At 69.6% G+C, this 49,668-nt stretch carries 47 protein-coding genes; 26 read left to right on the top strand and 21 right to left on the bottom strand.

Annotated features, from left to right (window positions below):
- Positions 1-287: 287 nt before the first annotated feature.
- A complete protein-coding gene (locus tag Q7C18_RS16325; RefSeq protein WP_070162164.1) occupies positions 288-911 on the top strand; it encodes a malonic semialdehyde reductase in 624 nt (207 codons plus the stop codon).
- A gap of 166 nt (positions 912-1,077) precedes the next feature.
- On the top strand, positions 1,078-2,688 hold the full coding sequence (locus Q7C18_RS16320; protein WP_311026268.1) for a BCCT family transporter: 1,611 nt from the start codon (positions 1,078-1,080) through the stop codon (positions 2,686-2,688).
- 42 nt (positions 2,689-2,730) lie between these two features.
- Here the strand turns inward: Q7C18_RS16320 and Q7C18_RS16315 are convergent, their stop codons facing one another.
- Positions 2,731-3,702, bottom strand: a complete 972-nt coding sequence (locus Q7C18_RS16315; protein ID WP_070162166.1) for a bile acid:sodium symporter family protein — start codon at positions 3,700-3,702, stop codon at positions 2,731-2,733.
- A gap of 219 nt (positions 3,703-3,921) precedes the next feature.
- On the opposite strand from Q7C18_RS16315, the gene Q7C18_RS16310 reads away from it, so the two are divergent.
- Entirely contained in the window at positions 3,922-4,896 is a 975-nt protein-coding gene (locus Q7C18_RS16310) for a hypothetical protein (protein WP_311026267.1), read from the top strand.
- Positions 4,897-4,952: 56 nt separating this feature from the next.
- On the opposite strand, the gene pulA is transcribed toward Q7C18_RS16310, so the two are convergent.
- Positions 4,953-7,646 carry a pullulanase-type alpha-1,6-glucosidase gene (gene pulA / locus Q7C18_RS16305; protein ID WP_311026266.1) on the bottom strand — a complete coding sequence of 898 codons (2,694 nt, stop codon included), beginning with the start codon at positions 7,644-7,646 and terminating at the stop codon, positions 4,953-4,955.
- 148 nt (positions 7,647-7,794) lie between these two features.
- Between pulA and Q7C18_RS16300 the strand changes: the two genes are divergently transcribed.
- On the top strand, positions 7,795-8,880 hold the full coding sequence (locus tag Q7C18_RS16300; protein ID WP_311026265.1) for a hypothetical protein: 1,086 nt from the start codon (positions 7,795-7,797) through the stop codon (positions 8,878-8,880).
- A gap of 59 nt (positions 8,881-8,939) precedes the next feature.
- The gene (gene thiE / locus Q7C18_RS16295) at positions 8,940-9,674 is read left to right on the top strand and encodes a thiamine phosphate synthase (protein WP_311026264.1); all 735 of its coding nucleotides are present in this window, start codon (positions 8,940-8,942) and stop codon (positions 9,672-9,674) included.
- On the opposite strand, the gene Q7C18_RS16290 is transcribed toward thiE, so the two are convergent.
- From Q7C18_RS16290 to Q7C18_RS16260, 7 genes are all read right to left on the bottom strand, one after another.
- A complete protein-coding gene (locus Q7C18_RS16290) occupies positions 9,613-10,407 on the bottom strand; it encodes a LysR family transcriptional regulator substrate-binding protein (RefSeq protein ID WP_070162173.1) in 795 nt (264 codons plus the stop codon). The genes thiE and Q7C18_RS16290 overlap by 62 nt on opposite strands.
- Positions 10,404-11,390, bottom strand: coding sequence for a GNAT family N-acetyltransferase (locus tag Q7C18_RS16285; protein WP_311026263.1), 987 nt, complete (start codon positions 11,388-11,390; stop codon positions 10,404-10,406). The genes Q7C18_RS16290 and Q7C18_RS16285 overlap by 4 nt, the downstream gene beginning before the upstream one ends.
- Before the next feature lie 2 nt (positions 11,391-11,392).
- The gene (locus tag Q7C18_RS16280) at positions 11,393-12,091 is read right to left on the bottom strand and encodes a dienelactone hydrolase family protein (RefSeq protein ID WP_070162177.1); all 699 of its coding nucleotides are present in this window, start codon (positions 12,089-12,091) and stop codon (positions 11,393-11,395) included.
- Positions 12,092-12,155: 64 nt separating this feature from the next.
- Positions 12,156-13,487, bottom strand: coding sequence for an ABC transporter substrate-binding protein (locus Q7C18_RS16275; protein WP_311026262.1), 1,332 nt, complete (start codon positions 13,485-13,487; stop codon positions 12,156-12,158).
- A 118-nt stretch (positions 13,488-13,605) separates the two neighbouring features.
- The gene (locus Q7C18_RS16270; RefSeq protein ID WP_139827776.1) at positions 13,606-14,517 is read right to left on the bottom strand and encodes a carbohydrate ABC transporter permease; all 912 of its coding nucleotides are present in this window, start codon (positions 14,515-14,517) and stop codon (positions 13,606-13,608) included.
- Complete coding sequence (locus Q7C18_RS16265) at positions 14,510-15,490, bottom strand: carbohydrate ABC transporter permease (RefSeq protein WP_237090131.1); 981 nt, start codon at positions 15,488-15,490, stop codon at positions 14,510-14,512. Before Q7C18_RS16265 ends, Q7C18_RS16270 begins: the two co-directional genes overlap by 8 nt.
- A gap of 214 nt (positions 15,491-15,704) precedes the next feature.
- The gene (locus Q7C18_RS16260) at positions 15,705-16,190 is read right to left on the bottom strand and encodes a GNAT family N-acetyltransferase (protein WP_311026261.1); all 486 of its coding nucleotides are present in this window, start codon (positions 16,188-16,190) and stop codon (positions 15,705-15,707) included.
- Positions 16,191-16,272: 82 nt separating this feature from the next.
- On the opposite strand from Q7C18_RS16260, the gene Q7C18_RS16255 reads away from it, so the two are divergent.
- The 9 genes from Q7C18_RS16255 to gdhA are packed head-to-tail and all read left to right on the top strand — an operon-like array spanning position 16,273 to position 24,851.
- Positions 16,273-16,575, top strand: coding sequence for a hypothetical protein (locus tag Q7C18_RS16255; RefSeq protein ID WP_070162183.1), 303 nt, complete (start codon positions 16,273-16,275; stop codon positions 16,573-16,575).
- The gene (locus tag Q7C18_RS16250) at positions 16,562-16,867 is read left to right on the top strand and encodes a monovalent cation/H(+) antiporter subunit G (RefSeq protein ID WP_085437753.1); all 306 of its coding nucleotides are present in this window, start codon (positions 16,562-16,564) and stop codon (positions 16,865-16,867) included. Before Q7C18_RS16255 ends, Q7C18_RS16250 begins: the two co-directional genes overlap by 14 nt.
- A complete protein-coding gene (locus Q7C18_RS16245; RefSeq protein ID WP_311026260.1) occupies positions 16,864-17,811 on the top strand; it encodes a hydrogenase subunit MbhD domain-containing protein in 948 nt (315 codons plus the stop codon). Before Q7C18_RS16250 ends, Q7C18_RS16245 begins: the two co-directional genes overlap by 4 nt.
- Positions 17,808-18,107, top strand: a complete 300-nt coding sequence (locus Q7C18_RS16240; RefSeq protein WP_311026259.1) for an NADH-quinone oxidoreductase subunit K — start codon at positions 17,808-17,810, stop codon at positions 18,105-18,107. The genes Q7C18_RS16245 and Q7C18_RS16240 overlap by 4 nt, the downstream gene beginning before the upstream one ends.
- Entirely contained in the window at positions 18,104-19,627 is a 1,524-nt protein-coding gene (locus Q7C18_RS16235) for a proton-conducting transporter membrane subunit (RefSeq protein ID WP_311026258.1), read from the top strand. Before Q7C18_RS16240 ends, Q7C18_RS16235 begins: the two co-directional genes overlap by 4 nt.
- Entirely contained in the window at positions 19,621-21,156 is a 1,536-nt protein-coding gene (locus Q7C18_RS16230; protein ID WP_311026257.1) for a proton-conducting transporter membrane subunit, read from the top strand. The genes Q7C18_RS16235 and Q7C18_RS16230 overlap by 7 nt, the downstream gene beginning before the upstream one ends.
- Positions 21,156-22,934, top strand: a complete 1,779-nt coding sequence (locus Q7C18_RS16225) for a proton-conducting transporter membrane subunit (RefSeq protein ID WP_311026256.1) — start codon at positions 21,156-21,158, stop codon at positions 22,932-22,934. Before Q7C18_RS16230 ends, Q7C18_RS16225 begins: the two co-directional genes overlap by 1 nt.
- Positions 22,931-23,461 (top strand): Na+/H+ antiporter subunit E, encoded by a 531-nt coding sequence (locus Q7C18_RS16220; RefSeq protein WP_085437750.1) that lies wholly within the window; start codon positions 22,931-22,933, stop codon positions 23,459-23,461. The genes Q7C18_RS16225 and Q7C18_RS16220 overlap by 4 nt, the downstream gene beginning before the upstream one ends.
- Positions 23,462-23,495: 34 nt before the next feature.
- On the top strand, positions 23,496-24,851 hold the full coding sequence (gdhA, locus tag Q7C18_RS16215) for an NADP-specific glutamate dehydrogenase (protein WP_311026255.1): 1,356 nt from the start codon (positions 23,496-23,498) through the stop codon (positions 24,849-24,851).
- On the opposite strand, the gene Q7C18_RS16210 is transcribed toward gdhA, so the two are convergent.
- From Q7C18_RS16210 to Q7C18_RS16200, 3 genes are all read right to left on the bottom strand, one after another.
- The gene (locus Q7C18_RS16210; RefSeq protein ID WP_311026254.1) at positions 24,844-25,647 is read right to left on the bottom strand and encodes a sulfite exporter TauE/SafE family protein; all 804 of its coding nucleotides are present in this window, start codon (positions 25,645-25,647) and stop codon (positions 24,844-24,846) included. The two genes, gdhA and Q7C18_RS16210, sit on opposite strands and share 8 nt — an antisense overlap.
- A 97-nt stretch (positions 25,648-25,744) precedes the next feature.
- Complete coding sequence (locus Q7C18_RS16205) at positions 25,745-26,284, bottom strand: YceI family protein (RefSeq protein ID WP_070158991.1); 540 nt, start codon at positions 26,282-26,284, stop codon at positions 25,745-25,747.
- 175 nt (positions 26,285-26,459) lie between these two features.
- The gene (locus Q7C18_RS16200; protein WP_311026253.1) at positions 26,460-27,500 is read right to left on the bottom strand and encodes a LacI family DNA-binding transcriptional regulator; all 1,041 of its coding nucleotides are present in this window, start codon (positions 27,498-27,500) and stop codon (positions 26,460-26,462) included.
- 94 nt (positions 27,501-27,594) lie between these two features.
- On the opposite strand from Q7C18_RS16200, the gene Q7C18_RS16195 reads away from it, so the two are divergent.
- From Q7C18_RS16195 to Q7C18_RS16165, 7 genes are read left to right on the top strand one after another with little or no spacing between them, the layout of a single operon-like run.
- Positions 27,595-28,449: a DUF3662 and FHA domain-containing protein gene (locus Q7C18_RS16195; RefSeq protein ID WP_311026252.1), complete on the top strand. Its 855-nt coding sequence runs from the start codon at positions 27,595-27,597 to the stop codon at positions 28,447-28,449.
- Positions 28,449-28,958 carry an FHA domain-containing protein gene (locus tag Q7C18_RS16190; RefSeq protein WP_311026251.1) on the top strand — a complete coding sequence of 170 codons (510 nt, stop codon included), beginning with the start codon at positions 28,449-28,451 and terminating at the stop codon, positions 28,956-28,958. The genes Q7C18_RS16195 and Q7C18_RS16190 overlap by 1 nt, the downstream gene beginning before the upstream one ends.
- A gap of 3 nt (positions 28,959-28,961) precedes the next feature.
- Positions 28,962-30,794 carry a protein phosphatase 2C domain-containing protein gene (locus tag Q7C18_RS16185; protein WP_311026250.1) on the top strand — a complete coding sequence of 611 codons (1,833 nt, stop codon included), beginning with the start codon at positions 28,962-28,964 and terminating at the stop codon, positions 30,792-30,794.
- Positions 30,791-32,320 (top strand): FtsW/RodA/SpoVE family cell cycle protein, encoded by a 1,530-nt coding sequence (locus Q7C18_RS16180; RefSeq protein ID WP_085437831.1) that lies wholly within the window; start codon positions 30,791-30,793, stop codon positions 32,318-32,320. The genes Q7C18_RS16185 and Q7C18_RS16180 overlap by 4 nt, the downstream gene beginning before the upstream one ends.
- Positions 32,317-33,762, top strand: a complete 1,446-nt coding sequence (locus Q7C18_RS16175) for a penicillin-binding transpeptidase domain-containing protein (RefSeq protein ID WP_311026249.1) — start codon at positions 32,317-32,319, stop codon at positions 33,760-33,762. Before Q7C18_RS16180 ends, Q7C18_RS16175 begins: the two co-directional genes overlap by 4 nt.
- Positions 33,762-35,681: a protein kinase domain-containing protein gene (locus Q7C18_RS16170; RefSeq protein ID WP_311026248.1), complete on the top strand. Its 1,920-nt coding sequence runs from the start codon at positions 33,762-33,764 to the stop codon at positions 35,679-35,681. The genes Q7C18_RS16175 and Q7C18_RS16170 overlap by 1 nt, the downstream gene beginning before the upstream one ends.
- Positions 35,678-37,933 (top strand): protein kinase domain-containing protein, encoded by a 2,256-nt coding sequence (locus tag Q7C18_RS16165; RefSeq protein ID WP_396954385.1) that lies wholly within the window; start codon positions 35,678-35,680, stop codon positions 37,931-37,933. Before Q7C18_RS16170 ends, Q7C18_RS16165 begins: the two co-directional genes overlap by 4 nt.
- A gap of 102 nt (positions 37,934-38,035) precedes the next feature.
- Here Q7C18_RS16165 and Q7C18_RS16160 read toward each other — a convergent pair whose 3' ends face one another.
- The 3 genes from Q7C18_RS16160 to Q7C18_RS16150 form a co-directional block, all read right to left on the bottom strand.
- Positions 38,036-38,650 carry a hypothetical protein gene (locus tag Q7C18_RS16160; RefSeq protein WP_311026247.1) on the bottom strand — a complete coding sequence of 205 codons (615 nt, stop codon included), beginning with the start codon at positions 38,648-38,650 and terminating at the stop codon, positions 38,036-38,038.
- Between the two features lie 40 nt (positions 38,651-38,690).
- Complete coding sequence (locus Q7C18_RS16155; RefSeq protein WP_311026246.1) at positions 38,691-39,389, bottom strand: hypothetical protein; 699 nt, start codon at positions 39,387-39,389, stop codon at positions 38,691-38,693.
- A gap of 106 nt (positions 39,390-39,495) precedes the next feature.
- A complete protein-coding gene (locus Q7C18_RS16150; protein ID WP_237090175.1) occupies positions 39,496-39,882 on the bottom strand; it encodes a hypothetical protein in 387 nt (128 codons plus the stop codon).
- Between Q7C18_RS16150 and Q7C18_RS16145 the strand changes: the two genes are divergently transcribed.
- Positions 39,874-41,058 (top strand): FtsK/SpoIIIE domain-containing protein, encoded by a 1,185-nt coding sequence (locus tag Q7C18_RS16145; protein ID WP_311026245.1) that lies wholly within the window; start codon positions 39,874-39,876, stop codon positions 41,056-41,058. The genes Q7C18_RS16150 and Q7C18_RS16145 overlap by 9 nt on opposite strands.
- Here Q7C18_RS16145 and Q7C18_RS16140 read toward each other — a convergent pair.
- Genes Q7C18_RS16140 through Q7C18_RS16130 form a run of 3 tightly spaced genes read right to left on the bottom strand, consistent with a single transcriptional unit; the run spans position 41,010 to position 42,755 of the window.
- Positions 41,010-41,672 carry a glutamine amidotransferase-related protein gene (locus Q7C18_RS16140; RefSeq protein WP_311026244.1) on the bottom strand — a complete coding sequence of 221 codons (663 nt, stop codon included), beginning with the start codon at positions 41,670-41,672 and terminating at the stop codon, positions 41,010-41,012. The two genes, Q7C18_RS16145 and Q7C18_RS16140, sit on opposite strands and share 49 nt — an antisense overlap.
- Before the next feature lie 11 nt (positions 41,673-41,683).
- Positions 41,684-41,845, bottom strand: coding sequence for a hypothetical protein (locus tag Q7C18_RS16135; RefSeq protein ID WP_170922706.1), 162 nt, complete (start codon positions 41,843-41,845; stop codon positions 41,684-41,686).
- A 1-nt stretch (position 41,846) separates the two neighbouring features.
- Complete coding sequence (locus tag Q7C18_RS16130; protein WP_311026243.1) at positions 41,847-42,755, bottom strand: class E sortase; 909 nt, start codon at positions 42,753-42,755, stop codon at positions 41,847-41,849.
- A gap of 184 nt (positions 42,756-42,939) precedes the next feature.
- Here Q7C18_RS16130 and Q7C18_RS16125 point away from each other — a divergent pair, with 184 nt between their 5' ends.
- A complete protein-coding gene (locus tag Q7C18_RS16125; protein WP_070161149.1) occupies positions 42,940-43,260 on the top strand; it encodes a cell division protein CrgA in 321 nt (106 codons plus the stop codon).
- A 91-nt stretch (positions 43,261-43,351) separates the two neighbouring features.
- Here Q7C18_RS16125 and Q7C18_RS16120 read toward each other — a convergent pair whose 3' ends face one another.
- A complete protein-coding gene (locus Q7C18_RS16120; RefSeq protein WP_085437834.1) occupies positions 43,352-44,242 on the bottom strand; it encodes a hypothetical protein in 891 nt (296 codons plus the stop codon).
- A gap of 148 nt (positions 44,243-44,390) precedes the next feature.
- On the opposite strand from Q7C18_RS16120, the gene Q7C18_RS16115 reads away from it, so the two are divergent.
- From Q7C18_RS16115 to Q7C18_RS16105, 3 genes are all read left to right on the top strand, one after another.
- Complete coding sequence (locus Q7C18_RS16115) at positions 44,391-44,924, top strand: peptidylprolyl isomerase (RefSeq protein WP_070161152.1); 534 nt, start codon at positions 44,391-44,393, stop codon at positions 44,922-44,924.
- Positions 44,925-44,933: 9 nt separating this feature from the next.
- Positions 44,934-45,800, top strand: coding sequence for a rhomboid family intramembrane serine protease (locus Q7C18_RS16110; protein WP_311026242.1), 867 nt, complete (start codon positions 44,934-44,936; stop codon positions 45,798-45,800).
- A gap of 272 nt (positions 45,801-46,072) precedes the next feature.
- Positions 46,073-46,918, top strand: a complete 846-nt coding sequence (locus Q7C18_RS16105; protein WP_311026241.1) for a PhzF family phenazine biosynthesis protein — start codon at positions 46,073-46,075, stop codon at positions 46,916-46,918.
- Between the two features lie 6 nt (positions 46,919-46,924).
- On the opposite strand, the gene Q7C18_RS16100 is transcribed toward Q7C18_RS16105, so the two are convergent.
- Complete coding sequence (locus tag Q7C18_RS16100; protein WP_070161158.1) at positions 46,925-48,331, bottom strand: copper amine oxidase; 1,407 nt, start codon at positions 48,329-48,331, stop codon at positions 46,925-46,927.
- A 202-nt stretch (positions 48,332-48,533) separates the two neighbouring features.
- The coding region (locus tag Q7C18_RS16095) for an LPXTG cell wall anchor domain-containing protein (RefSeq protein ID WP_311026240.1) at positions 48,534-49,668 on the bottom strand (1,135 nt) is incomplete at its 5' end.

Below are 49,668 nucleotides of genomic sequence, written 5' to 3'. Positions count from 1 at the left end.
TTGCTCAGTCTTCCTGCACCCTCTGACACACCCCGGAGGAGCGGGACCAGCCGGCCAAAACGCACGGTCAGATCCGACCCCAGCCCGGCGGTGGCTCCGCTCAGGCCTCCGGTGTGCTCCTGACCCTTCCAGCACGCACTGACAAACCTTCGGCTTCTGCCGCCACCCCGCCTCTCCCTCACCGTGACTCCGATCACATGTCGCTCCGGATCGGAAGAACGCCCCTTCCCCCACTGTTGTTCAGATTTGAACGAGAACCTGCACGCCCCCACCAGCTGAGGAGCCCCATGACCTCCACGACCGCCGAGACCACGATCGTCGAGCGCGAGACCCTGCACCAGCTCTTCGAAGGCGCCCGCACCACCCACCGCTTCACCGACGAGCCGGTGGACCTGGACATCATCCGCCGGGCCTACGAGGACCTGCGCTGGGCGCCCACGGCCTTCAACAACCAGCCCCTGCGGCTGACCGTTGTCGCCGGTGAGGAGGCCCGCCGCGCCGTCGTCGAGCACCTGATGTCCGGCAACCAGGAGAAGACGCTGGCAGCCCCGCTCACCCTGGTGGCGGCCTATGACCCGCAGTGGCATGAGCACATGCCCTTCCTCACGCCGGGCATGCCCGGTCTGCGGGAGAACTTCGCGGACAAGCCCGACGCCCGGGCGGCCATGGGACGTGACAATGCCCTCATCCAGCTCGGCTATCTGCTGGTCGCGCTGCGCGCCCACGGTCTGCAGGTTGGCCCCATGACCGGCCTGGACCCGGCCGGCGTCGACACCGCCGTGCACGCGGAGAACGGCTGGAAGACGCTGGCCGTGATCAACGTCGGCCACGCCCCGGACCCGGAGCACGACGACGCCCAGCACCCCCGCGGCGGCCGCTTCGAGTTCGAACACGCGAGCCAGGTCCGCTGATCCGCGTCTGGCGATCCGGTGTAGGGTGGTGCGAATTCTCGCCGAGCTCACCCAGCCGGATCGCCCGCCGCTCTGCTTCGGCCGGCAGCAGGTCCGGCGCACAGCCTTCCGTGCTCCTGCGCTCTGACACGGCGATTCCCCTCCCCCGACGAACGGACCCGCCGCCATGCCGCAGGACACCCCTGCTGAGCCGCACCCTCCGAGGCCCCACACCTCCACCGCCACGCTGCTGCCCCAAGAGGCCGAGCGCTTCCCTGAGAATCCGCAGAAGCCCGGCACCTCGCTGAACGCGGTCTTCTGGACCGCGGTGACGCTGATCGTCGCGTTCATCGCCGTGGCCGGACTCTGGCCAGAGCGGATGAACGCGAGCGCGGGGGCCGCGATGAACTGGGTGACCGCCACCAGCGGCTGGTCCCTGCTGATCATTCCGCTGGCGCTGATCGCCCTGCTGCTGGTGCTGGCGTTCACCCGATTCGGCCGCATCCGCCTGGGCCCGGACGACTCCCGCCCCGAGTACCCTACCTATGCGTGGATCGCGATGCTGCTGGGCGCCGTCATGGGCATCGGCCTGATCACCTACGGGGTGGCTGAGCCGGTCTCCCACCTGTTCGACCCGCCGCACGGGCTGACCGAAGCGGGCAGCCAGGAGGCCGCCGTCGACGCCCTGCGGTTCACCTTCTTGGACTGGGGCATCCACGCCTGGGCCGTGTTCGCGACCTTCGGGCTCGCCATCGGTTACTCCACGCACCGGCTGGGCAACAAGGGGCTGGTCTCCCCGATCCTCCGCCCGCTGATCGGGCGGCACGCGGACGGGCTCCTCGGCAAAGCCGTGGACGTGCTGGTGATCCTCTCCACCCTCTTCGGCACGACGACGTCGCTGGGCCTGGGTGCCGCACAGATCAGCCAGGGGCTCAGCCAGATCACTGGGCTGCCGCTGACCACGGCGTCGGTGCAGATCGGCATCATCGCGCTGATCACCCTCATCTTCACCGCCTCCGCCATGAGCGGGGTGGGCCGCGGCATCCGCTATCTGAGCCAGACCACCATGGTCCTGGCCGCCGCGCTGCTGATCTTCGTGCTGGTGGCCGGCCCCACGAGCTGGCTGATCAACGTCTTCTTCCGCTCCCTGGGCTCCTACGCCGGCGGGTTCGTGGAGATCAGCCTGATGCTGCCCACCGACGCCGATGACCTGCAGTGGATGCAGTGGTGGACCTACTTCATGATGGCCTGGTGGATCTCCTGGGGCGCCTTCGTGGGCGTGTTCCTGGCCCGGATCTCCCGCGGCCGCACCATCCGGCAGTTCGTGCTGGTGGTGCTGGGCGTGCCGTCACTGGTGTTCTCCCTGTGGTTCAGCGTCTTCGGCGGCGCCGCCATGTGGATGGACCTGGAACGCGGCACCGGCATCGGGGAGGCCGCCGTCGAAGACGTCAACACCGCCTTCTTCGGCCTGCTCGACCAGCTGCCGCTGACCCTGCTGACCTCCGTGGCCGCCGTCGTGCTGGTGGTGCTGTACTTCGTCACCGGCGCAGACTCGAACACCTATGTGCTCTCGGTGATCTCCTCCGACGGCCGCATGGACCCGCAGCGCTCGGTCATGGCCGTCTGGGGCGTGCTGACCGGCGCGACGGCGGCGGCACTGCTCTACGCCGGCGGCCTGGAGGGCCTGCAGACGGCGGTGATGCTCTCCGCCGCACCGTTCATCTTCGTGATCCTGGCCCTCGCGGTGTCGCTGGTGATGATGCTGCGCCGGGATCCACTGGTGGCGCCGACGCACTGAGGCGGCACTGGACCGGCACTGGACCAACACTGAACCGGCACGTCAGGCGCCCGGACGACGCCGGCCCCACACAGAGGCCAGCAGCCCGCCGGAGATGTTGTGCCAGACGGAGAAGATCGCACCCGGCAGGGCTGCCTCGGGGGTGAAGTGGGCACCCCCGAGACCTGCGGCGAGACCGGAGTTCTGCATGCCGACCTCCACGGCGATCGCCCGCCGGGTGGGCACAGAGCCGCGGGTGAGGAAGCCGGCCAGGTAGCCGATGCCGTAGCCGCAGCAGTTGTGCAGGATCACGCCGAGGATGAGCAGCACGCCGGCGGAGGCGAGCACGTCATGGGAGCCGGCGACGACGGCGAGCACCACATAGGTGATGCCCAGCACCGAGACCCACGGCAGCGCCGGCTGGATGCGGGCCACGATCCTCGGCAGCAGGAGACGCAGCACGATCCCGCCGACCACCGGAATCAGCACGATCTGCACGATGCTGGAGGCCATGTCGCCTGCCGCCACCGGCAGGTACTGGCCGGCCAGCCACAGGGTCAGCAGCGGCGTGAGCACCGGGGAGAGCAGCGTCGAGATCGAGGTCATGGTCACCGAGAGGGCTACGTCGCCGCGGGCCAGGTAGGTCACCACGTTCGACGACGTCCCACCGGGCACGCATCCCACCAGGATCAGACCGGCCGCCAGCGCCGGGGGCAGCTGCAGCAGCACCGCGATCCCCAGGGCCAGCAGCGGCATGATGCTGTACTGGAAGACCACGCCCAGCAGCACCGGCAGAGGCCGCTTCACCACCAAGGCGAAGTCAGGCAGGGTCAGCGTGAGGCCCATGCCGAACATGATGATCATCAGCGCGTAGGTGACCCCGGCGCCCAGCGGCGCGAACGTGCCGGGCAGCAGCAGAGCGGCCGCGGCCCCTCCGAGGATGAGCAGCGGGAAGACGGTGACGGCGAGCCTTGCGCTGCGCGGGCTCTGATCCGCGGCCGGACGCGCCTGCTGAGCCGAGTGCGTGGGAGACATGGTTCACAGGGTGCGTCGCGCCGGTGATGCTGTCAACGACGTCGGCCCGGGCGTCCAGCATGTGGTCTGGACCGTCATGTCACCCGATCCCGATAGCCTGTGTCCCAGGACGGTACAGCACGGAACAGCACGGAACAGCTCGGCACAGCACGGTACAGCACCGAACTCGCACACAGCTCGGAGGGACGGATGAGGGGACGCACGAGGACTCCTACGACGATGCGACAGGGAATCGCAGGGGCAGGAGCGACCGGACCCGCGCCGTGGTGGGTCGCGCTCACCGCGGCGGCTCTGCTGCTGACCGCCTGCAGCTCTCCACAGGCGGAGGCCCCCGAGCCGCCGGAGGCTTCGGAGGCCGCAGCGCCCTCCGACACCTCTGACTCCTCTGTGGCAGCCCCGGAGGCCGTCATCCCCACCGAGGAGGAGATCCTCGAGCACGTGGCCGGCGCCGTCTGGGAGCTGCCGGGCGTCGGCCCCGAACCCGAACTGGTCCCGCTGCACGACGGCGAGCGCCACGGCGACGCCCTGGGACGTTCCGACGTCACGTACGAGCTCGGTGACGAGCCCGTGGTGGGCGACATCGACGGGGACGGCATCCCTGACGTCGTCCTGGACATCCTCCGCGTCGACGGCAACGGCTACCAGGTGCACTGGTTCGTCTGGCTGGGCCAGGAGATGGCCGAGGCCGAGGACGAGCCGGCGGTGCAGGTCCTGCATCCGGTGGGCCGGGGCGCCCGCTGCGGCGACTGGGTGGAGGACGTGCAGGCCCAAGACGGAGCGCTGACCGTGACGTCCTCCCTGCGGCTGCCAGAGGACGCCTGCGCCGAACCCGGGAGCGCCGAGGCCAGCCGAACCCTGACCATCGAGGAGTTCGACGGCGAACCGGTGCCGGTGCAGGTGGAGCCCCTCTCGGCATGGGGCGGGGTCTGCCCGTTCACCGAGCACGAGATCCACCGGAAGGGCTCTCAGCAGGTGCTCACCGCCCCCTCTCCGGAGGCCGATGTCGCCGCCACGCTCGAAGAGATCCCCACCAGCATCGGCATCCAGGGCTCCCTCGACGACGACGGCGCCTTCCAGGTCCAGCGCCATGGCGCGGACGAGGCGTACGCCCTGGTGACCTTCCCCAACCCCTACCTCGCCGAGGACCGCCACTGCGGCTTCGTCGCCCTGGAGGACCTCGACGAGGTCAGCTGACCGGGGTCATACCCCCCTTCCTGGTCACTCGCCACGTACCCTCACGCCACGTACCCTCACTCCACGAACACCGTGGTGGCGCGCGCCGGGGCGGTGAAGGTGCCGGCCTCGGCGTCGAAACCGGCCTCGGCGAAGGCTTCGTCCACCGAGTCCTGCAGCACGGGGTGCAGGTCCATCGCAGCGCCTGCCCGTTCGGGCACGGTCTGCTCCACCGGCTCCGGGGTGGGGTTGATGATGACCGTAACCTGCTCGAAGGCGTCGTCCAGTCCGGACATGTCGATGGTCATGGTGATCACGCCAGGCTCGCCTGCGCCGTCGAGCGGGAACTCGACCCGCTCGGCGACGTCCTCGAAGGTGCCCAGGCTGAACGCCCCGGTGGAGGAGGCGATGCGCAGCTGCTCCAGGTGCCGGTCACGGCTGAACTCGATCTCTTCACAGGTGGGCGCCTCGACGGCGTTCAGCGTCTCCTCCGCCCACGGCCACTTGGCCTCGCTGGTCCAGGCCGGGGGCAGTCCGACGCCGAACCCGTTGGTGGAGTCCCCGAACTCCTGGGCGGCCCCGCACTGCCAGCGGATGGCGTTGAACCAGTCACCCGAGTCATAGGAGTCCCGGTCCAGGGACTTGGACCGCATCAGCTCGGAGCCTGCGGTGACGAATCCGATCCCCTGGCTCAGCGTGGCCAGGGAGAGGTTCACCGACTGCATGCGGGCCCGGTCGAGCCCGGCGACGTCGTGGTCCAGCTTGTAGGCCAGCAGGTCGAAGAGGATCTCGTTGTCGTGGGCGTCCACGTAGGTGACCGCCTCGCCGGGCTGTTCGGTGTAGCCGGCCGGGGCTCCGTTGTAGTCCAGCTCCGAGCCGGGGACGGTCTCGCCCCCGGCGGTGGTCAGCGTGTAGTCGGCGAGGTTGCCGACCAGCCCGATGCGCACCAGGTCCGCGGCGTGCAGCAGCTGGTCGAGCTGCTGGCCCTCGTCGCCGGTGAGTCCGGAGCCGTTGTCCTGGGTCCACAGGCCGGTGCCGAAGCCCTGCATGCGGGGGTCCTCGTCGAACGGCCCGCCGCCGTGGGCGGCGTCGCGCAGGCGGTCGTTGAAGGTGGCCACACCAGTACCGCCCATGGTCAGCTGGCTGGCCTGCTCGAACATGGCGTTGCCTGCCACCTCCCCGAAGTCCCAGCCTTCGCCGTAGAGCAGGAAGTCCGGGTCGATCTCCTCCACAGCCTCCTGCACGGCCAGGATGTTGTCCTTCGGGTGGTGGCCCATCAGGTCGAAACGCATCCCGTCGATCCGGTAGGTCTCGGCCCACAGCTGGGCCGACTCCACGATGAACTTGTCGAACATGGTGTGCTCCGGGGCGGTGTTCTCACAGCAGGTGGAGCGCTCCACATTCCCCTCGGCGTCGAGGCGGTGGTAGTAGCCGGGCACGATCCGGTCGAACACGGAAGTGTCGGACAGCCCGGAGCCGGAGGTGTGGTTGTAGACGACGTCGTTGACCACCCGCAGGCCCATGTCGTTGAGCGCCATCACCATCTCCCGGTACTCCAGGATGCGCTGGGCGCCGTCGGCGTCCGTGGCGTAGGAGCCCTCCGGGACGTTGAAGTGCAGCGGGTCGTAGCCCCAGTTGAAGGCGTCGTCGCCGCGGACCTCGCCGATGCAGGCCTGCTGCTCCGGAGAGTCGGGGGCGAACTCGGTGAGGTCGCAGTCCGGCTGAGCCTGGTCGACCTCGGGGATCGTCGCGATGTCATAGGTGGGCAGCAGGTGGACGTGGGTCAGTCCGGCCTCGGCCAGGTCCTCCAGGTGTCCCACGGAAGTGGAACCGCTTTCAGTGAAGGCGCTGTAGGTGCCGCGCAGGTCCTCGGGCATGGTCTCGTCCGCCACCGAGAAGTCTCGGACGTGGACCTCCCAGATCTGCGCGGCCGCGGGGTCCACCGCCGCGGGCTTGTCCAGGCCTTCCCACCCCTCGGGCATGAGGGCGGGGTCCTCGAGGTCGACGATCTGGCTGTGCGTGGAGTCGGCGGCCAACGAGACCGAGTACGGGTCGGTGACCGAGTGGGTCTCCACCTGACCGGTCTCGGGATGCCAGACCTCCACCCGGTAGCGGTAGAACTGCCCCGCCCAGTCCTTCTTGCCCTTGACCGACCAGACGCCGGTCCTCTTGTCCTGCTTCATGCGGTGGACCGTCGGCTCGGCGTCGGGCGTGGTGTGCAGCTCCAGCTCCACGCTGCGCGCCGTCGGGGCCCACACAGCCAGCTCCGGCTTCTTGTTCTTCCAGGTCAGGCCCAGGTCCTCGTCAGCGGCGTCGGCGTAGACGTCATCGAGCACCCCGGCGATCTGCACGCCCGTGGCCTCCAGGACATCACCGGATCCGTCGCGGGCCACGACGGCGAGCTCCCCGCGCAGGGCCTCCGCCACGTCCAGCTGCCGCGGCACGGTGAAGGTCGCGTAGTCCGCATAGCGACGGTGGGCATCCGCCTGCTCTTCGGTCATCGCGCCGGCATCCTCTAAGACGTACTCCTCCCCAGCGGCCTGCAGCACGACCTCCTCGGCCTCACCCGAGACGTCGAGGGCGATGGTCTCAGCATCGATCCAGAGGGCACGCTGACCGTCTGCGTCGGCCGATGACGTCGTCGCCGAGGCCGTCGTCGCGGAATCCACGGTGGCGGCGGAAGAGGGCGGGACGACAGGCGCGCAGGCGGTCAGCAGCAGGGCGGCGCTGAGCGTCCCGGCAAGCAGAGGACGGGAACGTGGAGAGGGCACGGGAAGACTTCCTTCCGAGGGATGTCGGGTGATGTGACCCACAGCACACTACGGATCTCTCCGGATTCCTGCAAGCGCTTCCAGTTCCGATACGGTCCGATCGGCTACTCTGAACGACACGGATTCGCCGAGCGGAGGGGACGCCGCCATGATCACCAGAGACTCAGCCGCCAGAGACTCAGCCGCCAGAGACTCAGCCACCCCACACTCAGCGCGGGCCGTCGCCGTCCTGGCGGCGGTGGGGCTGCTCGCCGCCGGCTGCGGCGCCGACGACGGCGAGGGATCCACCCCGGAGCCGGAGACCACGGCCGCAGCTCCCGCGGCAGACCCCGAACCGGAGCCAGAGCCGGAACCTGAGCCAGAGCCCGAGCCCGAGTACGAGCCGCCGTCCATCGGCGAGCACGCCGCAGAGGCCACCTGGCAGTTCGCCCCGCGCGGGATCAATGCCCCGCTGGAGATCCACCTGACCGAGGGCGAGGCCGAGGACGTCTACGTGGCCTACCGGCACCGGCCCGACCTCGGCGAGGAGATGGATCCGTCCGTCCGTGCCGACGAGCGCGACGCCGTCTACGCCATGGGGGAACCGATCGAGGGGGACCTCACCGGTGACGGCGTCACCGATGCCGTCATCCCGCTGACCGCCACCTTCGGGGAGGACTCCGAGACGCTCTGGTACGTCTGGTTCGGCACCGAGGACCCCGGCGACGGCGACCCGGTCGCCGAGCAGCACCCCTTCCCGGTGGCCGCCGCGCAGGAGTGCGGCAACGACGTCGCCGACGTCCGCATCGAGGACGGCGCCCTCCACCTGGAGGTCAGCATTGTGGTCAACTACCACTCCGACTGGGAGTGCGACGGCCCCTTCGCCCCTGACGGGCATGACCACCAGCACCTGACCCGCACCGTCGAGGTCGAGGAGTCCGACGGCGAGCCGCTGCTGGTGCAGACCGCACCGGTGCGCGCCTGGGGAGGCGTCTGCCCCGGCACCGACTCCCCCGAGTGGTTCCCCGGCGGGGATCAGGTGGTGACCCTGACCCCGGACCCGGACGGCGAGGTCCTCGACGGCGGTCCCGGTGCGAACCTCTGGCTGGGCGGCTTCTTCTTCGGCGATGACCCTCTGATGGACGTCAGCGACGACATGGTGTTCATCAGCTACACCCCCAGCGAGCACCAGCAGGAGCAGGCCGCCGGGGGCTCCCCGCTGGCCGGCTGCGGCTGGGTCATGCGGTCCAGCTGACCCGACAGACTGAGCCGGAGGACTGAGCACCCGCGGACCCGACTCGGTACGCTGGGACCATGAACTCACCGGCGCATGACCACGAGCCCTCCGCCCACGAGCAGCACTACGTCGGCCAGCTGCGCCGCCAGCGGCTCACGGCCTCGCGGCTCTACGTCTGCACGGACCTGCAGCGGTTCATCACCGACCCGGAGGCCGGCCCGGTGGACGAGCTGGACTTCGACGCGCTGCGCGACTTCTTCGTGGAGGCCTACTCCGGCGGGGTGGACATCATCCAGGTCCGGGACAAGCACGTCACCGTGCAGACCGAGATCGCCGCGCTGACGCTGCTGCGGCAGGTCGCCGACGAGTACGCGGGCCTCTCCGCGGCCAACGACCGCGCCGACGTCGCGCGGATCACCGGCGTCGACGTCTTCCACGTCGGCCAGGAGGACCTCTCCACGGAGGAGGCGCGGCTGATCCTCGGCGACGACGTCATCATCGGCCGCTCCTGCCGCACCGAAGACCAGGTGTGGGAGGCCGCCAACGACCCCGGCATCGACTATTGGTGCACCGGACCCATCTGGGAGACCCCCACCAAGCCCGGCCGCGCCGCCGTCGGGCTGGACCTGCCCGCCTACGCGGCACAGCTGGAGACGCCGAAGCCGTTCTTCGCCATCGGCGGCATCGATGCCGAGACCATCCACGAGGTCGTCGAGACCGGCGCCTATCGCGTGGTGGTGGTCCGTGCGGTCACCGAGGCCGACGACGTCGCGGCGGCCGCCCGCGCCCTGCGCGACCGGCTCCCGGCCTGACCTGGGAGCCCCGGCCGCCGGTCCGGCCGTCCGAGCCGCCGGTCTGCCGCCGTCCCCCCGACGGTCGCCCTGACGACCGTCCCGACGTCGAACCCTCGAGCTCCGAACGCCCGGAACCGGCCTTCCTCCCCCGTGCGACGCCGATGAACTCCTGGATGACCTCGTCATCGCGGTCCTTCAACCAGCACAGCCCCACCTCATAGCCGGGCAGACCCTCCACAGCGCGGATCACCACGTCCTTGCGGGACAGTGCGCGGGCCACCGAGTTCGGCAGCAGCAGCAGGCCGACCCCGGAGGCCGCCACCTCCAGCGCCATCCGCTCGGCGGCGGCCAACTCGCCCCCGGCCTTCGGCTCATGGACCGCCGCACTCGGGTCCACGTGGGCCGGAGCCATCTGGGTCGGATCCAGGAAGGCCTCCTCCGCGATGTCCTCCCAGCTCACCATGTCCTCGGCGGCGGCGACCCAGTGCTCGGCGGCGGCGCAGACCACGGGCAGCTCCTCATAGAGGCGTACCCGGTGGAAGCGCTCGTCGGTGAGCACCTCCCCGGCCGGCAGGCGCAGGTAGCCGAGGTCGGCCAGCCCGGCGGCCACCCGGTGCAGCTGGTCGGAGCCGTCGGGGGCGCCGTCGTCGTAGTAGTCCACGGCGATGCGGATCTGCGGGAATCGCTGATGCCAGCGCTGCAGCCACTTGTCCGGGGTGGCGCCCGGGATCGCCGCCAGGCGCAGCGTCACGCGGTCCCTCCGAAGGTCACCGGTCGGCGCATGGCCGAGGTGGCGAACTTCAGCGTGAAGCCCAGGCGCTCGTAGATCCGGGTGGCTCCCGTCAGGGAGTCAGAGTCGACGTCGAGCTCGATGAGGTCGTAGTCCCCCGTGGCGGCCGCTGCGGCGATGCTCTCGGCCAGCACCGCACTGCCGAGCCCGGTTCCACGCGCAGAGGGGACGGTGCCGACCAGGTCGAGGTAGGCCGCGCGCTCCTCCCACTGGCTGGCCAGCGAATAGGCCAGCACCACGCCGTCGTCGTCGACGGCGAGGCGGGAGACCGCGTGCCGGGTGCTGCGGGCGGTCCAGCTCTCGTGCCACCTCGCGGGATCGGGGGGTGCGGAGCCCCAGTGGTCGGCGAAGGCGGCGGCGTGGGCCTCGCGGACCGCGGCCTCATCGTCCGGCCCGGGACGGCGGAACCTCACCCCTGGAGGGGCGGCGCGCCCGTCCAGGACGTCGGCGGCAGTCTCCCCGGAAGTGAGGGGCCGGGCCATGAGGTTGAACCACCGGGCCACCTGATAGCCGCGGGACTCATGGAACGCCTGGGTGGCGGAGCCGGCTCGGGCCCCGGCGATCCCGAAGTAGCCTTCCGCGCCGTCGTGCTGCTCGCCGCCTTTCTCCGCGGCCCTGGCCTCCAGCCGCGCCATGAGCTCCCTGCCGAGGCCCCGACGACGGTGATCCGCGTGCACGCCGCCGTCGAGCTGCGCGCCCACCAGGCCGTCCCGGTCGGGGGTGCTCTTCACCGTGACCTTGCCGAAGGCCACCAGCTGATCATCCGCCCAGACGGCGAACGTGTCACGCGCCGGATCCAGTTGGGAGGAGTCCAGCTCCTCGGCCAGGTCCTCGGCCGCGTAGTACTCCTCGGTCCCGTCGACGTCGCCCAGATGGTTGACCAGGCCGGCCCATGCCTCGACGTCGTCGCGGGTGATGGTGGACCAACGGTACTCGGTGTCCATGGTCAGACCACCCTGGCCTTCAGGAAGTCGACGGCGCGGCCCCAGGCCAGCTTGGCCTTCTCGGCGTCATAGGTGCCGATCAGGTTCTCGTCATTGTGGAAGGCGTGGCCGGCGTCGTAGTAGTGGAACTCCACCTCCGCACCGGACTCGGAGCGGATCTGCTCTTCCTGGGCCTTCGCCTCCTCCACCGGGTACATGGCGTCCTGCTCCGCGTAGTGCCCCTGCACGGCCGCCTTGACGCCGGTGTAGGTGTCCGGGACGGCCTGACCGACGCCGTAGAACGGCACGGCCGCCGAGATCTTGGCCCCCTGCTGGGCGGCCAGGGCCAGCACGAAGCCGCCTCCCATGCAGAAGCCGATGGCGCCGACCGTCTTGGAGGTCACCGCCTCATGCTCCAACAGGAAGTCCGTGGCTCCGGCCAGCTGCTTCGCACCCTCCTCGGCGGGCAGCTTCGACATCATCTCACCGGCCTCGTCGCCGTCGTGGGTGATCCACCCGCCGTAGAGGTCGGGGGCCAGTGCGACGAAGCCATCGGCGGCGAGCCGGTCGGTGACGTCCTTGATGTGGTCGGTCAGACCCCACCACTCCTGGATCACGATGACCGCCGGACCCGTGCCGGAGGGCGGCAGCGCCAGGTAGCCGTGCGCGGTGCCGCCCTCCGTCGTGAAGGTGGTGTTCTGGTGGGGTGTCTTCTCAGCCATGGTGGGAACCTCCTGTGCCCGAACGAACGTCCGGTCCCACCCTAGCCAACCTGACCGTGGAGGATCAGTCCTCCAGCTCCGCCGCCAGGTCGCGGTCGTAGAGCTCCTGGAACTCCTCCTCCAGGGACTCCAGCTCATCGGCGACGTCGACGTCCTGGGTGAGGATGCGCTGCAGGGTCTGCGCCAAGGCCAGGTCGCCGCCGGGCAGGAACACGCGGGCGTAGTCCTGCACGCGGGCGCGCTCCAGCTGCTCCACAGCGGTCTCGAACTGCGGGCTCTCCTCGTAGACGGCGGACATGTCGGCGTCCTTCTGCACCGGCACGTATCCGGTCGCCTCAGAGAAGGAGGCGGTGGACTCCGGGTTGGTCATGTGGCCCACGAACATCGCGGCGGCCAGCTGACGCTCCGGCTCGGAGTCGGAGGCGATCATCAGGCCTGCGCCACCGGTGGGGGTCTCGCCGTCGCCGGCAGGCCCGCCGGGCAGGAAGGCGGTGCCCACCTCGAAGTCAGCGGTGTCCAGGATGCCGTTCAGGGAACCGGTGGAGGCCACCACCTGGCTGGCCGCACCGGAGGCGAAGTCGTCGGCCTGGTCGCCGGAGGCCACCGAGGCCCAGTCCTCGGCCGCCGCCTGGGCGAACTCGATCGCCTCGACGGTCTCCGGCGAGGACACCGAGGAGAAGTCCCACTCCTCGGACCAGCCGCCGCCGTAGCCCCACACCAGGTTGGCCATGGTCCAGGCCGGGTACTGGTCCTGCGGCGGGAAGGCGAAGGCCGAGGATGCCACCTCGGCGTCCATAAGCTGCTCGGACACCTCGGCGACGTCCTCCCAGGTCTCGGGGACGTCGTCCTCGGAGAGGCCCGCCTCCTCGTAGTGGTCCGCGTTGTAGTAGAACAGCGGGGTGGAGCGGGCGTAGGGGACCCCGTAGTGGCTGCCTTCGTAGAGGTAGTCCTCATAGAGGGCGTCCACGTAGCCGTCGGTGTCCACCTCGGCGGCCTCGAGCAGCTCGTCCACCGGCACGAGGGCGTCGTTCAGGTGGTTCGGGAACCAGGTGGCGTCGGAGAGCACGACGACGTCGCCGACGTCACCGGTGCCCTGGGCGGTCTGGAACCGCTGTGAGGTCTCCTCATAGTTGGCGCCCGAGGTGACGACGTTGACCTCGATGCCGGTCTCCTCGGTGAACCCGGCGATCAGCTCCTCCTCCACGTCCGCGGAGCCGCCGGGGTGGTTGGTCCAGAAGGTGATCTCCTCGGCCGGTTCGACCTCCGACCAGTCGACGCCCTCGACCTCGGCCTCGCCGTCTCCACCGGTGGTGTCGGGACCGCAGGCGGTCAGGGCCAGGGCGGCCACGCCGAGGACGGCGGTGCCGCGGACAGCTCGGGAACTGGTGATCCTCATGATGTGCTCCTCATCGGTGGTGCGGTGTGCAGTGGTGCGGTGGTGCGGTGTGCAGTGGTGCGGTGGTGCGGTGTGCAGTGGTGCGTTCTTCGGATGCGGGTCTGGTGTGGGGACCGGGTCATTTCACGGCCCCCTGGGTGAGGCCCGCGACGATGTAGCGCTGCAGGGCGGCGAAGACGATCAGCATCGGCACGATGACCAGCACCGCGCCGGCCATCAGGATGCCGTAGCTGCCGGTCTGGGTCTCGATGGACTGCAGCAGGTTCAGCCCCACCGGCAGGGTCATCTTCTCCGGGGAGTCGATGATGATCAGCGGCCACAGGAAGCTGTTCCACTCATTGACCACGGTCACCAGAGCCACCGTGGCGATGGCCGGCAGGGAGACGGGCACTGCGATCTGGAACAGCTTGCGGAAGTGGCCGGCGCCGTCGAGCTCCGCCGCCTCGAACAGCTCCTTGGGCAGCGCCTTGAAGTGCTGGCGCAGCAGGAAGGTGCCGAAGGCGGTGCCCAGGCCGGGCAGGATGATCCCCCACAGGGTGTCCCGGCCGCCGAGGGCGGAGATCGTCAGAAAGTTGGGCAGCATAGAGACCTCAGGCGGCACCATCAGGGCCACCAGGATGCCCAGGAAGATCAGGTTCGCCCCCGGGACTCGGATGAACACCAGCGCATAGGCGGTGGTGATCGCCAGGACCACCTTGATGGTGGAGCCGATCACGGTCACGTAGATGCTGTTGCCCAGCACCGTCAGCAGCGGCACCCGACGGGCGACGTCGCTGTAGTTGCTCAGGGTCGGGTCCTGGGGCAGCAACGTCGGGTTCAGGGTGACGATCTCGCTGGGGGGCTTGAAGCTGGAGAGGATCATCCACGCCAGCGGCAGCACGATGATCAGAAGGGCCACCAGGATCGGCAGGTAGCCGGTGAGGATGGTGTCCAGGAGGTTCTCGCGGCGGAAGGCGTCGGCCCAGGTGCCGCGGCGGCGCTGGCGGCGCTGCTCCTTGGTGAGGCGCTGCGTCGGGGCGATGTCACGCATAGTGGACCTTCCTCTCGACGTAGCGCAGCTGCACGGCGGTGATCAGGAACAGGGTGAAGAACAGCACCACGGCGATCGCGGCCGAGTATCCGGCGCGCTGGTAGGCGCCGAAGGACTGCAGGTAGATCTCGAAGATGATCGTGTTGGTGCCGTGCCCGGTGGGAGTCATGGTGCGCAGGATGTCGAAGGCGTTCGTCATGGAGAAGATGATGTTGGTGACGAACAGGAAGAACACCGTGGGTGTGAGCAGCGGAAGGATCACGGAGAAGAAGCGTCGGGTGGCGCCGGCCCGGTCGATGATGGCGGCCTCGAGCAGGTCCTTGGGGATGGACTGGAGGCCGGCCAGGAACACCACGGCGCAGTAGCCGAGGTTCTTCCACACGTAGACGATGATCACCATGAACAGCGCCCAGTCCTCGTCCAGGTACCACTGGGGAGAGCTGATGCCGAAGGCTCCGAGGATGTGGGCGAGCCCGCCGCGGTTGGGGTCGAAGATGAAGTTCCACACCAGGGCCACGCCGACGCCGGAGAGCACGTACGGAGAGAACACGGCGGTGCGGGCGGCGGTGCGGCCGGGGATCTTCTTGTTGATGACCAGCGCGATGAGCAGGCCCAGAATCATGGACCCCAGCACGGCGCCGGCGGTGAAGATCCCGGTGACCCGCCAGACCTCGATGCCGGAGGATGAGGTGAAGAAGTTGACGTAGTTCTGCAGGCCGACCGGGGTGGCTCGGGGCGAACCGAGCCGCCAGTCCAACGTGGAGTAGTACATGTTGGACAGCAGCGGATAGTAGATGAACGCCAGGATCAGCAGAATGTTGGGGCCTGCGAAGAGCAGGAACAGGGACCAGTTCCGGGACTTCGCCCGACGCCGGGCCCGCTTCCTGTTGGCCTCCAGCTCGGCCTCCGTCGGAGCGGGGCGCGCCTGATCTGCCGGTCTGTCATCTTCGGAGGAGGATGTGGCGCCCCTCACGGATCCGACAGACGTGGATCCTGATCCGCCTGATGCGGTCATCGGTGATCCCTTTCTGCCTCGGTGCGAACAGGGCCGCGCACCGGGCAGGTTCCCTCGACCTCGATGCGCAAACCTGGTTCATCCTAACCACACAGGAGTCGTGAATCCCTCGAATCCGTGAATCCGGGATGAACGCCGGGCGGCGGATGCGCGCGCTGAAGGGCTCAGGCGGTCAGCGGACCATCCGGATCTCATGGAGGCCCTCGGCGTCGTCGTCGACGACCTCCGCACCGTCCGCGCGGAAACCCTGACGCTCGTAGAACCGGCGCGCCCGCGGATTCTCGGCGGCCACCCACAGCTGAGCGGGGCGGTCGGCGAGCACCGCCTCCAGCAGTGCGGACCCGGCCCCGCTTCCGTGCCAGTCCTGCCGCACGTAGAGCACGAACAGCTGCTCCGCCCGGACCGGGTCCGACTCGACCGAGGGACCCGCGAGCGCCACACCGATCAGCTCCCCCTCGGCCTCTGCGACGCGGGCGCTCTGCCGCCCATCAGCCAGCACCTGCTCCCACATCCGGACGCGGCTGGCCAGGGCCGCGTCGTCGTAGAACTGTTCGCTGAGCAGCCCGGAGTAGGTCTCGCGCCAGCTGGTGTTCTGCACGGCGGCGACGGCGGAGGCCTCTTCCGGCAGCGGGGGACGGACGATGATGCGGGAATCCATGGTCCGATCATTCCAGGGCCGTGTTGAGTACTGTGGGCACGGAGAGTCTGACCTGCAGGAGCGCACCCCGCCGAGGAGTCCGATGCTCGATCTCATCCTGATCGCCGTCTTCCTGGTCCTACTCGTCAATCTGGTCGTCGCGGCCTTGGTGGGCACGCGTCAGCGGGGTCGGGACAGCTGGCTGCTCATCGTGCTGCTCAGCGGCACCACCGGTGCCGCCCTGACCGCCGTGCTGGCGCTGTCCGTCTCTCCCCCCGATCTGAGGATGCTCGACGTCGGGCTGATCCTCACCGCTCTGGCGGCGTTGACGGCCGCGGTGCGCACCGTGGGGCTGCGCCGCAGCTCTCCGCAGGCACGACGGGGGTCCGCCGATGGTGTCCCTTGAGCTGCTGCGTGAGATCGGCGCCGCACTGCTGCTGATCACCGGCGCGTTCTTCTTCACCGCCGGCACGGTGGGGCTGATCCGCTTTCCCGACGTGCGGAGCCGCTTGCACGCACTGGCCAAGGCGGACACCCTCGGCCTGGGGCTGGTCCTGCTGGGCGTGGGCGTGCTGCTGGGCAGCTGGACGGCGGGCGTGGTGCTGCTCGCCACGTGGATCCTCGCCCTCGGGGCGGCGTCGGCCAGCGCCCACGTGCTGGCCCGCCTGGAGCGGGAGCAGCGGGAGGGGGCGTCATGACGGTGGTCGACCTCGCGCTGGGCCTCGCCGTCGTCGTCACCGCGGGGGCGGCCCTGCTGCCCCGCCGACGGATGACCATGGTCATGGGTTTCCTGGTCATGGCGGTGATCATGGCGCTGGTGTGGCTGCGGCTGGGCAGCGTGGACGTCGCCCTGGCAGAGACCGCCCTGGGCACGGGGCTGCTCAGCGCGATCCTCGTGCTGCTGGCCCGCGGCGGCCCAGCGCCTCAAGGCCCCGAGGAACCCCCGCGCGACGACGGCGCAGCCGGCCGGTGGCTGCCCCGTCTCGCCCGGGCCGGCGCCCCGGTCCTCGCCTGGGCCGTGGTCACGGGTGTCTTCATGAAGGTGTGGCTCGAGGTGGAGCGTCTGCTGCCGGCCTGGGAAGAGTCGCTGCCGGCGGCCATGGGGGCCATCGGTGTCGAGCATGAGGTCACCGCCGTGCTGCTGACGTTCCGGTCCTATGACACGCTGCTCGAATCCGCGGTGCTGATGCTGGCCGGGGTGGCCGTGCTGGCCGTGACCGGCACGGAGCTCGGCGGCCGCACCGCCTCCCCGGGGACCACGATGAGCTGGTGGACCCGGGTCAGCGCCCCGGCTCTGGTGGTGGTGGGCCTGTGGCTGCTGTTCGCCGGGAGCTCCGAGTCCGGCGGGGCGTTCCAGGCGGGGGCGGTGCTCGCAGGCCTGATGATGCTCGCCGACGCCTCCGGAGCGCGGTCGCTGCCTGATCTGCGGCGGGCGATGCCGTGGGGGCTCGCGGCGGGGGTGCTGGTGTTCCTGGGCGCCGCCGCACTGGGGCCGATGACCGGCCGCGGGTGGCTCGACTGGGAGCACGCCTGGGGATTCCCGGTGATCCTCACCGTCGAGATCGCCCTGACCGTGGGCATCGCCGCGGCGCTGCATCTGCTCTACCTGGGTGTCCGCGCCCGGCGGGAGGTGGTGGCATGATGCCTCTCGCCGCCGACCAGTGGTACGGACTGATCGGGATCGCCGTCGCAGTCGCCGGGCTGGTGCGCCTGGTGACGGTCCAGGATCTGGTCGCCCGGCTCGTCTCCCTCAACGTGATGGGCGTCGGCTCGCTGCTGCTGCTCATGGCGGTGGCGTCCCGCGGCGCCGAGGTGGATCCGCTGCTCTCCGCCCTGGTCATCACCGGGCTGGTCATCACCGTCGCGTTCACCGGCCTCGGGGCGGTGCTGATCCGTCGGCTGGAAGGGCCCGACGGCGGGGAGGACGAGCTCCCATGACGCTGCCCGAGCTCGCCCTGGGCGCGGTGGTACTGCTCCCGCTGCTCGCCGCCACGCTTTCCCTGGCTCTTCCTCATGCGGCGCGCCGCTGGGTCGGGGCGGTCTCGGCCGCGGGCACGGTGCTGGCCACGGCAGCGGTGGTCTCCGCCGTCGCCGCAGGACAGGTGCAGGAGCTGGCGCTCTCCGGGCACGGCCCTCCGCTGGGCATCATGCTGCGGGCGGACGGCCTGAGCGCCCTGTTCCTGGCAGCCGCCGCCGCGGTCGGGGCGTTGACCACCCTGTATGCGGCCGCGCTGCCGTGGGCCACCGGCGTGACGGGCGACGACGCACGCGCCGGGCACCCCGCCTTCTGGCCGCTGTGGCTGGGCTGCTGGTCGGGGCTGAACGCGGTCTTCGTGTCCGGGGATCTGTTCAACTCCTATGTGGGGCTGGAGCTGGTGGGGCTCACGGCGATCGGCCTGGTGGCCCTGGGCGGTTCGGACGCCCTGGCCGCGTCCCTGCGGTACCTGTTCATCGCCGTCGCCGGTTCCCTGCTGTTCCTGCTGGGCGTGGGACTGCTGCTGGCCGCCACCGGCCATCTGGACGTGCTGCGTGTGGCCGAGGCGGCCGCCGACGTCGAGGGCGCCCCTGTGGTGCTGGCGATGGTGCTGATCAGCGTGGGGCTGGCGCTGAAGACGGCGCTGGTGCCGCTGCACCGCTGGCTGGTCCCCGCCCATGCCGGCGCGCCGGGGGCGGTCTCGCCGCTGCTGTCCGGGCTGGTGATCAAGGCGGCCCTGTTCGTGCTGCTGCGCTGCTGGCTGTGGATCGCTCCGGAGGTCGCCGCCGACGGCGAGGCCGCGCTGCGGGTCCTGTCCTGGGGCCTGGCCGTGCTGGGTGCGGCCGCGCTTCTGGTCGGCGGCGCGGCGGCCCTGCGACAGACGCACCTCAAACCTCTGGTCGCCTGCTCCACGGTGGCGCAGGTGGGCTACTGGATGCTGCTGCTGCCGATCATCACCGACCCTGAGGCCGGCGACGTGGCCGCCGGAGCGGTCGGCGGCGCCGTCGCCCTGGCGCTGAGCCATGCCCTCGCCAAGGCGTCGCTGTTCCTGGCCGTGGGCACGCTGAAGGAGATCCACGGCACCGATGAGATCTCCGCGCTCCGGGGCGCCGGACGGGACCATCCGGTGCTGGTGCTCACCATGGGGCTGGCGGCGCTGAGCCTCATCGGACTGCCGATCTCGCTGGGCTTCCTGGGCAAGTGGCAGCTGGCCACCTCGGCGGTCGCCGTCGCCCAGCCGGTGATCGTGCTGGCGCTCGTCGCGGGCACGCTGCTCTCGGCCGCCTACCTGCTGAAGGCGGTGGGGCCTCTGCTGGTGGAGGCCGAGGATGACGAGCAGCCGGTCGGTCCTGCCCGGGGCGGGCTCGGCACGGTGCCGCACACCGCGCAGGGCGTCCCTCTGGCGCTGAGCCTGCTGACGGTCGGCACCGGGCTGCTCGGGGCCTGGACCGACGCCGTGCTGGGGGTGGGGGCGCCATGGTGACGGCCGAGGCGACGCTGCAGGGGTCCCTCCACGAGACCCTCGGGGGCATCATCTCCTGGCTGCCGCTGGTGATGGTCCTGATCTCGCTGGTCGCGGCGGCGGCGATCTTCCCGCTGGCCGAAGGACGCGTGGGCACGCGGTCGGCGATCAACATCACGGCGGCAGCGGTGAAGGTCGCGCTGGTGGCCGCCCTGGTGCCCCCGGTGGTGGCCGACGGCGTCCGGCCGGAGGTCTCGATGCCGTTGCTGCCCGGCATCGACCTGGTGCTGCGGGTCGACCCGCTCGCCCTGTTCTTCGCCGGACTCTCAGCGATCCTGTGGCTGCTGACCACCATCTACGCGATCGGATACCTGGAGGGCAGCCCGCACCGGAGCCGATTCTTCGGCTTCTTCAGCCTGTGCGTCACCGCCACGGTGGGGATCTCCTTCTCCGGCAACCTGATCACCTTCCTGGTGTTCTATGAGCTGCTCACCGTCGCCACGTACCCCCTGGTGGCCCACCGGGGCACGCCGAAGGCCCTGCATGCCGCCCGGATCTACCTCCGCTACACGCTGACCGGCGGACTGGTGCTGCTCACCGGCGTCGTCTGGCTGACCATGCTGGCGGGCCCGGTCGACTTCGCCGAGGGCGGGGCCGAGTCCGTCGCCGAGCTGGCGCAGGCCTCACCGCAGGTCGCCACCGTGATCTTCGGGCTGCTGATCGGGGGACTCGGGGTCAAGGCCGCGCTGGTGCCGCTGCACGGGTGGCTGCCGCTGGCGATGATCGCGCCGGCTCCGGTCTCCGCCCTGCTGCATGCGGTGGCCGTGGTGAAGGCGGGAGTGTTCGGCATCGTCCGGATGGTCGATGACGTCTACGGGATCGAGGTCGCCGACCAGCTGGGGGTGCTGACTCCCCTGCTGGTGGTGGCCGCGGTGACCGTGGTCTACGGTTCGCTGCGTGCGCTGCGCCAGTCCGACCTCAAGCGGCGCCTGGCGTACTCGACGGTCTCGCAGGTCAGCTACGTGGTGCTGGGCATCAGCATGCTGGACATCACGGCGACCGCCGGCGGGGTGGTGCACCTGGTCCATCAGGGGATCATGAAGATCACCCTGTTCTTCTGCGCCGGGCTGTTCGCCGAGACCCTAGGAGTGCACCGGGTGGAGGACACCCGAGGGCTGGGGCGGCGGATGCCGCTGACCTCTGCGGCGTTCACCGTCGGCGCCGTCGGCATGATCGGCCTGCCCCCGACGGCGGGGTTCATCTCCAAATGGCAGCTGGGGCAGGGCGCACTGGCCTCGGAGCACAGCTGGGTGCTCGGGGTCCTGGTGCTGTCCTCGCTGCTGAACGCCGCCTATTTCCTGCCGGTGGTGATCCGTCTGTGGGCGCCCGTCGACGCCGCACAGCCGGGCTCACCGGTGCGGGAGCCGCGGATGCTCATGGTCCCCGCGGTGACCACTGCCGCATTCACGGCCCTGGTGGGCCTGGGGGCGTCGCTGCCGTTCGCGCCGCTGCGCGTGGCGGAGTTCATCGCCGAGGGGGTGTTCGGCTGATGCTCCTGCTGCTGTGCTGTGCGCTGCCGCTGCTGCTGGGCGGTCTCCTGCTGGCGGGCCGAGCCCTGCCGGAGCCGCACCGAGACCGGGTCACGACGACGGCGGCGCGGCTCGCACCGTTCGCCGCCCTACCAGCCCTGATCCTTCCGGTCGCCGCCCGTGGAGGCCCGGAGCAGTCCGCGGTGGAGGTCCCTGGCCTTCTCCTGGGCACCAGCCTGATCCTGGACGAGACGAGCAGGCCGCTGGTGGTGCTGACCGCACTGCTCCACGCGGCCGCCCTGGCCACGATCGCCTGGCGGCCGGCGCCCGGGCCGCGGGACCGCTCGCTGCCGATGCCCGTGCTCAGCGCCTTCCTGCTGCTGTGCCTGGGCGGCACGCTGGGCGTGTTCCTGGCGGCTGACCTGGTCACGTTCTATGTGGCCTTCGCCGTGATGAGCTTCGCCGCGGCGGGGCTGGTGATCCATCACCTGGACAGGGCCGCGGTCCGGGCCACCCGCGTGTACCTGGTGCTCTCCGTGCTCAGCGAGACGGCTCTGCTGGCGGCTGTGCTGATGGTCGGGGCCGCCGGCGGCCTGCGCCTCGCCGAGTCGCCCGCCGCCGTCGTGGGCTCGGACCACACGGGGCTGATCCTGGCGCTGCTGGGCTTCGGCCTGGGGATCAAGGCCGGCGTGGTGCCGCTGCACCTGTGGCTGCCGCTGGCCCATCCCGCCGCTCCCCCGGCCGCCTCAGCGGTCCTGTCCGGGGCGCTGGTCACCGCTGGGCTGCTGGGGTTCCTCCGGTTCAGCCCGGAGCTGGCCCAGCCGGGCGCCGGGGCCGCCCTGATGGTCGTGGCCGCCGCCGGTGGGCTGTTCGCCGTCGCCGTGGGCGTGCTGCAGACGGACCCGAAGGTCGTGCTCGCCTATTCCACGGTCTCGCAGATGGGCCTGATGACAGCCGTCGCGGCGGTGGCGGTGGTCGAGCCCTCCCTCGCCGGGAAGGTCACGGCGGCCGTGGTCGTGTACGCGGTGCACCATGGCCTGGTCAAGGGTGCCCTGTTCCTGGCCGTGCCGCTCCTCAGCGCCGGGGGTTCTCGGCTGCTCCGGGGAGCAGTGGCCGCTGGGACGCTGCTGGCCGGGCTGTCTCTGGTCGGCGCCCCGCTGACCACGGGGTGGGCCGCCAAGTATGCGACCAAGGACGCAGTCGCCGCCGATGCGCCCGCCCTGGAGGCGGTGCTCCCGTTCTTCGCCCTCGGCTCGGCGCTGCTGATGGTGCGGCTGGTCCGAGTGCTGCCCGCAGCAGGGGCCCGGAACGCCAGGAATCCGGGGGCGGGTCCGCTGGGGGCCTGGGCCGTCATCGTGTTGGGCGGTGCCGCCGTGCCGTGGTGGATGGCCGCAAGCTCTCCTGAAGTCTCGACCCCAGGGTTCGATGCCGCCGCGGTGGGCGAGGGCCTGTGGCCGCCGGCGGTGGCCGCCGTGCTGAGCGTGGTGGCGATCCTGGTGGGGCGTCGGATCTCACCGCCGGCCGTGCCCGCCGGTGACCTCGTGATGCCGGCGGAATCTGCGGTGGCTCAGGCCACCGACGCCACCGATCGGGGGCTGCGGACGCTGGGACGCGCGGCCGACTCCGCCGCGGAGGCGTGGCGGCAGGGCTGGTCCCGTGCGGCCGCGGCCGCCCGCGCTCTCGGGCAGCGCGCCGACTCCGGTCTGGAGGACTGGATCCGCTCCGGGGCGGTCCTGCTGGCGCTGCTCGCCGCCGGTTCCCTGCTGGTGCTGATCAGTTCAGGAGGTGGCGGCGGATGATCGCGCGCTGGGTGTCGGCCGCGCTGCTGCGCGGCCTCGTCGTCGGTCTGCTGTGGACGGGCCTGACCCAGGCCGCCCCGGAGAAGCTGGTCTATGGGGCGGTGGCCGTCGTCGTCGGCGTCGGCGTGAGCCTCTGGCTGCTGCCTCCACGGCCGGCGGTGGCCGGGGGAGGCCTGCCCCGGCGGGCGGCGGCGGTGATGCGGCTCGGAGCGTGGTTCTTCCGCCAGATGGTCGTCGGTGGGGTCGACGTCTCGCTGCGCGCCCTGGGTCCACGCTCGGCGGTCCGCCCCGCGGTCGTGCGGGCGCCGCTGCGCCTGCCTCCGGGGGCCCGCCGGGAGATCGCCCTGCTGCTGATGAATCTCATGCCGGGAGCCCTGGTGCAGGCCGTCATCACTGGAGAGGATGAGGACCGCGAGGGCTCCGGCCACCACCACGGGTGGGTCGAGATCCACACGGTGGCGGAGTCCCTGCGTCCCGACGAGCTCTGGGACCGGCTGGTGGAGCTCACCGGCGCGCTGCACCGGTAGAGTCCGCCCCGACGGCACAGGAGGAAGGAGGACGATGAGCCCGCACAGCGCACACATCGCCCGCGTCTATGACCAGATCATCGCCAGGAACCCCGGAGAGCGGGAGTTCCACCAGGCAGTCGAGGAGGTCTTCGAATCCCTGCATCTGGTGCTGGAGAAGCACCCCGAGTACATGGACAGCTCCGTGCTGGAGCGCATGTGCGAGCCGGAGCGGCAGATCATCTTCCGCGTGCCGTGGACCGCCGACGACGGCGCAGTCCACATCAACCGCGGATTCCGGGTCCAGTTCAACTCCGCCCTAGGCCCCTATAAGGGCGGGCTGCGGTTCCATCCTGACGTGCTGCTGGGCACCATGAAGTTCCTGAGCTTCGAGCAGGTGTTCAAGAACAGCCTGACGGGTCTGCCGATCGGCGGCGGCAAAGGGGGCAGCGACTTCGACCCCAAGGGACGCAGCGAGACAGAGATCATGCGGTTCTGCCAGTCCTTCATGACGGAGGCGTACCGACATCTCGGGGACACAGTCGACGTCCCGGCCGGAGACATCGGCGTGGGCCGCCGGGAGATCGGCTTCCTGTTCGGCCAGCACAAGCGCATCACCAACCGCTATGAGGCCGGTGTCATCACCGGCAAGGGCACCACCTGGGGCGGGTCGCTGCTGCGTCCGGAGGCGACCGGGTACGGCACCGTGTACTTCACCGAGCACATGCTCCGCAGCCGCGGGGAGAGCGTCGACGGGCGGCGGGTCATCGTCTCCGGGTCGGGGAACGTGGCGATCCACGCGATCGAGAAGGTCCAGGAGCTCGGCGGCACGGTCATCGCCGCCTCCGACTCGGCAGGCTGCGTCCATGACCCCGACGGCATCGATCTGGAGCTGCTGCGGGAGGTCAAGGAGCACCGGCGGGAACGCATCTCCGCCTACGCGGAAGCTCGGCCCCGGGCGCGGCACATCGACGGCGCGGTCTGGTCGCTGGCGGCGGAGGAATCGGCGGACATCGCGCTGCCGTGCGCCACGCAGAACGAGATCGACGGCGACGCCGCGCGCGCCCTGGCCGAGGCGGGGATCCGTGCGGTCGCCGAGGGCGCCAACATGCCCTGCACGCCGGAGGCGGTGGACGTCTTCCAGGAGGCCGGGGTGCTCTTCGCTCCCGGAAAGGCCGCCAATGCCGGCGGGGTGGCCGTGTCCGCGCTGGAGATGCAGCAGAACGCCAGCCGTGATTCATGGACCGCCGAGTACACCGACGAGCGCCTGGCCGAGACGATGGAGCACATCCACACCCTGTGCGCCTCCACGGCGGAGGAGTACGGCGTCGCGGGGGACTATGTGGCCGGGGCGAACATCGCCGGGTTCCTCCGTGTGGCCGACGCGATGCTGGCTCAGGGGGTCATCTGAGCAGGTGGTGGGCGCCTCCGCTCAGCCGCTCACCACCTGGACGGTCCCCCGGATCAGCGCCCCGAGCGCCCCGAGCCCGGCAAGCACCATCGCCACGGCGCGAGCCTGAGCCGGGGGGGACGATCCTTGCCAGCCGCCCGCCCAGCAGGATCCCCAGCAGCACGGTGATCACGATGCCGGGGAACAGCAGTCCCAGGTGCAGGTGGCCCTGCCCGACCTCCTCCACGGAGCCGAAGAGCAGCTTGGTGACCACCGAGGCGATGCCCATGGTCATGAACAGCGGCTGCATGGTCGCGGCGAAGCCCTGCTGGTCCCAGCGGGAGAGCCGCGAGTAGATGACCATCACGGGCGCGGCCACTCCGGAGGTGGTGTTGAAGAACCCACCGAGGATCCCTCCGACGACGCCGGTGGTGCGCCCCTCCCAGCGCGGCAGCTGCGGCAGCGTGACGGTGAACAGCAGCGCACAGAGCACGATGGCGCCCAGGATGATGGACAGCCATCCGGCAGACAGCTGTCCCACCAGCCAGGCGCCGGGGATCGCCCCGATCACGGTGACCGGGCCGAGCACCCGGTAGCGGGCCCAGTCGATGCGCGGCCACACGGCGAGCATGATGAGGAACCCGGAGACGATGGTGGTCATGTTGGTGATCAGCACGCCCAGGCCGGGTCCGAGCAGGATGGAGAGCACCGGGGCGACCACGAGCCCCACGCCGGAGCCGGAGACACGCTGCAGGACGGTGCCGACGAGCACTGCGGCGGCGATGACGAGCAGCGGGGTCAGGACCGTCAGGGACACGCAGGCCACTGTACTCCTTCGCTCCGTCCGGGCCGCGGCACGACGACGCCCCCGCACCTGACGGCACGGGGGCGTCGGTCAGCGCCGGGTCAGCGGATCACTCGCCGGCGTCGAGGACGAAGGCGACCTCCAGGTCGATGGAGACCTTGTCACCGACCAGCACGCCGCCGGCCTCGAGGGTCGCGTTCCAGGTCAGCCCGAAGTCCTTGCGGGAGATCACGGCACTGGCGGAGAAGCCGGCACGGGTGGCGCCGAAGGGGTCGACGGCCTGGCCGCCGAATTCGACGTCGAACGTCACCGGGCGGGTCTCGCCGCGGATGGTGAGGTCACCGGTGACCTCGAACTCTTCGCCGGCCGGGCGGAAGTCACGGGCCACGAAGGTCAGCTCAGGGTGGCTCTCGGCGTCCAGGAAGTCCTCGCCGCGCACGTGGGCGTCGCGGTCGGCGTTCTTGGAGTCGAAGGAGGCGACCTTGACGGCGGCCTCCACCGCGGAGGTGCCGTCCTCGGCCACGGTGAGGGTCGCGTCGGCGTCGGAGAAGACGGCGCGGACCTTGGAGATGCCGGCGTGGCGGACGGTCATGCCGATCTCGGAGTGGGCGGCGTCGAGGGTCCAGGTTCCGGGGGTGGGTGCTGCCATGGGTGTGCTCCTCTGGTCGATGGGGTCAGGCCGTGGCACGTGGCCTGACGGTCTCACGTGTCGTCTCGGTCTCATGATGCGCCGGTGGTCCCGGCTCATGAGGGTGCAACACAGCCGACCACGCATCTATTTCAAAACTGAAGCACTTAAGGGAGACTTTTCTCCGCTCACGCGCTCAGGCGGAGGTGCGCCGCACCAATTCCGTGTCGATCAGCACCGACTGGGCCTCGCCGCCCTCCATCAGGCGCAGCAGCATGTCCACCGCCGTCGTCGCCAGCGCGGCCACCGGATTGAGCACCGTCGTCAAAGGGGGTCGGCACAGGGCCGCCGCCGAGGAGTCGTCGAAGCCCACGACGGCGACGTCCTCCGGCACGCGCCGACCCGCCGCCTGGAGGGCATGGACCGCCGAGACGGCCATCAGGTCGGAGGCGGCGAAGACCCCGTCGAGCTCCGGGCTGAGAGCCAGCAGACGCTGCATCGCCTCCCCGCCGGAGGCCGCGGTGAAGTCACCGACCTCCACCAGCTCGTGCATCAGCCCGTCCTGCGGGTCCGTCGAGATCCCAGCCTCGGCCAGTCCCTTGCGCCAGCCTGCGAGGCGATCCGCTCCGGGGGTCATGTCCTGCGGACCGGCGATGGTGGCGAGCCTCCGGCGCCCTTGCGCGATCAGGTGCTCGGCGGCCAGCCTCCCGCCGGCATGGTTGTCCACATCCACGAAGGGCAGGCGGGGCTCCCCCGCCGGGCGCCCCACATAGACGGCGGGCAGCTGCGTCTCCCGCAGCACCTCGCCGATCCGGTCGTCCCGGTGGTGGGAGACCACGATGGCGCCGTCGGTGTATCCGCCGCGCAGGTACTTCTCGATCTTCTCCGCGCCCTGGCCCCGCCGCCCCATGGCCAGCAGCACCTGGGCCGGAGAGTCGGCCAGCGCCTGGGTGATGCCTCCCAGCATCGCCGCGAAGAAGGGGTCGCCGAACACCCGATCCTCCGCCTCGGGGACCACCACGGCGATCGAATCGGCCTCTCGGGTCACCAGCGAGCGGGCCGCTCGGTTCGGCCGGTATCCGAGCTCCGCGACGGCGGCGGCCACGGCCTCGCGGGCACGGGGTCGCACGCGAGGGTCCTCGTTGACCACCCGAGAGGCGGTGGCCCGGGAGACTCCCGCGCGGGCCGCCACGTCTTCCAGAGTGGGGGCTCGTCGACTGCGCGTCTCTCTGCTCACATGCCCACGGTAGCCCCTCGAGGCGCGTTTGAAGCGTCCCAGGCCAGGTGAGACAGTAGACTCTTCGAGAGACTGCCCTTCATCCGGGGCGGCCATGACGACGGAGAAGGAGGTGCCGATGGGCCTGCTGGACAATCTCGAGCGCGGCATCGAGAAAGCCGTCCGCGGCGCCTTCTCTGGACGCGGAGGGAGCCTCGGCCCAGTGGAGATCGCCACCGCCGTACGCCGGCACATGGACCGCGAGTCCTTCACCATGTCCCAGGGGCGCAGCTTCGTCCCCAACGTGTACCGGATCCGGCTCTCGGAGGAGGACTTCGCGGCCGCCCGGAAGTACGGCGTCGCCCTCGCGGAGGAGCTGTGCGAAGAGATCATCCGACACGCCGACTCCCAGGGGTACACGCTGCTGGGTCCGGTGAAGGCGACCTTCGTGAAGAACACCGACCTCAAGCGCGGCCAGCTGGGCATCGAGTCACAGACGGAGAAGGACGCCGGACAGGCGCCCTCCAGCCAGGCCCCGGCCGGCCAGGCCGCGCCTGCGGCTCCCAGCGCTCCCAGCGCCCCCCAGGCTCCCGCCGCACCGGAGGCCAGGGACATCGCCCCCACGGTCGCGCAGCCCGCCGTCCCCGCCCAGGCCCCGCCCGCCCAGGCCCCGGTCGCGATGCTGGACCACGAGGGTCGCCAGCATGACCTGCGGGCGGACAGCACGGTGATCGGCCGCTCCACCTCCGCAGACATCACGATCCCGGACACCGGGGTCTCCCGGCGCCACCTGGAGGTCTACCGAGACGGCAGCCGCTGGATCGCCCGGGACCTCGGCTCCACCAACGGCTCCTACGTGGACGGCGAGCAGCTGTCCGGCTCCCACGACCAGGTCGAGCTCTTCGACGGGGCGCTGATCTCCCTGGGCAACGCTCGGCTGCGCTTCCGTCTCACGACCAGGGAGGTGTGATGAGCGAGCTCGCCGTCACGGTCCTCCAGTTCGGCCTGCTCCTGCTGCTGTGGATCCTGATCCTGTCGATCATCGGCGCCCAGGGACGTGACCTCATGGTCTCCAAGAAGTCCCGGACCCGGGCCCACGCGTCGGCGGCACGCCGCAACGACGGCGGCTCCGCCCCAGGGGCCCAGTCCGGATCCCAGGCCCCACACACCGGCCAGACACCACGCCCCCGACCCCGGAAGCTGGTGGTCACCGAAGGCCCGCTCGCCGGCACCGAGCTGGATCTGGGCTCGGCGCCCATCATGCTCGGCCGCGCCCAGGAGTGCACCCTGGTGCTCGAGGACGACTACGCCTCCGGCAAGCACGCCCGGCTGTTCCCCCAGGGCTCCCGCTGGTTCCTGGAGGACCTGGGCTCCACTAACGGCACGTGGCTGGGCGAGGAGCAGCTCACCCGGGCCTCGACGGTGGAGCCCGGCGAACGCATCCGCATCGGCAAGACCGTCCTGGAGCTGAGGACCTAGCCCGTGGCCCTGGTCTTCCGCTTCGCAGCCCGCTCCGACACCGGAGTCGTCCGCTCCAAGAACGACGACTCCGGCTACGCCGGACGCTACTTCGCCGTCGTCGCCGACGGCATGGGAGGTCATGCCGGCGGGGACGTCGCCAGCGCCTCCACCGTGCTGGACCTCGCCCACCTGGACACCCGGGGCTTCGCCGAGCCGGACACGGTGCTGCCGGACGAGATCCAGACCGCCAACGCGTTCCTTAACAAGCTCGTCCAGGCCAATCCGAAGCTGGCCGGGATGGGCACCACCATCACCTCGCTGCTGATCACCGGCGACCGCCTGCAGTTCGCCCACATCGGCGATTCCCGGGCCTACCGGCTCAAGAAGAGTCGGTTCCGGCAGGTCAGCAAGGATCACACGTTCGTGCAGCGGCTCGTGGATGAGGGCCGCCTGGACCCGGACGAAGCCGAGTTCCATCCGCACAAGAACGTCCTGATGCGGGTGCTCGGGGATGTCGACGCTTCCCCCGAGCTGGACATCACCTCCTTCCCCCTGGAGGCCGGGGAGCGCTGGCTGCTGTGCTCCGACGGTCTCAACGCCGTGGTCTCGGACCGGCTGATCGAGCAGAAGCTGCGGTCCCCGCAGTCGCTCGAGTCGATCGTGGAGGAGCTGGTCGACCTCACGATCGAAGGCGGCGCTCCGGACAATGTGACCGTCATCTGCCTGGAGGTCATCGAAGCCGGCGAGGCCGATCTGACCCCTGACCGACGCCTGCCGCTGACCCAGGCGGCCGTCGAGGCCGCCGCCGAGGGGTACCGGACCCCCGAGCGGCCCCCCGCAGACGGTGACGCCGGCGACGCCGAGGAGACCATGGAGCTGGTCCCCGTGGTCAACGTGGACGCGCTCTCCGAGCACCCGCCGGAGGAGGACGACGAGCTCTCCCCGCTGACCGCCTCGATGCTGGGCCAAGAGCTGGAGACCCGCCCTCACCTGCTGGTCGGCGCCGCGGACAAGGCCACCGAGACGGGCATGATCCCGGTGGTGGCGCGCAATGTGGACGAGCATCCGATGGCGGTGCTGCTCACCGGCCAACCGCTGGTGCCGGTGCGGCACACCTACTCTGAGATGCTCGGGGACCACAGCGGCGAGAGGGCGGCGCGCGGCACATCGCAGGGCACCGACGGCGAGGAGAGGGCCGACGGCTCCGGCACGTCCAGCGCGCCGGTCGGCCCCGACGACGCCGGCGTCACCGTCGATGCCGACGCCGCCTCCGAGGAGTCCGTGAGCGCCGGTGAGGCCGGAGTCGAGGGCTCCGCGGAGGACGAGGAGCCCGACCTCTCGGATCCGGCACTGACGGAGGCGGACCTGACCGGGGCGGACATCGACGTCGCCGACGTCGCCATCGCCACCCGGGCGTCCCGGCGTCGTCGGTGGTTCCTTCCCACCTTCGTCACCCTGCTGGCGCTGCTGCTGGGCGTGGTGACCTTCCTGGGGTACATCTGGACCCAGACGCAATACTACGTGGGGCAGGACGACGGCGAGGTCGCGATCTACAACGGCGTCTCGCAGTCCCTGGGCCCCATTCGTCTCTCCGAGGTGGACGAGCACGCCGGCTTCGACGTCGAGGAGCTCTCCCCCTACCACCGGGAGCGCGTCCTGCGGGGCATCCCGGCCGATGACCGCACTCATGCGGAGACGATCGTGGACCAGCTGCGGGCCACCACCGGCGCGGACGCCGAGGACGACGCCGACTCCGGGGACGACGCCGACCCCGAGGACGCGCAGTCCGACGACGACGCAGACGAGCCCACAGACGAGCCCACAGGTGATGAGGACGGAGGTGAGGAGCAGTGACCCAGCTGGAGACCGCGCCGAAGCCGCGCCGCAATGTGGAGCTGGTCCTGCTGCTGCTCGCGCTCATCATCGGCATCGGGGCGAAGTTCCTGGTCGCCGTCGCCATGGACGAGCCCTACGACAGCACCTACTACACCGAGGCCGCGCTGTTCGCCGGCATCACCTTCGCCTTCCACATCGTGCTGCGCCTGCGGGCGAAGTACGCGGACCCGTTCATCCTGCCGATCGTGGTGGCGCTCAACGGGCTCGGCATGGCGATGATCCACCGGTTGGACCTGGTCACCGGAGGGCCACCGGCGGAGGACCGGCAGCTGATGTGGACCCTGGTGTCCATGGTCGCGGCGATGGCGCTGCTGTGGTTCCTGCAGGACCACCGTCGCCTGCGTCAGCTGACCTACATCTCCCTGGTGGTCAGCATCGTGCTGCTGTTCCTGCCGCTGATCCCCGGCTTCGGCATGACCATCAACGGCGCCCGGATCTGGGTGAACCTCGGCTTCGCCTCGTTCCAGCCGGCGGAGATCGCCAAGATCACGCTGGCGATCTTCTTCGCCGGGTTCCTGGCGAACAACCGGGACCTGATCCTGCTGGCCGGTCGGCGCATCGGCCCCCTGCAGCTTCCCCGTGCCCGGGACCTGGGCCCGATGTTCATCGCCTGGATCGTGGCGATCGGCGTGCTGGTGGTCCAGAACGACCTGGGCACCTCGATCATGTTCTTCGGCCTGTTCATGGGCATGATCTATGTGGCCACCTCGCGGCTGTCCTGGATCCTGATCGGTGGGGGCCTGGTCGCCGTCGGCGGCGTGCTGGCCTACCTGTTCGTCCCCCATGTGACCCGGCGGGTGGAGATCTGGCTCAACGCCTTCGACCCGGAGATCTACTCGCGGGCGATCGGAGGGTCGGACCAGATCGTCCAGGGCATGTTCGGGCTGAGCAACGGCGGGCTGACCGGCACCGGATTCGGGTCGGGTCTGCCGCAGCGGGTGCCGCTGTCCAACTCGGACATGATCATCGCCTCCTTCGGCGAGGAGCTGGGCTTCATCGGCCTCTCCGCAATGCTCATGCTCTATCTGCTGCTGTTCAGCCGGTTCATGCGTGCCGGACTGGGCACCCGGGACGCGTTCGGCAAGCTGCTCTCGGTGGGCTTCGCCGTGGTGCTGGTCCTGCAGATCTTCGTGGTGGTGGGCGGCATCACCCGGGTCATCCCGATGACCGGTCTGACCACTCCCTTCCTCGCCGCCGGCGGCTCCTCCCTGCTGGCCAACTGGATCATCCTGGCACTGGTGCTGCTGATCTCCCACGCCGCCCGTCGCCCCATCGTCGTCGGCCCCATGGTCAACGCCAGCGGCACTGAGGCCGCCGGCACCGAGAACCCCACCCATGAGGAGGGACCGGAGGACGCCGAGCCGAAACGTCCGGTGGCCAAGCCGCTGTCCGCCGCGGAGCGCACGCAGCGTCACGCACCGGCCCACGGGGCACCGCCCTCAGCGGCGGAGACCTCCCCGGACAGCTCAGGGGGTGCCCGATGAACAACGCGATCCGACACGCCTGGGTCGTCAGCGTGGGGCTGTTCCTGGTCCTCTTCGCCGCGCTCAGCGTCATCCAGGTGGCCCTGACCGAGGAGCTCAACTCCCACCCGGACAACGTCCGGCAGCTCTACCAGGATCGGGGCGCACCCCGAGGCGCGATCACCGTGGACGGCAGCGCCATCGCCGAGTCCGTGCCCTCCGAGGGGACGAACTTCGAGTACCAGCGGGTCTACCGCGACGCCGAGCTGTACTCCGGCATCACCGGCTTCTACTCCATCGCCGCCCAGTCCACGGGGCTGGAGAACTCGATGAACGAGTACCTCACCGGCCAGGCGGACAGCCAGTTCTTCGACCGCCTGACCTCCCTCTTCACCGGGGAGACCCTGGAGGGCGCCCAGGTGGAGCTGACCTTGGACCCCGAGCTGCAGCAGCTGGCCTATGACACCATCCCGGAGGGCACACGGGGCACCATCATCGTCACCGATGTGCAGACCGGAGACATCAAGGCGATGGTGTCCAAACCCAGCTATGACACCAATGACCTGGCCGTGCACTCGACCAGCGAGTTCCAGGAGAACATGGAGCAGCTGAACGAGGTCGAAGGGCTCAGCGCCTATCGGAACCAGGCGGTGTTCAACACGATCGCCCCGGGCTCGACCTTCAAGCTGATCGACCTGGCGGCGATGCTGGACTCCGGCGACTATGACGCGGACACGGTGCTGGACAACCCCTCGGAGATCGACCTGCCGCAGTCCGACCGCACGCTGCGGAACTTCTTCGGCGGTATCTGTGAGCAGCAGTCGGAGGCGGACCTGCGCTTCATCACTGCGCAGTCCTGCAACACGCCGTTCGCCGAGGCCGCCATGGAGCTGGGCGAGGACCCCATCCGCGAGGCCGCCGAGGCCTTCGGTTGGAACCAGGACTTCGACTTCCCCCTGGAGGTCTCGCCGTCGCAGTTCCCGGAGGTGGACTCCGATGCGATGCTGGCCTACGCCTCCATCGGTCAGGGCAGCGTCACCTCGACGCCGATGCAGATGAACATGGTGGCCATGGCGATCGCCAACGGCGGCACCATGATGACTCCGAACCTCATCGAGTCGGTGCGGGGAGCGGATCTGCAGATCATCGAGCAGCCTGAGCCCCAGGTCCTCCACGAGCCGATCTCGGAGGACGTAGCTGAGGAGCTCACCGAGCTGATGCTCGGACCGGTCGAGTCCGGCACCGCCTGGCGGGCCGAGTCTGACCGCTTCGACATCGCCGCGAAGACCGGCACCGCGCAGATCGACGGCACCGACCAGGTGAACTCCTGGATCACCGGCTTCGCCCCTGCCGAGGACCCGCAGTACGCGGTCACGGTGACCTATGAACGGATCGACTATGACACCGGCTCCTCCCTGACGGGGCCGAACCTGCGCACGATGCTCGAGGCGGTGATCGACTGATGAGACCAGCTGTGGGCATCCTGATGGGCGACCGCTACAAGCTGACCGAGCGGATCGCCATCGGCGGCATGGGTGAGGTGTGGAAGGCCTCCGACGAGGTCCTCGGCCGCACCGTGGCGATCAAGATCCTCAAGGAGGAGTACACCGGGGACGAGGCGTTCCTGCGGCGGTTCCGCGCCGAGGCGCGGCACACGGCCCTGCTGAACCACCCCGGGATCGCCGACATCTACGACTACGGCGAGCAGGCCGGCTCCGGGTACCTGGTCATGGAGCTGGTGCCCGGCCGTCCGTTGTCGGTGCTGCTGGAGAAGGACCGGACCCTGTCCTGGGAGAAGACGCTGTCGATCATCGCCCAGACGGCCCGCGCCCTGCAGGTGGCCCATGACCAGGGACTGGTGCACCGGGACGTGAAGCCGGGGAACCTGCTGATCACGCCCACCCGCCGGGTGAAAATCACGGACTTCGGGATCGCCCGCCTGGCGGACCAGGTCCCGCTGACCGCCACCGGTCAGGTGATGGGCACCGTCCAGTACCTCTCCCCGGAGCAGGCCACCGGCCAGCACGCCACCGGCTCCTCGGACATCTACGCGCTGGGCATCATCGGCTATGAGGCTCTGGTGGGGCACCGCCCCTTCACCGGGGAGTCGCAGATCGCGATCGCCCTGAAGCAGGTCAATGATGCGCCGCCTCCGCTGCCGGACTCCGTCCCGGAGCCGGTGCGCGCGCTGATCATGTCCATGCTGGCCAAGGACGCCGGAGACCGGCCGATGAACGCCACCAAGCTGGCCGAGGCCTCCGACGCTCTGCTCCGCCATGATCTGGACGCCGCGCTGGAGGCCGTGCCGGCCATGCGGAACCACATGACGCTGCCCTCGGAGCAGGACGACTCCACCCAGGTGATGCCCGCCGCGACCAAGCCGACCGCCGTCGTGCCTCGGGCCGACGCCGCCGGTGACGGCACGCAGAAGGTGACGCCGACCCCCGCGCTGTCGGCGCGGACCCCGGAGCAGCCCCATGACGACGTCTGGGACGAGGGCCCCGGCGGCTCGGCGGGCGGCACCGGCTCAGCCGACAAGGCCGGCCGCAAGGAGCAGCGCCGACAGTCCTCCTCCGGCGGCTCCCTGACCCGCTGGCGCTGGCCGCTGGTGGTGCTGATCGCCCTGGTGCTGCTGGCGCTGTTCGGCTCCTGGGTGCTGCCGCGGCTGACCAGTGCGGAGCCGGAGCCGCAGCCGACCGTGACCGAGACGTTCACCGCCGAGGCGGAGACGGTCCAGGTGGATGAGGGTGACTTCATCGGACTCACCGTGGAGGCGGCGAGCGCGGCGCTGCAGGATCTCGCCCTCGAGGTGGAGACCCAGGAGGTCGAGTCCGCCCAGCCGGCCGGCGTGGTGGTGGCCATCGGTCCCACCGGCCAGGTCCCGGTGGGCGCCACGGTGACGCTGTCCTATTCCACCGGCAGCGAGACCGCTCCTCCCCCGGAGGACCAGCCGTCACCCGCTCCGGACACGGACGGCCCGGGCGGCGGCACGGGAGGAGACACGGACGGAGGCCCGGACGAGGGCACCGGCGGCACGGGCGAAGGCGGTGGTGACACCGGCGGCGACTCGCAGGAGACCGACGGCACCGGGACCACGGAGGAGGACTCGCCCAGCCCCGAGAGCACCCCGAGCCCTACGCCCGAGTCCCCCAGCCCCACCGATGAGGACGGGGACGAGGACGTCGACGACTCGCCCGCGCCCGCCGAGGAGGACGAGCAGGAGGGCGACCAGACCGACGACGGCGGCACGGGGGCCGCTCCCCGCCCTGAGACGGGCCAGGAGGGCGGTCAGGACGCCGGGGAGGACACCGAGGACGCGGACGAGGTCGACGACGCCTCGAGCGGGGGCTCCGATGACACGACACGAACTGGACAGGCATGATGACTGAGAACGGACACCGCGTGCTCAACGGCCGCTACCGCATCGAGGCCCTGATCGGGCGCGGCGGCATGGCCGACGTGTACCTCGGTCATGATCTCTCGCTGAACCGCCAGGTGGCGGTGAAGATGCTGCGTCCGGACCTGGCCCGCGACCCGCAGTTCCAAGGGCGGTTCCGGCGTGAGGCCCAGTCCTCGGCCTCGCTGAACCACCACAACATCGTCGGCGTCTATGACACCGGCCGGGCCGACGTCGAAGACTCCCACCATGCGGAGGTCAAGACCCCCTACATCGTGATGGAGTACGTGGACGGGGTGACCCTGCGGCACATCATGCACGGCACCCCCTCCCATGAGGGCAGCGGCGACGTCGACGACGAGGCCGCCACCCAGCTGCAGTCTCCGGCCGCGGACCGCACGGTGGCCGACGGGACCCGCCCGGAGGAGCATTCGGACCCAGATGTCCTGGCCCTGGGTGACACGGGCCGCACCGAGGCGCAGGAGCATGGCCCGGCGGCCGACGTCGGGGAGCCGCTGCGTCGGAAGATCGATGAGGCGCTGGGCAGACCCGTGCCGGAGCCTGAGGCCGCCGAGTATCTGGACGGCATCCTGGGGGCTTTGAGCTACAGCCATGAGAAGGGCATCGTCCACCGGGACATCAAGCCTTCCAATGTGATGGTGGCGCAGAACGGCGCCGTGAAGGTCATGGACTTCGGGATCGCGCGCGCCCTGGCGGATTCGGCGTCGACGATGACGCAGACCTCCGCCGTGGTGGGCACGGCCCAGTACCTGTCCCCGGAGCAGGCCCGCGGCGAGGTCGTGGATCACCGCAGCGACCTGTATTCGGCCGGCTGTGTGCTCTTCGAACTGCTGACCAACCGGCCCCCGTTCCAGGGCGAGTCGCCGGTGTCGGTGGCGTACCAGCATGTGCGGGAGGATCCGCCGCTGGTCTCTGACCTGAACCCTCAGGTCTCCCCGGCGATGGAGTCCGTGGTGGCCAAGGCCCTGGTGAAGGACCCTGCCGAGCGGTTCCAGAACGCCGATGAGTTCTCCGCCGCGGTCAAGGATGCCCTGCACGGGGTGCCGGTGGAGGACGCCACCCAGGCGATCCCGGCTGTCAGCAACGGCCGTGGCTTTGACGAGGTCGTCGGCGCCGGGGCTGCAGGGCTGGGCACACCGCTGTCGGCCCGGACCCCGGAGGACCCGGACCTGTACGCGGAGTACGAGGAGGATGTGGAGGAGCCGCGCCGCCGTCGGCGGTTCGCCTGGCTGTGGGTGGTGCTGCTCATCGCCTTGGTGGCCGGCGGCACGTGGGCTCTGGTGCGCATGCTCGACACCCAGGAGCTGATGGTCCCTGAGGTGGAGGGCCTGAGCCGTGCGGAGGCCCTGGAGGAGCTGGCGAACGCGAACCTCGAACCCGCAGAGATCGAATCCGTGCCGGATCAGGACGTCGAGGTCGACCACGCGATCGGCACGGAGCCGGAAGCCGGGGAGCGCGTGGAACCCGGGGACGAGCTGGTGCTGTACCTCTCCTCCGGGCCGGACGGAGTCGTGATCCCGGACGGCATGCAGGGCGAGACGGAGGAGACGGTCCGGGCCGAGCTGGAGGCCCTGGGTCTGGAGGTCGGTGACGTCTCCGAGGAGGACCATCCGACGGTGGGCGCCGGCGAGCTGGTCTCCACGGACCCGGAGGCCGGCACCACCGTGGAGGCCGGCACCACCGTGGACCTCACCGTGGCCAGCGGACTGTACCCGGTGCCCGACGTGGCGCTGCTCTCCACTTCGGAGGCGCGCTCCGAACTGGAGCAGGCAGGGTTCACGGTCACGGACTCCACAGTGGACTGGGAGACCTCCGAGTACGACCCCGGCACTGTCGGCGGCACCTTCTTCGACGGCAGTCTGATGGCTCCCGGCACCCCCATCCCGCAGGGTGCGACCGTCTCACTGTCGGTGGCCGTCGCGCCTGAGCCGGTGGAGACTCCGGAACCGGAGGAGCCGCGGGACCCGGAGGACGAGGATGAGGACGGCGAGGACTCTGAGGACGACACCGACGGCGAAGACTCCGACGACGAGGACGAGCCGGAGGACGAGGAGTCACCGACCGACGAGCCCACGGAGGATGAGGACGACGGTGACGACTCCGACGACGACTCTGACAATGACTCTGACAATGACTCTGACAATGGCAACAACGGCAACGGGAACAATGGAAACGGGAACGGCAACAACGGCGGAGGCGACTCCGACGACGAGTGAGCCGATGCGGCGGACCAGTCGGCACCAGGCGCTGCCGGTCGCTCGCAGTTGGTGAGGCCCGCCGCGAGCTTGTCCGGCCTCACAGCCGGCGGCCAGGGCACACTATGACTCGTCGAGCTCAGTCGTCCCAGTTGGCCTCCTGGGCCTCATCCATCGACTCATCATCAGAATGCCGGGTCCAGAAAGGGCCTTAATGTCGGCATCGGGGTGCCGTTGCTCGATCACGAACACGCGCCCGTGCTCCTCACGACCTCCAGCCACCCGCAGTACAGGATCACGGTCTTCCTGATAAGTCTCCTGGAGCCCCCTGTTCGGCGTCAGCCCAATCTCCTCAAGCACCGCCAACGCCTTATTCACCGTCTCCTGACTCGGCTCAACCCCAGAGAAGTCATACGAAATCTCAAAAAAGTAATGACCCACAGCTCGAGTACTAGGGTCCGGAATTCCCGACACAGCCAAGTACTCCTGAAGATCCCACGGCTCTCCATGAATCTGAGGCAGCACGTCTTCGCCGAAGTGATCGACCATGACCTCATTGACGAGCTTGATCTCCTCGACCTGCTCCTCATAGGTCTGGCCCTCACTCCAGTTCACCACGATCTCCCCACCATCGGGCCGCTCTACAGAGACTTCATCGGGAGGATCCGCACAACCTGCAACGCCAACCATCAGGAGCACCGCGACCGTCCGGCCAACTCCCCCACGCAACACCGACACCGAAGCTCACCACCAACCCAGAATCTGTGACCACCCTGGCCTAGTCAGACGAGTCGTCATCGAACGGATCATCAATATCCTCCAACTGCCGAGGATTATCAACATCGAACTCTTCTTCGCGCTCCCGGCGATTCTTATCAATCACCCGCTCGTACGCTTCCCGCATACTCGGATCATCCGACAACCGGGTTTGGTAATGGGAGCGGAAAGCATCGCCTTCTGCCGTGCTCGCTATGAGGAAACCGCGCCCTTCCGCCAACCCAGCACCGTAGAAGATCTTCTCGTACTGAGAGATCCCCTGCGTGTTGCCTGGATTCTCGCTCAACCCCAGGCGTTCCGCGATCTCCTCCGCCACCTCGTAGGTCTCCTCCAGATCATCGAACGGCACATCGAACCCCACCCGCTGCCGGAAGACACCATCTCCCTCAGGACCCGGAGCCGATTCAGCTTCATGGAGCTCCGCGCTCCAGGGCTTACCATCAATGGTCGCCACGTCGTCCCCGAAGTACTCCCGCATCACCTCCACCACGATCTCCAGCTCAGCCATCTGCTCCTGATGGGTCAATCCACCCTCGATATCTATCAACCCCTCACCAGCAGTGCCCTCAGCCCCCGGGGTTCCCTCGCCGTTTTGGCCGCTCATCGGTTCCTCAGCACCTCCATGCCCTTCGTTGCCCTCACCGCCCGGCTCCTCACCAGGCCCGCCGCAGCTAGCCAAGAGCAGGCCGGTGACCAGCACCCCGACAGACAACCACCGGCCACGGCCCGTCGAAGGAACGCGCACAGCACTCTGGGCCGACCGCCGCATACCCATATCCTGCATCAGTCCTCTCTCCTCGGGCCGGTCAGATGATGGTGTCACGCTGGTGGGTCACGGCCTGGAGACGGTCCTCCAGCTGCCAGAGCACCAGATGGGCGGGGGTCCGGGAGAGCACCTGATACTCGGGGGCCTGCCCCTCGTGCCCCAACGGCATGACCGCATAGGGGCCGGCTGCCCCGGCGCAGACATACTCCACGGGCTCTGCATGCCAGCCCTGGGAGGCCATCCGCACCGTCCAGTGCCACCAGGGCTGCTCCCACAGCCTCCGCATGGCGGGGTTGGCCTCTTCCGGCACCGGCGCCGTGCCACCCTCCGCTCGGTCAGTGAAGGTGCTGGTGGGCACCAGCACAGGAAGCGCGTGCAGGTTCCAGGACGGCGCCGCCCCGGTCCATTCGAGGATTCGGTGGCTCACTTCGTCCGTCGGCAGCACCTCCACCCAGTAGTGATCCGGGGCGGGGGATACGGGGTCCAAGTGGTGGCCACCGGCACCCGGTGGAACGAGGTGCGCATCGCCCAGCAGGGATTCTTCGGGACCCGCCTGGAGCTGCGGCTCTCCGAACCGGCGGAGTCCTCCCATGGGCGCAAGACGGCCGCGAAGGTCCCGGAAGACCGCCCGGGGCGGGGACTGAACCACGACCAGCTGCTGGGCCAGATCGCCCTGCCGCGGCTGGACGGGCAGGCAGACGCCGCCACGCTCAACGCCGGAGTCCGGGACGCCGTCGAACGTCTCACCGAGGTCTCGCCCGAGCGCACCCCGCGGCGGGTGCGCCTGCTCCCCTCGCTGCTGCGGCCGGAGGACGTGCCGGCCCCCGCCCGCCAAGGGGTGGTGCCGTTCGGCCTGCTCGAGCGCGATCTCAGCGCCACGATGCTGGATCTCACCGGCCAGGATCGCCACCTGCTGATCCTCGGCGACGAACAGGCCGGCAAGACCTCCGCCCTGCGGCACATCATGCTGACTCTCGTCGAGCAGCACACCGAGGACGAGATCGTCTTCGCCGTCTACGACCCGCGCAAGGGACTGCGGGGGGTGATCCCGGACAGTCACCTGGGCGGGTACGCCCCCTCGGCCGCGCTGGCCCAGGGGCTGACGTCCTCCGTGGTGCAGGAGCTGCGCACCCGAGTGCCGCAGGACCCTCTGGCCCCCGCGCCGGAGACCTTCCAGGGCCCCCGGATCGTGCTGATCGTCGACGACTATGACGTGCTGACCGCCGGCGGAAGCTCCCCGCTGCGGGAGTTCGCCGAGTTCCTGCCCATGGGTGCGGAGATCGGCCTGCACGCCTTCGTGTCCCGCAAAGTCCGCGGCGCCTCCCGGGGACTGTTCGAGCCCTTCACCGGCGCCATGCGCGAGGCCGGCGGGGCCACGTTCATCATGGACGGGGACCGGTCCGAGGGGACGCTGGTCAACGGCGTCAGACCGCGCCGTCGTCGACGGGGACCGGATCAATCTGTACATGCTCCAGGAGGAGACTCGCCAGGCCTATATGGAGATCGCCGCGGCGATCATCTCCACCTACCGGTGAGGCTCTCCGGCTCCGCCGTTCAGCGGATCGGGTTGAGCCGGGCGGCCTTCTCCGCGGCGCCCTGCTGACCCAGTGACTCCAACCAGTTGCCCAGCATCCGGTAGCCGCCTTCGGTGAGCACCGACTCCGGGTGGTACTGCATGCCCCACAGGGGCGCCGTCCGGTGAGCCAGGCCCATGATGACGCCGTCGTCGGTGGTGGCGGTGACCTCCAGGACCTCCGGCACGGAGTCCGGGGCGACCACCAGCGAGTGGTAGCGGGTCGCCACGAAGGTCTCCGGCAGCCCGGCGAAGGACTCATGCCCGGTGTGGGTGACCTCGCTGGTCTTGCCGTGCATGAGCTGCTCGGCATGGGTGACGGTGCCGCCGAAAGCCTCACCCAGACCCTGGTGGCCCAGGCACACCCCCAGCAGCGGTGTGCTCGCCTCGGCGCACCAGCGGGTGAGGGCGATGGAGACGCCGGCCTCGTGCGGGGCGCCCGGCCCCGGCGAGATCAGCACGCCGTCGTGGTCCCCGGCGAGGGCGATCGCCTCAGCCTCGGTGAGGTCGTCGTTGCGGATCACGGTGGTCTGCGCCTCCAGCTCCCGCAGATAGCCGACCAGCGTGTAGACGAAGCTGTCGTAGTTGTCGACCACCAGGATCTTCGCGCGGAAGGCCGCCGCAGCGTCGGAGTTCTCAGTCATCGCGCACCATGCTAGCCGTCCTGGATGGTCGAGTCGTTGAGCGGGCTGTACTGATCCACCCAGGGGAACACCACTTCCATCAGCAGCAGCACGACGGCGGCCAACAGCACCAGCGTCTGGATGATCTTCAGCCACAGCGGGCCGGGAAGATGCCGGAAGATCCATGCGTACATCTCAGCGTGCCTCCTGTGAGCTCAGATCGCCGAAGGGACCATCGGCCTGCATCTGCCGTTCCACAGTGTCGGCCACCGCAGACGGCGGCCCGTCGGACAGCGGTGCGTAGTCCACCAGTTCGGCGTGGGTGATCATCCGCTCCAGGGTCGTGTACGGCGGGTGGCAGGTGGTCAGAGTGAGCGTCGAGCCCTCGGCCTCCGCCTCGAGGTCTCCGGGCACCGGGGCCAGCACATCGGACTGGTTCGGCTGGACGATGTAGGTCTCGGTGACGGAGTAGATGTACCAGCCGTCCGGAGACTGGACGTAGATGAGGTCTCCGACGGCGAACTTGTCCTGGTTCCACAGGATGTTGCCGTAGGTCTGACGGTGGCCCGCCAGCGCGAAGTTTCCGGGCTCACCGGGCAGCTGCGTGGAGGAGTAATGTCCCAGGCCAGCCCGGTTCAGCGACTCCGGCCCCACCCCGGGCACCACCGGCGCGGCCCAGTCGGCGCCGAGCCGCGGCGCATAGACCATCGCCATGACGCCCCCCTGGTCAGCGAAGTTCGCTGTGTGGTCGGGGCCCGGGACGACCAGGTCCTCCAGCTCGACCCCGCCGCGAGACTCTTCGCCGTCACCGCCGTCACCGCCGTTGCCGTTCCCGTCACCGTCGCCGTTGCTGTCGCCCGGGTTCTCCAGCGCCTCGATGTTGGAGAACAGCTCCTGGGTGGCCTCGTTGCGCTCCCGATCCGCCTCCAGGCCGGTCCACCACAGCTCCCAGACCAGGAAGAGGATCCCGAGCACGCCGAGGGTGATGAACAGTTCCCCCACACCCCCGAGGATCCGTGAGCCGACGGATCGGCGCACCGGAGCCGCGGCCGCGGACCGGCGTGCATGACGCGGCCGGGACGGCGGCAGAGGGTGAGTCGGCATGGACGTGCTGTCCTCTCCTGTCGAGCGGGAAGGGCCGGGCCCGTCGTGGAGCCCGCAGACCCGATAGAATGACGCGCAGACCACATGACCCCCACACCGGTGGGGGACAGAGTCAGGATACCGAAGTCGACCAGGGTGTCGCGGCTCCACGCGACGAGCGCGCCCCCGGAAGGATCATCTCACCGTGCCAGAGTCGAAGAACCGCAAGAAGAGCGGCAAGCGCAGCAGGAAGAACCGCGGCGGCCCCGCCGACGCCGTCGCGTCCAGCTCCCCGCTGGACGACTCGGATCCCTTCGCCGAGGACCTCGAGGACCTGAAGGACGAGACCCTTCCCCTGTGGTACCGGGCCACCATGATCGGACTGATGATCCTGGGGCTGCTGTGGCTCATCGTCTGGTACATCAGCCAGGGTCTGGCGCCCATCGCCGCCGCTGGGGGTTGGAACGTCATCATCGGCTTCGGCATCGCCATGGTCGGGTTCCTGATGACGATGCGCTGGCGCTGACAGCCCACGCAGCGGAGCCCGCAGACAGAGGAGGGCCCTCCGATCGTAGGATCGGAGGGCCCTCCTCTGTCTGACTCTCTCAGCGAGCGGCTCAGGTGGCCGGCTTCGGCTGCGGCACGCCGCCGGATGCCGAAGCGCCCTTCTCGCCGTCCTTGGTGACGCTCTCCGCCGGCTGGGCCGGCTTGGCTCCGGACGTCGAGGCATCGGCCGCTGACGGCTTGGCCGAAGGGGCAGCCGAGGAGGAGGCCTGCGGCGTCGCGTCGGCGTTCGTCTCCGCCTGAGCGGCCGGCTTCGACGAGGACGCCGGGGTGCCGCCGGAGATCGGCTCCGGCTTCTTCCACGGGTCCTCCACCGGCTGCGAGGCACGCCACGCGGCCACGCCGGCGGTGACACCGGCGGCGACGAGCCCGAAGACCAGCAGGCCCTTGCGGCGGCTCTTCGACTTCTGCTGCTTCTTCAGCGCCTTGGCCGTCTGCTTGGCGTACTTCTCGGAGGTCTTCCGCAGCTTCTTGACGACCTTCTTGTCTCCGGTGGCCTTCACCAGCGCCTTCTCGACGCGCGGGTCCACCTCCGCCTTGTGGATCAGCTTCGCCGTACGGTCCGCATAGCCGCCCAGCTTGGCCGAGGCCGCCGGGACGTAGTCCTCGGAGAGCTGACGCTTGGCATCCGAGTACTTGGCGTAGACCTTGTCCACCTCGGCCTTCGCCTGCGGGGGAAGCTTGTCGTACTGGGACTCAAGACCCACCGAGGCCTTCGAGGCGAGCCCCCGGGCCCGATCTGCGGCCACTGCCGCGTTGGCCTCCACCGACCGGAGAGCGCGCGCCGAGGCATCCTGAACCTTCGGAGCGTTCTTCCGGTACGTGGTCTCGGCCCAGTCCGCGGCGGCGCCCAGCTTCGGGGCAGACCAGTCGCGTGCCGTCTCGACGCCGGCGAGCACCTTGTGCTCCCAGGTGTGGCTCGGTTTCTTCTTCTTACCGAACATGCATGTCCTCCGAATCAGGATCGGTGTGCTGCCCTCAGCTTACGACCTTCAGCCCCTGTCCTGCTATGACGTGAGCCGATGCGTCGGCGGACGTCGCACGACGTCGCCGGCGGGCGGCCTGTCAGCCTCGGGTGAGACAATGGCGCCCATGAGCGCTATCGCAACGCATAAGGCAACCATCCGCACCAACGCCGGTGAGATCCGTGTGGACCTCTACGGCCACCACGCCCCGAAGACCGTGGAGAACTTCGTGGGGCTCGCCACCGGTGAGATCACGTGGAAGCACCCGGAGACCGGTGAGGAGAAGGTCGGCACTCCGCTGTATGACGGCACCGTCTTCCACCGCATCATCGCAGACTTCATGATCCAGGGAGGAGACCCGCTCGGTCTCGGCGTGGGAGGCCCCGGCTACCAGTTCGAGGACGAGATCCACCCGGAGCTGGACTTCACCTCCCCCTACAAGCTGGCCATGGCCAACGCCGGCCCCGGCACCAACGGCTCCCAGTTCTTCATCACCTCGGTGCCCACCACCTGGCTACAGGGCAAGCACACCATCTTCGGCGAGGTGGCGGACGAGGACTCCCAGAAGGTCGTGGACGAGCTGAACAAGGTCGCCACCGACATGCGTGACCGTCCGAAGCAGGACGTCGTCGTCGAGACCATCGCGATCGAGAAGGTCTGACCTCCGCCCGTGTCAGCTGAGCACTCGCACACCGGGGCGGCCCGACCCGCCCCGGTGTGCCCGCGCCACCCGGACCAGCCCACGCATCTGCGCTGCCAGCGCTGCGATCGTCCGGCCTGCCCCCAGTGCCTCCACCAGGCACCGGTCGGGTTCCACTGCACCGACTGCGTCGCGCAGGCTCGTGCGGCCCGGCCTTCACCGCGGACCCGCTTCGGCGCCGTCGCGCGCCCCGACCGGGCCCCGCTGGTGACCTACGGGGTGATCGGCGTATGTGTGGTGATGTACCTGCTGCAGTGGCTGACCGGCAGCGTGCTGACCCAGGCGCTGTGGTACGCCCCGCTGCACACCTCCAGCTGGGTCTTCGAACCGTGGCGGATGCTGACCTCCGCCCTGCTGCATTCACCCTCCTCGGCGATGCACATCCTCTTCAACATGGTGGCCCTGTGGATGTTCGGGCGGGTCATCGAGCCGGCAGTGGGCGCCTGGCGCTACGGGCTGCTGCTGCTGCTCTCCGCCCTCGGCGGCTCTGTGGCGGTGCTGTTCCTGACCCCGGCCACCACACCCACCGTCGGTGCCTCGGGCGCCGTCTTCGGACTCTTCGGCGCCATGTTCATCCTGCTGCGCTCCTCCGGCGCCCAGACCGGCGGTCTGCTGGTCCTCATCGGCATCAATGCGGTCATCAGCTTCGTCGTGCCCAACATCTCCTGGCAGGGCCACCTGGGCGGTCTCCTCACGGGCGTCATCTGCGCCTTGGTCATCGCCCGTGTGCCCCGCGGACCCCGTCGCAGCCTGTGGCAGGGACTCGGCCTGGCCAGCGTCGCCGGCGTGCTGGTCGCGCTCACCGCCGTCGGCATCCCGCTGGTCACCCCGGCGTGACGGGGCTCTCCTCTCATTCCCCCTGGTCAGAGGCGTGGCCCATGGTGCACAGCCTGTGCAGTGTTCTCTCCACACCCTCACCTCCATCACCCCGCATGGGGGTTCTCCACAGCCGTTATCCACAGTGTGGAGAAGTTACATGACTGTGTTTCCCCAGTTCAGGGAGTTTTCCCCAGCAGCCTGTGGATTGTGGAGGATTCTGTGGAGATACCTGTGCAGGACCTGTGCACGGGTTCGGTTCGGGGGCCTTCCACCGGGGATAGGGTGAGTCCATGACCCGAGACTTCCGTCAGATCGATGTGTTCAGCACCGGCCCCTTCACGGGGAACCCGTTGGCGGTGGTCGCCGCCGCGGAGGACCTGGACGAGCAGACCATGCGGGCCATCTCCGCCTGGACGAACCTCTCCGAATGCACGTTCCTTCTGCCGCCCACCACCGAGGAGGCGGACTATCGTGTGCGGATCTTCAGCCTGGACACCGAGCTGCCCTTCGCCGGGCACCCCACACTGGGGACCGCGCGGGCCTGGCTGGACATGGGCGGGACGCCCCAGAGGTCCGACGTGATCGTCCAGGAGTGTGCTGCGGGCCTGATCCGGGTGCGCCCTGACGGTGATCGGCTCGCGTTCGCCGCTACGCCGCGGCTGCGCACCGGTCCGGTGGAGCCGGGACTGCTCGAGCAGGTCCGGGCCGTGCTGGGCGTCGAGCGTGCCCAGATGGTGGACGCGGCTTGGGCGGACAACGGACCTGGGTGGATCGCGGTGCTGCTGGACAGCGCATCGACCGTACTCAGTCTCCGCCCGGTCCTCGCACGGGGCGGGCTGGAGGACCTCAAGGTCGGTGTCGTGGGTCCCTGGGGACCCGGGGGCGAGGCCGACGTGGAGGTCCGAGGCTTCTTCTCCGAGGGTCTGGCACTGCCGGAGGACCCCGTCACCGGAAGCCTCAACGCCTCGATCGCGCAGTGGCTGACGGAGACGGAACGGATCAGCGCGCCCTATGTGGCGGCCCAGGGCACGGTGCTGGGGCGGCGGGGACGAGTCCACGTCACAGGCGACGACGCCGGAGACCTGTGGATCGGCGGTCAGGCTGAAGTCTCCATCCGCGGCACAGTGGAGGTCTGAGCCGGTTCAGTCCTGCTCCTCGAGGTCGAGGTCATCGTCGAGGTCATCAAGGTCGATGTCACGTCCGTCCTCGTCTTCATCGAGGCCCCGGGTGAACTCACTGTCCTCGGGCACCCCGTCGATCCCCTCGCGCTCCTCCGGGACGTCGGCACGGGTGGAGGTGAAGTCGCGCGGCCCCATCGTGAAGCTCTGCCAGTGCAGCTCCATCGGGGACTGGTCCTCGTCCCGCGGGACGTGGTGGTAGCCGACCGCCACCCAGGAGACGACATCGTCGAGGGTCCCGGAGTCGTCCTCGACGTAGTCCTGGACCGATCGCCCGCAGCCGCCCCGGTTCCGGGTGGCGAAGACCTGACACTCGTCGTGGTTGGTGAAGGCGACGTCATAGCCCACGTCCTCCCCGTGATGGTGTTCGTCATGCACGAAGGTGAAGCTGTCGGAGACTCCCAGATTGATCTCGTAGGACACGGGGTGGTCGTTGGCGTTGAGGAGGTCCGGCGCCATCACCCGCCACCAGCGGCGGTCGTCCCCCTCGTGGAGGGAAGGCTCATCGATGCGGGTCAGGGAGCCCTCCACGATGGGTGACTGGGAGCCCATCTCTCCGGTGGGCTCGGCGTCGTACTGTTCGACCACCATGTCCTCGTCTTCTCCGAGTCCCCAGTGGATCCTCCAGACCACATTGTGGGAATGGCTGGCCGCGTAGTCGGCGTCGCCGTCGCCGATGGGCCACCCATGCTCCTCATCGGTGTAGTCGACCGGAGAGAGATCTCCGGTGGCGCCCAGCGCCGGACGGATGGAGCCGTCGGAACCGAAGGTGTACTCACTGATGTACTCGTACCAGCCCACTTTGGAGATCGTCGAGAGTCGCCATTCGTCGCCGCGGGCGACGGTGAGCTGGCCGTCGGCATGGGACCGGTACGCGAGCCCGGAGTCCTGGGTCTCAGAGCACAGCACCTCCCGTTCGGGCGTGCTGCCGTGCTCCCCGTCCCCGATGTTGGGGATCTCCAGGCCCAGACGTTCCCCGGTGCATTCGTCCTCGGTGAGCGTGTGCATCCGCATCCCGCCGAAGCCGGCTTCGGTGATGTCCGAGGTGAGCCGTTCGCCGTCGTCGTAGGGGACCTCCATCTGCGCCAGGGTCATCTCCTGGATGAGCCGGACGGGGTCCCTGTCGGCCGGGGCGAAGTGGACGTCGCTGAGCACCATGCCCCGTTTGGGGTCGACGGAGAAGCACATGGACCACGCCGAGCCGGAGGACATGATCTGCCCCAGAGGGAGAGCACCCTCCGCACAATCCAGGTGGGAGGTGTCGGGCTCCCCGGCGACATCGGCACCGGCCTGCGCGGTGGGGGCGATCTCCTCCTCCCCCGTGTTCGCGCAGCCCGTGAGGAGGAGCGCGACACCGAGGACACCTGCCATACCGGTCAGCATGGCCCGGGGGGTGCGAGAGAGACGGGGAAGAGGGAGAGACATGGGCTCGGGATCGACCTCTCGATTTCGACACGGGGACAGAAGATCTGCTCCTAGTGTGCCCGCCACCGTGCTCTGGGCACACATGAGCGGATGGCTGCACCGTCCCGGGTAGGGACGATGCAGCCATCCGCGTCAGGGTCTCAGCTGATCACTCAGCCGAGGAGCGGTGGTTCCGCTTCGCGAAGACCACAGCTGCGGTGCCCAGCAGCAGGGCGAGTGCGGCGAGAGCCGCCAGCATGCCGCCGTCAACACCGGTGCGGGCCAGATCCGAGCCGGGCTTGCCACCCGGTCCGGTCTGCTTCCCGTCGTCACCAGCCGGGTCGGCAGTGCCGGTGCCCGTGCCGTCGCCGGCGCCGTCCTCAGCGCCGTCGTCTGTCCCGGTCTCACCGTTGCCGGCCGCGGCATCCTCCACCACCTGGAAGGTGATGGACTGCTCCGGGTAGTCCTCCGCGGTGACCGAGAAGGTGTGGGTACCCAGCTCAGCCTCCTCGGGGATGTCCCAGACGAAGGTGACGGTGCCGTCCTCATCGGCGACCTCGGTGCCGAGCTCCAGGGTCGGGGTGGAGTTCATGAAGCCCTCCACCTCGGTGCCGGGCTCGTAGCCGTGGGCGTAGCCGATCTGCGTGTCACCGTGAGTGAGCACAGGGTGCTCGATCTCGATGCTCAGGACGATCATGTCAGCGACGTCGTTGACCTTGAACACGCTCGTGGCGCTGATGTCCGGGTCGTTGTCGTCGGTGACGGTGACCACCTTGATGCACGGCACGGTGTCCGCCGGGACCGTCCAGATGATGGTGAAGGTTCCGTCCTCGCCGACCTCGACACCATCGATGGTGCCGATGACGTTGCCGTCGACGTCGGTGATCTCCACCGTGACCGTGGTGCCCGGAGTGAAGCCCTCACCGCTGACGGTGATGTCCTCGCCCGGGTTCACGGCCTGCGGGTCGACCGAGACCGTCGGGTCCTCGGAGTCTCCCTCGGCATCCGTGACGGCCACGGCAGTGGCGTCCCAGATGCTCGGGTCGTCCTCGTCGGTGCCGAAGATGAACAGCGCGCCGGGGGCGACGTTGCTCGTCACGGTCCAGGTGAGGGTGAAAGTGCCGTCCTGGCCCACGCTGACGCCCTCCACGGAGTCGTAGACGTTGCCGTCCACGTCCGAGAAGTCGACGACCACGGTGGAACCGGGGACGTAGCCTTCACCGGTGACGGTGAGGTCCTCGCCGATGGCCACCACAGTCGGGTCGGCTGCGATGGTCGGGTCGACGACGACGCCGTCCTCGTCG

The sequence above is a fragment of the Nesterenkonia sp. CL21 genome (genome assembly GCF_031705515.1).
Taxonomy (GTDB): Bacteria; Actinomycetota; Actinomycetes; order Actinomycetales; family Micrococcaceae; genus Nesterenkonia; species Nesterenkonia aethiopica.
This window is presented reverse-complemented; position numbering and strand designations above follow the sequence as displayed.

Excerpts from the sequence above, each read along its gene's own strand:
- Q7C18_RS16325 (WP_070162164.1), top strand. The coding sequence starts at position 288 with ATGACCTCCACGACCGCCGAGACCACGATCGTCGAGCGCGAGACCCTG.
- Q7C18_RS16320 (WP_311026268.1), top strand. The coding sequence starts at position 1,078 with ATGCCGCAGGACACCCCTGCTGAGCCGCACCCTCCGAGGCCCCACACC.
- Q7C18_RS16315 (WP_070162166.1), bottom strand. The coding sequence starts at position 3,702 with ATGTCTCCCACGCACTCGGCTCAGCAGGCGCGTCCGGCCGCGGATCAG.
- Q7C18_RS16310 (WP_311026267.1), top strand. The coding sequence starts at position 3,922 with ATGCGACAGGGAATCGCAGGGGCAGGAGCGACCGGACCCGCGCCGTGG.
- Q7C18_RS16300 (WP_311026265.1), top strand. The coding sequence starts at position 7,795 with ATGATCACCAGAGACTCAGCCGCCAGAGACTCAGCCGCCAGAGACTCA.
- thiE (WP_311026264.1), top strand. The coding sequence starts at position 8,940 with ATGAACTCACCGGCGCATGACCACGAGCCCTCCGCCCACGAGCAGCAC.
- Q7C18_RS16285 (WP_311026263.1), bottom strand. The coding sequence starts at position 11,390 with ATGGACACCGAGTACCGTTGGTCCACCATCACCCGCGACGACGTCGAG.
- Q7C18_RS16280 (WP_070162177.1), bottom strand. The coding sequence starts at position 12,091 with ATGGCTGAGAAGACACCCCACCAGAACACCACCTTCACGACGGAGGGC.
- Q7C18_RS16275 (WP_311026262.1), bottom strand. The coding sequence starts at position 13,487 with ATGAGGATCACCAGTTCCCGAGCTGTCCGCGGCACCGCCGTCCTCGGC.
- Q7C18_RS16270 (WP_139827776.1), bottom strand. The coding sequence starts at position 14,517 with ATGCGTGACATCGCCCCGACGCAGCGCCTCACCAAGGAGCAGCGCCGC.
- Q7C18_RS16260 (WP_311026261.1), bottom strand. The coding sequence starts at position 16,190 with ATGGATTCCCGCATCATCGTCCGTCCCCCGCTGCCGGAAGAGGCCTCC.
- Q7C18_RS16255 (WP_070162183.1), top strand. The coding sequence starts at position 16,273 with ATGCTCGATCTCATCCTGATCGCCGTCTTCCTGGTCCTACTCGTCAAT.
- Q7C18_RS16250 (WP_085437753.1), top strand. The coding sequence starts at position 16,562 with ATGGTGTCCCTTGAGCTGCTGCGTGAGATCGGCGCCGCACTGCTGCTG.
- Q7C18_RS16245 (WP_311026260.1), top strand. The coding sequence starts at position 16,864 with ATGACGGTGGTCGACCTCGCGCTGGGCCTCGCCGTCGTCGTCACCGCG.
- Q7C18_RS16240 (WP_311026259.1), top strand. The coding sequence starts at position 17,808 with ATGATGCCTCTCGCCGCCGACCAGTGGTACGGACTGATCGGGATCGCC.
- Q7C18_RS16235 (WP_311026258.1), top strand. The coding sequence starts at position 18,104 with ATGACGCTGCCCGAGCTCGCCCTGGGCGCGGTGGTACTGCTCCCGCTG.
- Q7C18_RS16230 (WP_311026257.1), top strand. The coding sequence starts at position 19,621 with ATGGTGACGGCCGAGGCGACGCTGCAGGGGTCCCTCCACGAGACCCTC.
- Q7C18_RS16225 (WP_311026256.1), top strand. The coding sequence starts at position 21,156 with ATGCTCCTGCTGCTGTGCTGTGCGCTGCCGCTGCTGCTGGGCGGTCTC.
- Q7C18_RS16220 (WP_085437750.1), top strand. The coding sequence starts at position 22,931 with ATGATCGCGCGCTGGGTGTCGGCCGCGCTGCTGCGCGGCCTCGTCGTC.
- gdhA (WP_311026255.1), top strand. The coding sequence starts at position 23,496 with ATGAGCCCGCACAGCGCACACATCGCCCGCGTCTATGACCAGATCATC.
- Q7C18_RS16205 (WP_070158991.1), bottom strand. The coding sequence starts at position 26,284 with ATGGCAGCACCCACCCCCGGAACCTGGACCCTCGACGCCGCCCACTCC.
- Q7C18_RS16195 (WP_311026252.1), top strand. The coding sequence starts at position 27,595 with ATGACGACGGAGAAGGAGGTGCCGATGGGCCTGCTGGACAATCTCGAG.
- Q7C18_RS16190 (WP_311026251.1), top strand. The coding sequence starts at position 28,449 with ATGAGCGAGCTCGCCGTCACGGTCCTCCAGTTCGGCCTGCTCCTGCTG.
- Q7C18_RS16175 (WP_311026249.1), top strand. The coding sequence starts at position 32,317 with ATGAACAACGCGATCCGACACGCCTGGGTCGTCAGCGTGGGGCTGTTC.
- Q7C18_RS16170 (WP_311026248.1), top strand. The coding sequence starts at position 33,762 with ATGAGACCAGCTGTGGGCATCCTGATGGGCGACCGCTACAAGCTGACC.
- Q7C18_RS16165 (WP_396954385.1), top strand. The coding sequence starts at position 35,678 with ATGATGACTGAGAACGGACACCGCGTGCTCAACGGCCGCTACCGCATC.
- Q7C18_RS16140 (WP_311026244.1), bottom strand. The coding sequence starts at position 41,672 with ATGACTGAGAACTCCGACGCTGCGGCGGCCTTCCGCGCGAAGATCCTG.
- Q7C18_RS16135 (WP_170922706.1), bottom strand. The coding sequence starts at position 41,845 with ATGTACGCATGGATCTTCCGGCATCTTCCCGGCCCGCTGTGGCTGAAG.
- Q7C18_RS16130 (WP_311026243.1), bottom strand. The coding sequence starts at position 42,755 with ATGCCGACTCACCCTCTGCCGCCGTCCCGGCCGCGTCATGCACGCCGG.
- Q7C18_RS16120 (WP_085437834.1), bottom strand. The coding sequence starts at position 44,242 with ATGTTCGGTAAGAAGAAGAAACCGAGCCACACCTGGGAGCACAAGGTG.
- Q7C18_RS16115 (WP_070161152.1), top strand. The coding sequence starts at position 44,391 with ATGAGCGCTATCGCAACGCATAAGGCAACCATCCGCACCAACGCCGGT.
- Q7C18_RS16105 (WP_311026241.1), top strand. The coding sequence starts at position 46,073 with ATGACCCGAGACTTCCGTCAGATCGATGTGTTCAGCACCGGCCCCTTC.
- Q7C18_RS16100 (WP_070161158.1), bottom strand. The coding sequence starts at position 48,331 with ATGGCAGGTGTCCTCGGTGTCGCGCTCCTCCTCACGGGCTGCGCGAAC.